Source organism: Bacillus sp. UMB0728 (genome assembly GCF_002858875.1).
In the GTDB taxonomy this organism is placed as follows: domain Bacteria; phylum Bacillota; class Bacilli; order Bacillales; family Cytobacillaceae; genus Bacillus_AB; species Bacillus_AB infantis.
Genome location: NZ_PKLA01000004.1, coordinates 115,344 through 172,122 on the forward strand (window position 1 = coordinate 115,344; position 56,779 = coordinate 172,122).

The following is a 56,779-nucleotide window of genomic DNA, read 5'->3' on the forward strand; positions in this document are numbered from 1 at the left end:
TTTCCAGTTTCAATTTCCACTTCTATTTCTTCTCCCAGCCTCAGGCCGTACAGGTAGGTCGGCGTATCCAGAACGGAAACATCGCCAAACTGCTCGACAGTGCTGCAGTATTCCATGAATACTTTCGGATAGAGTGCATAGGCAATCGCTTCAAAGCTTGTCACCGGCCTTCCGAGCTCGTGGAAAAGCTTCTCCTTAAGCTTATCGAAATCCACGTCCTCCAGAAGCTCTCCCGGCCTTACAGTGATTGGTTCTTTACCCTTTAATATAACTTCCTGAAGCTCTTTCGGGAAGCCGCCATAAGGCTGGCCGAGAGACCCTTCAAACAGTTCAACTACAGAATCAGGGAAGTCGAGCGAGTGTCCGCGTGTGATGACATCTTCTTCTGTCAATTCATTTTGGACCATATACAGAGCCATATCGCCGACAACCTTTGATGAAGGAGTGACTTTTATGATATCGCCGAACATGTGGTTGACCCGGGAATACATTTCCTTGACCAGGTCCCATTTTTCCCCAAGGCCTACCGCTTTTGCCTGCTGCTGCAGGTTGCTGTACTGCCCTCCAGGCATCTCATGCTTATAGATCTCCGTATGTGGAGACTTCATTCCGGACTCAAAATCCTGGTAGTATTTCCGGACATCTTCCCAATAGTGGGACAGCTGCTCCAGTGCTTCAACATTCACTTCAGGCTGGCGTTCCTCTCCTGAAAGGGCATAATACAGGGAGCTTGCGCTTGGCTGTGAAGTCAGGCCGGCCATCGTGCTTAGTGCAACATCCACAATGTCCACACCGGCCTCGATAGCCTTGCTGTAGGTCATGACGCCGTTCCCGCTCGTATCATGCATGTGAAGATGGATTGGAATATCAACTGTTTCTTTCAGCTCTGAAATCAGTTCATACGCTGATTTCGGCTTGAGCAGCCCCGCCATATCTTTAATTGCCAGAATATGCGCTCCCTGGTTTTCAAGCTCCTTTGCCATTGATTTGTAATATTCCAGATTATACTTGGTCCTCGCGCTGTCCGAAATGTCGCCGGTGTAGCAGATGGCTGCTTCTGCTATTTTGCCGGTATCACGCACAGCCTCTATCGCCACTTCCATCCCTTTGACCCAGTTCAGGCTGTCAAATATACGGAAAACATCGATGCCTGCATAAGCAGACTTTTGAACAAACTCCCTGATCACATTATCAGGATAGTTTTTATAGCCTACAGCATTGGAAGCCCTCAAAAGCATCTGAAAAAGGACATTCGGCATTTTTTCCCTTAGCTTGAGAAGCCTTTCCCAAGGATCCTCTTTTAAGAAACGGTATGCAACATCAAAGGTTGCCCCTCCCCACATTTCATAAGAGAACATTTCCGGCAGAAGCTTTGCTGTCGGTTCTGCAATATGCGCGATGTCAGTCGTACGTACGCGCGTGGCCAGCAGGGACTGATGGGCATCACGGAAGGTGGTGTCAGTCAATAGGACCTTATCCTGCTCCTTGATCCATTTCACCAGACCTTCCGGACCCTGGCTGTCCAGGATCTGCTTTGTCCCGTCCTGGTATTCCTGGTTATAGCGGAGCTTCGGAATCCTCGGCTTCTCGAAAACCGGCCGCTTCTTTTTCTCTACCCCCGGGAAGCCGTTGACTGTTACATTGCCGATATAGGCAAGCATCTTTGTGCCGCGGTCTTTTCGTTTAGGGAATAAAAACAGCTCAGGCGATTTGTCGATGAAAGATGTATCATATTCCCCTGTAATGAACTTCTCGTGCTTGACGACATTTTCAAGGAAAGGAATATTTGTCTTGATTCCGCGGATCCTGAATTCCTGCAGGTTCCTCACCATTTTTGAAGCAGCCTGCTCAAAGGTTAGTGCCCATGTGGACAGTTTGACGAGCAGCGAATCATAATATGGGGTTATAACAGCCCCCTGGAAGCCATTGCCTGCATCGAGCCTCACCCCGAAACCGCCACCGGATCGGTAGGTCATGAGCTTCCCCGTATCAGGCATAAAATTGTTCAGAGGATCCTCAGTGGTAACCCGGGACTGGATCGCATAGCCATTGATCTTTATATCCTCCTGTGCAGGGATCCCCACTTCCCGGCTATGGAGATCAAATCCTTCTGCGACAAGGATCTGCGTCTGGACAATATCCACCCCTGTCACCATTTCAGTGATCGTATGCTCAACCTGTACGCGGGGATTTACCTCAATGAAGAAAAACTCATCCCCGGAGGTAAGGAATTCCACTGTTCCGGCATTCACATAGTCGACATTTTTCATCAGCCTTACAGCAGCATCGCAGATTCTCCCGCGGAATTCTTCAGAGAGAGAGACGCACGGTGCAACCTCGACCACTTTTTGATGGCGCCGCTGCACTGAGCAGTCCCTTTCAAACAGGTGGACGATGTTCCCGCTTTTGTCACCGATGATCTGAACTTCGATATGCTTAGGGTTTTCGATGAATTTTTCAACATAAACCTCATCATTCCCGAAAGCAGCCTTCGCTTCTGATTTCGCCCTTTCGTATGCCTCTTTCACATCATCAAGGCTTCTGACAATCCTCATCCCTCTGCCTCCGCCGCCAAGTGAGGCTTTGATGATGATCGGGAAACCATGGTCCTTCCCGAATAAAATCACTTCTTCCAGGCTTTTAACCGGCCCGTCGCTCCCCGGAATGACAGGGATTTCCGCACGCATCGCCTGATCTTTTGCCTTTACTTTGTCCCCGAACATATCCAGGTGCCGGGAAGTTGGTCCAATAAAAATGATGCCTTCCTCTTCACATCTTTTAGCGAATTCAATATTTTCTGACAAAAAACCATAGCCGGGATGAATGGCGTCAACATTTCTTGCCTTCGCAATCCCGATGATCCCCTCTATATCCAGATAGGCATCAATCGGCTTTTTGCCTTCTCCGACGAGGTACGCCTCATCTGCTTTATACCGGTGGTAGGAGCCTGAATCTTCCTTAGAATAAACAGCCACGGTCCGGATATTCAGCTCAGTGCATGCCCGAAAAACCCGGATTGCGATTTCTCCTCTATTGGCAACCAGTACCTTATTAATTTGTCTGCTCACAAATTCCACCCCATCCATAGTCTTTTAGATGCCTTTCCGGAACTTGCAGAAAGGCTTGGCTAATTTGTATTGCTATATGTAAAGACTTCGGCCGCTTTGCAGCAGAGATTCTGCAGCAAAGCGGCCAAAGCCTGCAGCCCTGATTTAAATGCCTGCAGCTTTAAAGCGTTCCTGTATTAAGAGTGAATGTGTAAAAAAACGCAAGGAAAAAACACGTCCCCTGCGCTTATTTTTTATAAAAATAGGCTCCCCCGGAAACTTTCTGGTTTTGTTCTGCCTGTTTTTCGCTGGCTCTATTTTTATATTTAGATTCATAGTTTACAAACATTGATACGTTTACAAGAATCCCCATCGCAATTGAAAGCTGCAGAAGTGAAGATCCGCCGTAGCTCACAAATGGAAGCGGGACCCCTGTCAGAGGTATCACGCCTGAAATCCCTCCGAGGTTGATGAATGACTGGATGCCGATCATCCCAGCAATGCCGATGGCAAGCAGGCTTCCAAAAGGATCCTTGCATTTCATCCCTATGTACAGGCCCCTCAGAACGATATACCCAAGTGAGAGCAGAACGAAACAAACACCGAATGCCCCCAGCTCCTCTGCTATGACAGCCATGATGAAATCTGTGTGCGGTTCTGGCAGATAGCCAAGCTTCTGCACGCTCTGCCCGAGGCCGAGCCCTTTTACACCGCCTGCTCCGAGAGCCAGGAAAGAGTTGACAAGATGATACCCGTCATTCTGGGCATCTGCAAAGGGATCCTGAAGAACCTGGATCCTGGCCATTTGCACATCAGAGAAGAGCTTGTCATTCATAATCAGGATAAACGGGAGGGCAATGATAAAGGCAATCAGACACAGCTTTAAGATGTTTTTATAGCTCATGCCGGAACTCAGGATGATTGTGGCTGATATCAGGAAAATGATTGCCGCTGTCCCGAAATCCGGCTGTACAGCCACAAGCATGCAGACAAGGATCAAGTATACCAGGGGTGGGACAACCCCTTTATTAAACTGGTCGATATAGCTCTGTTTCTTTGCATAAACGGCTGATAGATAAATAATAACAAAAATCTTTACAAATTCTGAAGGCTGGAGGCTCAATGGCCCGAGTTTAAACCAGCTTTGCGCATTCCCTGCCACATGGCCGAATATAAACAAAGCGCCAAGGCCGATCAGTGAACCGAAAACCATCGGAACAAGGATCTTATTGCTGATCAGCGCCTTATAGGGAAAGAGTGCTGTGAAAATAAATACTAAGGCGGCCCCGAGCAGATAGATCTTCTGTCTTTGATAGAAATGGTCGCTTTCGAAGCCATACCTTTGCACGGCTGTTACCATACTTGCACTGTAAATCATAATGAGACCGAATAATGCCAGCATAACGACGACAGCAATCAATGTGTAATCGTATGATTTTAATATTTTTTTGAACATCCAACCTCTTCCTCATCTTCTGCGTTGTATTACCTATTCTACTATAGAAAGGAGATTCCTGCATTGAAGTAAAGAAATGTTAATTTTAATGTAACATATTAATTCATCAAACATCAGAATTATGTCATACTATTTAAAATTATGCTGCACTTCTTTTTCTTTACCATAGCATGTACAAAAAAACTCAAACCCTTGTGTTAAAAGAAAGTTTGAGTTTTTTACATTTATTTTCTTAATGAAGCTTCATGCAGGATGGAGAGTTCTTTTTCAAGCTCTCCCAGGATGGCTTTGCCTGTCTTTTCCTCGATGAGCCCGAGCCGGACGGCAAAATCTATTTCACGGGATAAACCGAACATCTGCGTATCAAGCACTTCCTCATACAAAGGGCACTGGGGCATTGTCAGATTATCCATCTGCACTTTAATAAGCTTTAATATTTTATCAGCGTCCGCCTTAAGCAAGGCATTGGCTTTTTCTTGATGATCGACTATCAGTTCTGACGCCAACATGGATCCCCCCGTTTCCGAGCGATTATCTATCTATAAATTTTATACTTAAGAAGGCAAAAATGCAAGACATATAAGGGGAAAGCTGCACATGCGGGGATAAATACCAGCACCCCGCCAGGAGGGGCTTCCAGTGTGAGGGTCCCATAGTATCTTTCACAGACAAAAATAGGTATAATTTAAGAAGGTACATACAGGAGGTAGCTAGTTATGGACAATATCATAATGATAAAAGGGAAAGTGAAATTTGAGATCACACTTGATCCCGGTGTATGGATTTTTGATGACCGAAGGGTAGACCTGAACGAATTCTTTCACGCTGATATCATCAAAAAGGATGAGCTCGAAGAGTATACAAAATCAGTTTCAAAGCACTGGGACAGAGAAATCATGGAGGGTGCTGTCCATCCTCCGACATTAAAGACCGAAAAAAAATTCGAGAAAGAAAAAGTGCTTAACGGGACTTTCGGCATTCCCTTAAAGCCTTTCCTTAAAAATGCCGAACCTGCTGAAGATGCCTCTTCCTTTGTCATCTCTGCCGGTGACGGCGAGGTGGAAATGCCGCTGGAAACCGCTGAAGATCTGATCCTCGGCTACTCTCTGAACGGCAAGCCGCTGAAAGAGGACGGCCCTGTGCACGTCTATTACGGAGACGGAAGCAATAAGGATAATCCGATCAGGCATATAAAGCAGTTCATCGTTCGCTGATTATTATGCAAGAGGGGGGAGCCGGGATGCTCCGCCCTCTTTAATTATGGGCATAAGATTAATATTCTACAGGGCGTAATCAGCTTTTGTATTACAGGAGTAAGTTCCATAAAGGCCGCTGTTCCCTCTCTTACTGATACAGCGGCTCAAGTTCCCCTTTTTCGTGCGCCATACGGATGACATGAAATTGAAACTGCTATATCCGGCTCCAGCCCGCCATATATACCTCTTATAAAAGATCAGCTGCCAGCTGTGCCAGACCTGACCTTTCCCCTTTAATAAGCTTAGTATGGCCTGAAATCTTTTGGTCCTTAAATCTTTCCACTACATAGGTAAGTCCATTGTTGAAGGCATCAAGATACGGATGATCGATCTGTTCCGGATCTCCCATCAGGACAATCTTGCTTCCTTCTCCCACCCGGGTAAGGATGGTCTTTACTTCGTGCTTGGTAAGGTTTTGGGCTTCATCAATGATGATATACTGATCCGGCACGCTTCTTCCCCTTATATATGTGAGCGCCTCGACCTCGATCGACCCCATCCCTGCAAGGATGGCATCAAGCTCGCCCGGTTTCTTGGCATTAAAAAGATATTCCAGATTATCGTAAATCGGCTGCATCCATGGCCTTAATTTTTCTTCTTTCTCCCCCGGGAGATAGCCGATATCCTTGCCTACAGGAACGATCGGCCTGGCCACCAGCAGCTTTTTGTATTCTCCGAAATCCTCAGTCTGCATCAGGCCGGCTGCCAGTGCGAGCAGTGTCTTCCCTGTCCCCGCTTTCCCAACCAGCGTCACAAGCGGCACATCTTTACGGAGAAGGAGCTCTGCGGCCATTGTCTGCTGTACATTGCGAGGGCGGATCCCCCAGATATGGTCCCCGTCAAACACAAGCTTTCTGGCTTTCTTTCCCGCCTGGTCTACTATGCCTATCGCAGAAGAAGAAGAGCCCAGTGCATCTTTCATAATGATGAATTGGTTGGGATAAAAAGGGTGATTGGCTATATCAGCAAGCGGCACCTCCCCTTTTTCATAAAATCTCCCCAAAAGATCGACGCTTACATACACCTCAAGAAATCCCGTATAAATATGGTCATTTTCAACCACCCTGTCACTCAGAAAATCTTCTGTCTGAAGCCCGATTGCATCCGCCTTCACCCTCACTAATGCATCTTTGCTGACAAGTATGACCGGGCGGCCGTTTTCCTTAGTCTCTTCTTCCAGTGAAAGATTCTTTGCGACTGCAAGGATCCGGTTATCATTTGTTTTTTCAATGAATATCTCCTGCAATTCATGAAAAGACCGGTGATTCAGCTCAATTCTGAGTCCCCCGCCATTTTCAAGCTGAATCCTTTCATGCAGCTTGCCGGTTTCCCTCAGATTATCAATCAGCCTCGAAACCTGCCTTGCATTTCTCCCAACCTCGTCCATATATCGTTTCTTAGAGTCAACCTCTTCCAGGACAACTGCCGGAATGACTACTTCATTGTCTTCAAAAGAAAAGATAGAATGCGGGTCCTGCAGCAGGACATTGGTATCCAATACATATATTTTCGTCAATATGATGCCTCCTGCTCCTTGTAGGTCAAAATGAATGTTTCTTCTAAGGCTTATATTTCGCTGTCCGGAGCCTGCATTTTGCCTGGCTTGAAGAAGCAATCATAAGCTTTAAGAAACAAGCCTTGGTAAACTATATGTTTTCCTGCATAAAGATAGACGAATTTTTGCAGAATAATCCTTACGAAGAACTTTCCCGGGCATGTAGCTTTTCAGCATCTGGAAAACATCCGGAATAAGAATAATTGGAGGTGCTTAAATTGAAGAGATGGCTTGGTTATATAGCCGCTGTTTCAATGCTGGCAGGCTGTGCTGCGAACAGCCAATCAGCAGATGACGGCAGCCGGAATCTGGTGAATGTTAAGAACAGCACCATAACGAATAACAGCAGGGAATCAGAACAGGAGATCTCAAGGCATCTTGTAGATCTGGCAGAAAGGGTGCCAAATGTCAAAGATGCGGCGGCTGTGGTTTTCGCAGGATATGCCATTGTAGGGATTGATGTGGATAAAGATATAGACAGATCTGAAGTGGGCTCCATTAAATATTCTGTTACAGAAAGCCTGCGCAACGACCCTCATGGGGCAAGGGCGCTTGTAGTAGCAGACCCCGACTTGAATGCGAGGATCCGGGAAGTCGGCCAGGATATACAAAACGGGCGTCCCATCCAGGGCATACTGAATGAACTCGCAGATATCACGGGAAGGATTATGCCTGAAGTTCCCGGGGACATCACTGAGCCCCAGCCGAAGGATGCGACCGAGGAGCCAAAAAACAAGCTCAATTCATCAGAACGTTCTGAGCTGGAGGATAAGCAGCAAAAGCAATCGAATTACCATAAAGATTAAAGTTATATGAATCAGCACAAAAAAAGCTTAGTCCCGCGACTAAGCTTTTTTCATGGCCTCCATCACCTGCTGATCGAGCCTTTCTGCTGCTTTTTTATCATATGTTTTGTCATATTGGGGATCAGCTGTCATTTTAGATCCATAAAACATAACATCCCTTACCTCACTGATCTTCAGTTCTGCAAGTGCCAGCTTGAGGGGGACAGATTCCATTTTTTCCAGCTTCACTGCCGCTTCTCCCTGGATGGAGTATGTAGATTCGTTGGCAATGATATTGATGACTACATGCCTGTTATGTTTAATATTTTCAATAATCCTCGATCTGCTGTCAATAGCAAAGCAGATTGTTTCTTCATCCTTTGCCAGGACCCATGATATAGCATTCACGTTCGGCCCGCCTGTTTCATGGTCCACTGTTGCGAGAGTAACAAACCGCTCCTGCTGAAGCTCATCGAATAAGGGCTTGATCAGCCTCGGCTCAACTTGATTTGCCATTACTTTCCCCTCCTCTTAGTCCTATAATAGTATGACTTTCCCCAACTTTCAAGAACCCGTTCCCAGATGCTCTGCCCCCGGTGCAATCTAATTCGAAACTCTTGCCAAACTGTACTATAATATAAATAAGCAATATAGATAAGCAGCTTTTCTGACGGGCTGTCCCTTCGGCTGAAAAATAGGCAGAGGGCCGGCCGCGAGGACCAGTGCTGCTTCAGACTTCTGATCATTCAACTACATTAATAAATCGGGGTGTCATTATGAGAGTAAAATGTGTGCTTTGCGATAAGATAGAATCGATTGAAAATGAATCATTTCAGGCAAAACGCCTGCGTAACCGGCCAATCCATACGTATATGTGCAAGCCGTGCGAAGAAAGAATAACGGAAAAAACCAACCAAAGGGCCGCCACAGGCAACTTTAAGCTTTACCGGAGCCGCACGGAAGAAGAGGAATGGTAAAAACCGCCCTTGCCTCCGGGGCTGGAGCAGGCTTTTTTTTGGGATTATTCCTGAAGGCCGCTGAAACATTGACCGGCAAGAAAGTGTATGTGCTGCTTCTGAATATCGATTTTATTCCCGTGCTGGGGGATATTCGCTGGAGCGAGGCATCTGAATTCTTTTTCCATCTCCTATTTTCGCTGCTGTTAAGCTTTTGCCTGCTGCTTATTCTGCAGGCCGGAAAATGGCTGACACTGCGGGGATGCTTTTTATGGTCGTTTGCCATCACTTTTCCTGCCCTCCTGCTCTATTTTCCACTCTCCCTTCTGGCAGAGCGGCAGGTACCGCTCCCGGGTGATATGATGGCATTCGGTTTGTGGACAGCAGGCCATATTCTCTACAGCATAGTCCTCGCCAGCTTCTTTTGGCTGGGAATCAGAAAAACCCGCTTGCCCTGATGGGGGAAGCGGGTTTTTCTTATAATGGGAAGTTCGGATATTTCTCCGGCTCTTCATTGATTTGGTCCAGCATGACATCGATCAGCTCAGCCGGAAAACGGAAGCTTCTTCTTTCATTTTCATCTGTAAAAAAGACAGTATAAAAATCCGCTTCTTTAACAGCCTCAATCTCTGAAAGCTTTAAGTCCTCAGTCAGAATAGCTTTGAACATTTCTTCCGTTTCTGCAGCTGCAGTATCCTCCGGCCGTGCATCGCAAACAACCTTGATTGTAAGCCAATTATAGATTGAATCCTGCAGAGATTTCATCATAACGACCTGCCTCCCCGGCTGCTACATGCCTGCTTCCTGTTTTTTTTGCTGGTGCAGCCTGATTTTATAGATGATCAGGATAAGGGCGGCAACCACCAGGCCCTCCCCAATTGGGAGAAAGACTCCCAAAAAGGTCAGGACCGTGCAGCCCAGGATTAAAAACAAATAAATGACAGCCGACTTTGCCAGCGGGAGCTTTTTGGCAAATCCGAGCTTGAATACGACTACACATAAAAGAATGATGGTTATATAGAGCATCCACATTCCTAATTCAGGATTCTCGTCCACTTTATATAACGCGGCGAAAAAAGACAGGCGTTCAGCAATCATATTGCTCTCCTCCTTTTTAAGTCTTTAGTTCGTTTCTGCGTATTTCTTCTTTTTAGCGATCCGTTCACGTTCGTTCTTATCCAGGATTTTCTTGCGCAGGCGGATGGATTCCGGAGTCACTTCGCAATACTCATCATCATTCAGGTACTCAAGCGCTTCTTCAAGCGTCATGATGCGCGGCTTTTTCATAGTAGCCGTCTGGTCTTTATTGGCAGAACGTATATTGGTAGCCTGTTTTACTTTTGTGATATTGACGGTGATGTCATTCTCACGAGTATGTTCTCCAACAATCATGCCTTCATAGATTTCTGTTCCGGCTTCCAGGAAGATGATTCCTCTGTCTTCAACCTGCATGATTCCATAAGTAGAAGCTTTTCCGCTTTCCATGGACACAAGAACACCCTGGCGCCTTCCGCCAACCTGGCCCTGTGCCATTGGCTGATAGCTGTCAAAGGAATGGTTGATGATTCCATATCCGCGGGTAAGCGTCAGGAATTCAGTTGTATATCCGATCAGGCCGCGAGCAGGAACGTTAAAGATCAGGCGGACCTGGCCGCTGCCGTTATTAATCATATCAAGCATTTCGCCTTTTCGGGCACCGATTGATTCCATGATTGAACCAGTATGCTCCTCAGGAACATCGATCTGCACGCGCTCAACAGGCTCACATCTTACGCCGTCGATTACTTTTACAATGACCTCCGGCTTTGACACTTGAAGCTCATAGCCTTCACGTCTCATATTTTCAATCAGGATGGAAAGGTGAAGCTCACCGCGTCCTGACACAACCCAAGCATCAGGTGACTCTGTGTTCTCAACGCGAAGACTTACATCTGTCTGAAGCTGGGCACGAAGCCTTTCTTCAATTTTACGCGATGTAACGAACTTGCCTTCTCTTCCTGCAAATGGACTGTTATTGACCAGGAATGTCATCTGCAGTGTAGGCTCGTCGATACGGAGGACAGGAAGAGCTTCCTGATGCTCAACAGGTGTAACGGTTTCCCCTACATTGATATCTTCCATTCCGGAAACGGCAATCAGGTCGCCTGCCTTCGCTTCCTGAATTTCCTGGCGCTTCAGCCCGAAGAAGCCAAAAATTTTGCTTACACGGAATTGTTTTACACTTCCATCAAGCTTCATGAGTGCAACCTGCTGGCCGACCTGCATGGTTCCGCGGAAAACACGGCCAATCCCGATTCTTCCGACATAGTCGTTATAGTCAAGAAGGGCAACCTGGAATTGAAGATGCTCTTCACTATTGTCAACTGGTGCAGGAATATGATCGACAATCGCATCATAAAGGGACTGCATGTTCTCATCCTGCTTTTCAGGATCTGTACTTGCTGTTCCATTGATGGCAGATGCATAAATAACAGGGAACTCAAGCTGTTCTTCATTGGCATCAAGCTCGATGAACAGGTCAAGGACTTCGTCAATGACTTCGGCAGGACGCGCAAAGTCACGGTCAATTTTGTTAACAACAACAATTGGCGTCAGATTCTGTTCAAGCGCTTTTTTCAATACAAAGCGCGTCTGCGGCATACAGCCTTCGTATGCGTCGACAACAAGCAGAACACCATCAACCATTTTCATGATACGCTCAACCTCGCCGCCAAAGTCAGCGTGGCCCGGAGTATCAAGGATATTGATTCTTGTATCTTTGTACTGGATGGCTGTATTTTTAGCCAGGATGGTAATTCCGCGCTCTCTTTCAAGGTCATTGGAATCCATCGCACGTTCTTCCACATGCTCATTAGTCCGGAAAGTTCCTGACTGTTTCAGCAGCTGGTCAACAAGTGTCGTTTTTCCGTGGTCAACGTGGGCAATAATCGCGATATTGCGAAGATCTTCTCTGATTTTCAAAAAATTCACTCCTAGCTATATTCTAAGCTAATTTATTTTAAAGCTTTATAAACAATCACAACTAAAACATTATACCATAATGACAGTGGTAAACTAAAAGTTTTTTGTGTAAAATAAATTTTAAAGAAAAGAACACATATCTACACTATACCTAAAGACTGGGCTTGATATACATTTTCCATGCTTCAATTCTGGACTTGCTTATGATTTTAAGTGAATCTTCAGGTGCCTGGTCCCGGTTAAACTTTAGGGAGGGGGATTTTTTTGAAAAACATTAAGTGGCCTTTATTATTCTTTGCCGTGGCAGCAGCAGCCTGCATCATGGGTGTCGGCATATCGATTGCCGAGAAAAGTATATTCGGGGTAATTGCCTGTATTGCAGCCCTTGTGCTTGTAATGGGCTTCGGATTTAAAACCAAGAAGAAAATGCGCGAAAACGGATTATTATAACTATAGAACCAGCGAAGAAGCCGGCCCATTGGGGGTCCGGCTTCTTTTTATAGTCTGTTGCTGTTCATGGCTGAAGAGGCTTCAGCAAAAGGAGGTGCTCTTTGCCTCCTTCATCTTTTTCGGATTTATACTGCTCAAAGCCGCTTTTCGAAAGAAACTCCAGCCAGCCGGATTCACTTGCTGGAACAGCGGCAAATACCGCCTTATTCTCTGCAGCCAATTCTTCCCCTAGTGTCAAGAGAATCCCGCAGCCAAGGCCTGTCCCTCTTCTGTCCGGATGAACAAGGATAGTCCCGAGCCAAGGCTTCCGGTTAGAAGGTGCCCTTCTTACATGGAAGGTAACACCCGCCCTTTCACCATCCTTCTCCCACACTCTCCATTCTCCATCAAGTTCTGAATACACCTCTATGTATTCCTCAATGCCCCTCCCCTGTGTCTCATGCACAAGCCATTCTCCTGAATGGTCAGCCAAATATTGAAAAAAAGCATAGTCTACTGCTGAAAGGCTCCTTGAGGTGATCTTACCAGCTGCCATTTTGCAAATAGTCCCTGAGGATCTTTTCATGCAGGCCAGGCTTGCAGATGAAAACTGAGCTTTGCTCTAACAGGTTCAGATCTTCCCCTTTCAGGGTAGTCGCTTTGCCTCCCAATTCGGTTATAAGGATATTCCCTCCAGCAAAGTCCCACGGGGCCAGTCTCAGTGATATATATGCATCGATGCGGCCTGTTGCAACATAAGCCATTTCAATAGCAGCAGATCCGTATGAACGGGTGCCTCTAACATCCCTGACAAGCGGGGCCAGCAGACTTGGGTCGATCCTTTTGTTTTCAGTGACCCAGGTAGCATTCAGCCCTATGATAGCATCCTGGACACTTGCTTCTTTCAGGCTCGGTATTTGCATATCGTCCAGATAGGCGCCTTTACCCTGGAAAGCATGATAAAGCTCATCATGGGCCACATCGTAAATAAGGCCGATCTTTCCAACCCCATCTTCATATATCCCGATCGATATGGCGAAATTCCTTTGCTGATGAACAAAATTCATTGTTCCATCAATTGGGTCGATAATCCAGACAACTCCATCCAGATCCTCTATTTTGTCCCCAAATCCTTCTTCGCCAAAAATGCGGTGTTCAGGATATGTTTCATTGATTTTGCTGATAAAAAACTGCTCGGTCGCCTGGTCGATGTCAGTCACAAGATCATTCCGGTTGGATTTCGTTTCAATAGTCAGCGTTTTTTGGAAAGAATCCTTAATCCGTCTTCCGGCTTCTTTTACCCATTCTTTTGCTTTTTCATCAATATGATCCCAGTTCGTCATTTCTCTTTCCTCCGTAAAGGCCGGGCTCCAGCTGCCAGCGCCCTGCGCCCGGCCATATATTAATGATAAGATTATCGGAAATGCAGGAACTTCTCAAGCATAGCGTCCCCCCGCCTCACTCTATTAAGCAATATCCTTCTTTTTTCCCTTCAGAAAAAATAATAAACGGACTCCAGCCATGTTACCGGGAGCCCGTTTTTATTTTCTATAGAAGTTTTCAACTGACCATTCTGACATTTTTTCTCCTTTTTAATGAACCTTTATATATATTTAAATAAATGCTAGAGCCTTTCTCTCACAGCGCTTTCAGCCTAACCAGCTCTTCACGTATCTTTTCGAGCTTTTGTTTTGTTCTTTTTTTGACATTCTCATTATTGTCGCCCATTGCTTCGAAAAGTGTCGCCAATTCATAATCCATTTCAAGCCTCAGTACGGCGGTTCTTTCCTTTTCACCGGCTTTTTTCTTTACAGAATTCATTAATTGTTTCATGATCTTGCACCCCTTCCGGTTTTGGTTGAATTTTCAGATATCTTTTTTTATTATAATATGAAGTCCTCAAAGCAGTTGCAACAAAATTGTGCTGATACCCATTGCCTGTAAATAAGAGGTCAGAAGCTGTTCATTTCCCCTTTTTCCTGCGCTGTGCTACAATGTTGCCAAAATCAGCAGGAGGTTATACATATGCCATTCAGCGGCTTTTCCAATGCAGACTTTGATGTTTTTAAAATAGATGGACTAGAAGAAAGAATGGATAGCTTGAAAGAAAATATCCGTCCAAAGCTTGAGGAGCTGGGCAGCTATTTTGCGCCGGGCTTATCAGCTCTTACTGGAGATGAAATGCATCCCCATGTTGCCAAGCATGCCAGAAGGACAATCAATCCGCCAAATGATACCTGGGTTGCCTTTGCGGCTAATCCAAGAGGATATAAAATGCTCCCCCATTTTCAGATCGGATTATGGGAAAGCCATGTGTTCATTTGGTTTGCCACCATTTACGAAGCACCCAATAAAAAGGAATTCGGGGCTGCATTAAAGAAAAACTTAAGCGAAATCTACAGCAGCATCCCCGGCAGCTATGTATGGTCAGGAGATCACACAAAGCCTGGCGCCGTTTCTCACAGTTCCCTTGATAAGTCAGAACTTGAGGCCATGTTCGACCGCCTCGAAAACGTTAAAAAGGCGGAAATCCTCTGCGGTGTCAACATACCGCGTGAAGAAGCCATCAAGCTCAGCGCTGAGGAATTCCTGCAGAAAGCTGATTCTGTATTTAAAAATCTATTACCCCTATACAAAATGGCATAAACGGGTCCAGACGCCCAAACTGCCAAAAGAACCTGCATCAGATCGATGCAGGTTCTTTTGTTTACTTCATTTTTACTTTGTCCCCGGCTTTTGCCTCTTTGGCTGCTTTTACGGAACGGTATGGCGAATACCCGCTCGTTTCTTCAAATTCGCTGCAGACTGTCTTTTCCTGGGCCTTGCCTGGTACAATTTCTTTAAAACGGCGGTACGAATCCATAAGGATTTCCCTGTCGACCCCTTTTTCATAAGCGGCTTCAACGCTCTCAAAGAACTTTATCACGTCTACAATTTCTTCTGTCGACCAATCCGGGTCGATTGGATATTGATATTCCAAAGATGTTCACTCCTCTTCAAGCATCTTAGCTGATTTTAACCAGTCCAAGAAAATTTTGCAATTCTTGTCCTAGTCTGCCCATGAGCGCCGGATATCTTCTGCTTCTTTAATAATCCTGCTGACCAGATCGCCAGCTGAAGGAATATCCTTAATCATGCCCATTACCTGCCCTGCCCAGGCAAATCCTTCAGTTTCAGAGCCGTCATGGATATAGCGCTTGTTTGCCTGCCCGCCTATATAATCCTTCAGTTCTTCATAACTGCCATTATTCTTTTCAATTTCCAATATTCTGTCTGCCCATGAGTTGGCAATGACCCTCGCAGGAGCCCCGAGCGAACGTTTAATGACAATGGTGTCATTTTCCGATCCCCCGACCAGTCTTTCTTTATACAGCTTTGAAGCATGCACACACTCTTCTGTAGCCACAAATCTTGTGCCCATTTCAATTCCTTCCGCACCAAGGCTCAAGGCAGCCATCAAGCCCCTGCCGTCGCCGATCCCGCCAGAGGCGATCACTGGAATCGACACAGCATCTGAAACCTGGGGAACAAGCACCATTGTCCCGGTATCTGTCCTTCCAAGATGCCCTCCCCCCTCCTGGCCGACAACCATCACAGCATCCGCGCCGAGTTCTTCTGCTTTAACAGCCTGCCTTCTTGCCGCCACAAGCACAAGCTTCCTGACATCAGTTCCCTTCAGCCTCTCAAAAATCGGAGCCGGATTCCCGCCCGTCATGGAAATGACCGGGACACCCTCCTGAAGCGCTGCTTCCAGGAACCCCTCGAATGGCCTGCCATGCTGCCCGATGGCAAAATTAACGCCAAAAGGCTTTTCCGTTATCGTTTTGACCTTTCTGATTTCCGTTTTGAGCTCCTCCGGCGAAGGCAGCGACATGGCTGTTATTTGTCCCAGTCCGCCTGCATTGGAAACCGCTCCTGCAAGCTCAGAGTACGCAAGATGCGCGAGGCCTCCTTGAATGATCGGGTACTGTATATCCAATAATTCCGTTACTCTAGTCTGCCATTTCATCTTTGTCTCCCCTTTTCCTTCTCAATTCTCCTTCAAATACTTCGGGACAGCAGCTGAAAATTCCTTTTTTAACAGGCGGGAAACCGGAAATCCACTGTATGGGCGCAGGGGCGAATAGTCAAGAGTATTTCATCGAATGCTACAGAAAAGGGATATATTCAGCCGCTCTGCAAATTTGCCTGCCAATGCCGGCTAGAATCGCTTTGCATCCATATGCTTTAATGCTATAATTCATTTGTTTTATAAGTATATTAACGACAATGATTAAAGAGGTGTGGGAATAGTTGCTACAATCTGAAACACCGTTATTCAGCGGTTTACTGGCACATGCAAAAAAGAACCCTATTCAATTTCATATACCCGGACATAAAAAAGGGGCGGGAATTGACCCGGAGTTCCGTGAATTTATCGGAGATAATGCCCTGTCAATCGATTTGATTAACATCGGCCCCCTTGATGATCTCCATCAGCCGAAAGGAATCATCAAACAGGCGCAGGACCTGGCTGCAGAAGCATTTGGTGCAGATCATACATTCTTTTCAGTTCAGGGAACCAGCGGAGCAATCATGACGATGGTCATGGCAGTCTGCGGGCCTGGGGACAAAATTATCGTACCAAGAAATGTTCATAAATCTGTGATGTCAGCCATTGTCTTCTCAGGTGCGACCCCTATTTTCATTCACCCGGAGGTTGATGAAAAGCTCGGAATTTCACATGGAATCACTACAGATTCAGTGGAGAAGGCACTTAGCCAGCATCCCGACGCTAAAGGTGTGCTGGTTATCAATCCTACCTATTTTGGAATATCAGCAAACCTGAAGGAGATTGTTGAGATCGCTCATTCCTATGAGGTGCCTGTCCTTGTGGATGAAGCACATGGTGTTCATATTCATTTCCATGAAGACCTGCCGATGTCTGCGATGCAGGCTGGCGCCGATATGGCCGCTACCAGTGTCCATAAACTGGGCGGATCAATGACGCAAAGTTCAATCCTGAATGTTAAAGGAAATCTTGTTTCCCCTAAGCGCGTTCAGTCGATCCTAAGCATGCTGACAACGACCTCTACCTCCTATCTGCTGCTTGCGTCTCTTGATGTTGCAAGAAGAAGACTTGCTACAGAGGGGAAAGAGCTGATTGAGCGGACAATAGACCTGGCACAGTATATGAGGAAAGAAATCAATGAGGTTGACCGCCTCTACTGTGTCGGTGACGAGATTCTTGAAACCAAGGCGGCTTATGATTATGATCCGACCAAATTGATTATCTCTGTGAAAGAGTTAAATGTAACAGGATATGATGTAGAAAAATGGCTCCGCGAGAAGTTTAATATCGAGGTCGAACTATCAGATTTATATAATATCCTCTGCATCATTACTCCAGGAGATACCAAACAAGAGGCAGATGCCCTGCTTGCGGCACTCAGGGAATTATCTGCGGGCGGCCTTCAAGAAACTGAACACAAGGATGCAAAAGTGATGCTGCCTAATATACCGGTGCTTTCGTTAACGCCACGGGATGCTTTTTATGCAGAAACTGAGCTTGTCCCTTTTGACGAATCTGAAGGGCGCATCATTGCAGAATTCATCATGGTCTACCCTCCAGGAATCCCAATCTTCATTCCAGGGGAAATCATCACGAAGGATAATCTTGTCTATATTAAAACAAATATGGAGGCAGGACTGCCTGTCCAGGGACCTGAGGACTACGATTTCAAATTCCTGCGTGTGATTAAAGAGCATAAAGCGATCAGGTAAGAATATGGAACAAAAGCGCAAGCGCCTTGATCCACCCCTTAAGGAACGCAGACTAAAAACGCCACGTCCTGCTGCAACGTCTGCATGACCCCCATCCTGGGGGGCCTCAAGACGAACCTCCCGGAAAGGCGTTCTTTGCCTTTTTGGGAGGTTTGGCTTGTGACCTCGGCGCAGCTGCTGGACGTGGATCAAGAATTGATAATAATCCACAAGGATTACTAATTATAAATTCCTAAACAGTAAAAAAGAAAGCATGCAATTTTTGCATGCTTTCTTCTATAAAATCATTTTTAATGCTGATTCTAATTGCTTTTCTCTTTTTGTCCGCCTTTTCTGCAATTGCATTTCGCATACAGAACCGTTACCTTTTCATCTTCAAAGTGATCGATTGTTGAATTGCAATCCTGACATACTATTGTGCCCATCTGTTCAATCCCCTTTTCGCTGAATTTGGTTTTGAAAGCGTTTTATTTATTCTAAATCTATAATATTATAACATTATTAAAATATCAAGCCTAAATTGTATGACACATTTTGCGGGTTATCATTTATTTTTCATTCTTTTTTTCCAGGGAGGAAGGATCATTCTCTTTTAAAAACTTCTATAAGGTTACAGCAGCCCGCAAGAATGGTAAAATTAAATCTAAATATTCTGTTTCTAAAGGAGGTTTCTTCATGTCGAGCAGCGCTTACATAAAACTGGTCAAAACATCAAGCCAGGAAACGATTACAATTCAGGAGGTAAAAGATTTACTGGAATATTATAAAGCTATAACCGCAAAAACCGGCGATCAGGTTGATTGGGGTTACAGCAAAGCAGCCTTTCCTTATGAAATAAAGGAATATACACAAGGAGACGGAAAACGGCTTTGGCTGCAATCTTTGGATGACCGTTATAATACGATACTGATAGGAGTAGGAACAGAAATGATACAAGATGCTGACAGCACAGAGCGGATCCAATCCTATATACAGCTTACCCTGCCGGAAAATGCAGCAATGGGCGACAAAAGCAAAGCGAATGAATTCTGTAAATTTTTAGCTAAGAAACTCCAGGCTGAACTGCAGCTGTTCAACGGAAGAATTATGTACTTTAACGGGCGAAAATAATAAGGTATGATAATATAGATTCGTTGAAATAAGTTTCAGGTATTAAGGAGTTGTCAGCTTGAAGAAAAGAGTCCTAATCATCATAATAGTCAGTCTGGCTTTTACACTGGTGTCCCCTTTCATCTTTGACGCAAGGCTGGAAGACAAGCCGGATTCATTAACACAGAATCTTCTATTCGGGGGCCCTTTCCCTTTTGCCGAGCAGACCAGCTATCTGCCAGAGCAGGAGGATGCATATCCGGTGGTTATACAATTTGAATCTCCCCTGGAAAAAGAAACGAATTACAAGCTTACGCCCCTCGTGTTGACAGAGCTGAGCTATTTTCTTTTCTTTTTCGCAGTCACAACTATAATAGCTAGATTATTTAAAGGGAATGTTAGAAGGTAAGAAGAAAGAGCGGCACTCGATGCCGCTCTTTTTCTGGTTTATAAAGCTGTTTGGATCCTGTCAGGATCCACAATTTCATACCCTTTTGCCTGAAGGCCCTTTACAATCCCCTCCAGTGCTGCATTCGTCCAATCTCTGTCATGCATAAGCAGATTGGCTCCGTCGGTCAGATATGGGGAATTGACCATAATGTCCGTCAAGGCCTCTTTGTTTTGATAGTCCTTTTCCCAATCGTATCCATATGTCCAGTTCATGAGCTCCATTCCTTCCGCTGCAGCAGCCTCCCTGCTTGCATCGGTATTGATCCCAAAAGGAGCCCTGAAAAATCGAGGCTTTTCCCCGATGATTTCTTCTACACGTTTATTTAATTTCAATACCTCTTCCTTTTGCTGTGCCGGGGTAATTTCCTTTAGATTACTGTGGCTGTATGTATGGTTCCCGATTGGAAAACCCAGATTATGTATCTCTTTCAATTTTTCTTCTTCCTCCGGGGTATCCAGAAAATGCCCGTTAACGAAAAATATGGCGCTGACACCCAGCTGATGCAATGTTTTAGCCATCTCTACGGCATGTTTATCAGGCGCATCATCAATGGTAAGGAGGACCACTTTTTTGTTCGCATCTGCCAGCGGCTCAATAGTCCAATTATTTTCATTAATGCGGTATAAAGGCTCTTTATCCTCCGTTTCAGCCGGCTGTTCCTCCTTGGATCCGGTCTCCTCTATATCAGAACCGCTTGCCTCTCCGCTTTCAACGGCTTCTTCCGCATCGCTGCTTCCCTGCTCTTTAGCCGTTTCCACGGCATTTTTCGTCTCTTCTCCCTTATCTTTGCCTGCTTCTCCGCCTGCACCGCACGCAGAAAGCAGCATGGCAGACAGCACCAAGGCGGCAGTTTTTTTATACATCATTACCCCTCCAATAAGCGTTATGCTTTTTATTATACTTATAAAATGTTAGTATAGAAAATGGTTTGTAACTGGTAGAGACAATCGAAATAACTCCCCCTTTTTATCCGTAATGTATTTCTATCTGCTGTTTTCCCTAAACCACTGTTTCCACACCATACTATTTTCTAAACATAAAACTGCAGCCTATTTATCAGCAATGGCTGAGCCTGCACATATGTACGATTTGATTTGGAGGGATTGGATGAAGAAACTGACACCAGTTTTTTGGGTATCAGTTATCGTAACTGTATTATTTATTATCTGGGGGCTTATTCCAAAAAGGATATTGCCCAATGCAAATTTAGACGTTGTTACACAAAATGTTCAAGGATTCATCCTTGAGAAATTTGGCTGGTTTTATATGCTGTCAGCCTCGATCTTTTTAATTTTTGCTATTGTACTTATTTTCACAAAGTATGGAAACATTCGTTTAGGGAAAGATAATGAGCAGCCCGAATTCGGTTATTTAACCTGGTTTGCGATGCTGTTCAGTGCAGGAATGGGGATAGGCCTTGTATTCTGGGGAGCTGCAGAGCCTATGTATCATTATTTCGATCCGCCATTCGGCGACGGAGAAACGCCGGATTCTGCCAGAACAGCCATGAGATATTCCTTTTTCCACTGGGGACTCCACCCTTGGGCCATCTATGCAGTGATAGCCCTTGCTTTGGCTTACTTTCAGTTCAGGAAAGGGGCTCCAGGGGTCATCAGCTCCATTCTCCGTCCCATCTTAGGGGACAAAGTTGACGGAATGCTTGGTGTACTAATCAATTTCATCGCAGTATTTGCAACTGTCTTCGGTGTAGCCACTTCACTGGGACTGGGTGCCATTCAAATAAGCGGCGGCCTGTCACATGTGTTCAGCGGCGTCAGCAACGGCATCGGGACACAGATGATCATTATAGCCGCTGTCACGGTTTTATTTATGCTTTCGGCCCAGACAGGGCTTAATAAAGGCATTAAATACTTGAGCAATCTTAATATCATCCTGGCCATTCTTCTGCTGCTATTCATGCTGTTTGTAGGGCCTACCAATTTTATTATGGATCTATTCACCACTACTATCGGTTCTTACTTGCAGAACCTGCCATCCATGAGCTTCAGGCTCAGCCCGTTTGATCAGGAACTGACATGGTTCCAGGATTGGACCATTTTCTATTGGGCCTGGTGGATTGCATGGGCTCCATTTGTGGGAACCTTCATTGCACGGATTTCAAAAGGCAGGACCATCAGGGAGTTTGTCATCGGTGTCCTTGCTGTACCAACATTATTCGGTGCGCTTTGGTTTTCAGTATTTGGAGGAACCGGTATTTTCCTCGAATTCTTTGAAAATACGCCAATCATGGATACGATGACCGAGAATGGCATGGAGATCGCTTTATTTGCTGTCTTTGAGCACTTCCCGTTATCAATGGTGCTGTCCTTGCTTGCCATCTTCCTTATCAGCACCTTCTTCATCACTTCAGCGGACTCGGCAACCTTCGTGCTTGGCATGCAAACGACGAACGGAAGCCTGAACCCGCCAAATAAAGTTAAATTTGTATGGGGCATTATCCAATCTGCTTCTGCAGCCATACTTCTGTGGACAGGCGGCCTTGAAGCATTGCAGCGTGCGTCTATTATTGCCGCCCTGCCATTTACAGTTATTATGCTCCTGATTGTAGTTTCACTGATGAAAGCCTTAAAAGAAGAAAATGTGAGCGATACAAAAGAAAAACAGCAAAAATCTGCATAATAGAAAAGCTTCGGGATGATTTATCCCGAAGCTTTTTTGGTTGGTGTATTTTTATTTTTATATAGCATTGTTATCCTGCTGCGTTTGTGATTTTTTCAAAAGTGAGGCTACAGGTGATCTGCTGGGACCGCTATTTTCCTATTTCCTAAGAATAGTGATTCTAGCTCACCCGACTGGAACCGCTATTTTTTCTATTTCCTAAGAATAGTGGTTCTAGCTCAACTGGCTGGGACCGCTATTTTTTCTTTTCCCAATAATAGTGGTTCTAGCTCAACTGGCTGGGACCGCTATCCCTTCTTTTCCCGAGAATAGTGGTTCTAGCTCAACTGGCTGGGACCGCTATTTTTTCTTTTTTCCTAAGAATAGTGGTCCTAGCTGCCCATGCTGCCATCACCTTATATCTTCAAATGGCCTAGAAAGGAAAGTCTGCAGGCTGCCTTATAAATTCCGTTCAACTACCACCAGGTACTCTCAATAATGAATAAATGCCAGAGCCGCCTGAAAGGAACCATACAGCCCCAAAGACAGCATAGTGACCATAAAAGTTCTCTTCGGTGATTTTATGATGAAATTACCCAAAATAACAGCAAGATAGAAAAATACAAAAAACATGAGAACATTATAAACTGGATGGTCATGCTTAGAAAGCCACTCCAAAAAAGTATAGCCGCTCCATATAATCAGCTGGATCATGATCACCGAATAAGTCTTCATATAAACACCGCCAATTGCAATATATATTCCCTTCATATGTTTGCTTGTAATCCAGGCTTATATGTATTATATGTACCACTCCGGCCGGGTATTTTTCAATTTTGTAACAATTGGGTGACAAGCGGAGATATTACTATTTATTATGTTAAAATATGGGCTATTATGACGAAATTATTTACAGCTTTTAACACATTAAGAGAAGAAAAGGTGAGCATAAATGAAGAGTTTCCGTTTTTTGCTGTTAGCTTCTTTTATGATATTGACCGTTTCCTGCAGCAAGACGAAAGCTGCTGATGATTTAATGCTTGATAGCTCGCAAAAGCAGGTGATTTTCTTTACAGATGAATCTGACTATCAAAATGAAGCACCATATTATGATGCAATCATAGAATTGAAAAAGGAATTTCCGGATGAAATGAAGAAAATGAAAGTCATAACGGCTGCCAAGGCGAAAAAGTATTATAGTACATTCGAACTTAAAGGATGCCCGGCCATTTTAGTTTTGCACCAGAACAGGATTACAGCAAAAGTGAATGGCGATGCATCAAAAGACAAAATCATTGAACCGCTGTCTAAAGCACTTAGGACCGGCACATAAAAAAGACCTTCCCTCTTTTGTGAGGAAAGGTCTTTCTCTTTATAAGTCCTGCATGCAGTCACAAATTATTTAATGATGTGAATTGGGCTTCCAAGTGCAACTTCAGCTGCTTCCATAGTGATCTCGCCAAGTGTTGGGTGAGCATGGATAGTCATAGCCAAGTCTTCAGCAGTCATGCCTGCTTCAATGGCAAGGCCAAGTTCAGCAATCATGTCAGATGCATTTGCACCAGCAATTTGCGCACCGATGACAAGGTCATCTTCTTTGCGTGTGATCAGCTTCACGAAACCGTCAGTGCTGTTTAAAGCAAGGGCACGGCCATTTGCTGCAAATGGGAATTTGGCAGCATTGACTGCAATTCCTTCTTCTTTAGCCTGCTGCTCAGTGTAACCCACTGAAGCCAGTTCAGGATCAGAGAATACAACCGCAGGGATTCCAAGATAGTCGATCTCAGAATTGTGGCCAGCGATTGCTTCAGCTGCGATTTTACCTTCATAAGAAGCTTTGTGAGCCAATGGAGGTCCTTCAACAATGTCACCGATAGCATAGATGTTGCTTACGCTTGTACGGCACTGCTTGTCGATCTTGATGATGCCGCGGTCTGACATTTCAACGCCGGCCTGCTCAAGGCCAAGCTCGTCAGTATTTGGACGGCGTCCAACCATAACGAAGACATAATCAGCTTCAACAGATTTTTCTTCGCCTTTTACTTCATACTTGACTGTTACACCGCTGTCAGTTTCTTCAACACCTTTTGCAAGTGCATTAGTGATGATGTTAGCGCCTTTTTTCTTCAGGTTCTTTTTAACCAATGAAGACATTTGCTTTTCAAATCCGTTCAGGATCTCATCAGTTCCTTCAAGGATGGTCACTTCAGTACCGAAGTTAGCGTAAGCTCCGCCAAGCTCGGTTCCGATGTAGCCGCCGCCGATGACAACGATCTTCTCAGGAACTTCTTCAAGAGCCAGTGCGCCTGTTGAATCAAGCACGCGCTTTGAATATTTGAATGCAGGCAGTTCGATTGGGCGTGAACCTGTCGCAACGATTGCATTCTTGAAAGTGTAAGTCTGGGAAGACTTCTCATCCATTACTTTCAGAGTATTTGCATCAACGAAGAAAGCTTCTCCGCGTGCGATCTCTACCTTGTTTCCTTTAAGAAGGCCTTCAACACCGCCAGTAAGCTTCTTGACAACTCCGGCTTTCCATTCCTGTACCTTTGTGAAATCTACTTTCACATTTTCCGCTGAAATGCCCATTTCTTCTGAATGCTTAGCATGTTCATAGCGGTGTCCAGCTGAAATCAAAGCCTTTGAAGGGATACAGCCGACATTCAGGCAGACGCCTCCAAGAGTTCCTCTTTCAACGATTGTTACTTTTTGTCCAAGCTGTGCTGCGCGGATAGCGGCAACATAGCCTCCAGGACCTGCACCGATTACTATAGTATCTGTTTCAATAGGGAAATCTCCAACTACCATTTAATTACGCCTCCATTAACAATAGTTCTGGATCGTTGAGTAAACGCTTGATGTGGTTTAATGCATTTTGTGCTGTTGCGCCATCGATGATTCTGTGGTCAAAGCTTAAAGAAAGTGCAAGAACTGGTGCTGCAACGATTTCTCCATCTTTCACTACAGGCTTTTCAGCGATGCGGCCAATTCCCAGGATCGCTACTTCAGGATGATTGATGACAGGTGTAAACCATTGTCCGCCCGCAGAGCCGATATTGGTAATTGTGCAAGAAGCGCCTTTCATTTCATCCGCAGCAAGCTTGCCGTCACGGGCCTTGGTTGCCAGGCTGTTGATTTCATCAGAGATAGCAAATGTAGATTTGCGGTCAGCATCCTTCACGACAGGAACAAGCAGGCCTTTCTCTGTATCAGCAGCAATTCCAATGTTGTAGTAATGCTTGTGGATGATTTCGCCAGCAGCATCGTCAATTGACGTGTTGAGCGCCGGGAATTCACGCAATGCACTAGTCAATGCCTTTACCACATAAGGCAGGAATGTAAGCTTGATGCCTTTGTTTGCTGCAACTTCCTTGAATTTCTTACGGTGTGCTACCAGTTTTGTTACATCGATTTCATCCATTAATGTAACATGCGGTGCAGTCTGCTTGGAGTTAACCATAGCTTTTGCAATCGCTTTGCGGATTCCGCTCATTTTCTCGCGGGTTTCCGGATATTGGCCTTGAGGAGCTGCTGCTGCCGCTGGTGCTGCTGCTTCTTCCTTAGCTGCCTCTGCCTGTGGTGCTTCCTGAGCAGGAGCTTGAGAGCCTCCGTTCAAGAATGATTCAATATCTTCCTTCAGCACACGTCCGTTTTTACCGCTGCCTGCTACCTGGCGGATATCAACGCCTTTGTCGCGTGCAAACTTGCGCACTGATGGCATAGCGATAATTCTGCGGTCAGGATCAACATCGGGCTGGGAAATAACTGTGCCTTTACCGGCGTCTTCCTGTCCAGGAGCTTCTTCCTTCTTCACATCCTGGCCAGCTTCCATTGTTGATTGAACCTGTGCTTCCGTTTTTTCTGCCGGCGCTTCATCACCGTGTTCACCTTTAAATTGTAAATCCTCATACCCCGGTGCGTCAAAAGATACGAGCACTTGTCCAACAGTAGCAACTGTTCCTTCGCTGATGTGGACCTCTTCAACAGTCCCTTCAACTGGGGATGGAATTTCTACTACTGATTTATCGTTTTGCACTTCGCACAATACGTCATCTTCTTGAACTTTATCGCCTGGTTTAATAAACCATTTTACGATTTCACCTTCGTGGATACCTTCACCGATATCAGGTAATCTGAATTGGAATGACAATGGGTTCACCTTCCTGTTAGTAAATTGAGTGATGATGCAGGAAAGGGAGAAAAAACTTCCCTCTCCCATTAAAAAATTGATCTATTAGAAAGTAAGTACTTTTTTAGCTGTTTCCAGTACATCTTTGTAGTTTGGCAGCCAGATTGTTTCTGCTTGAGAGAAAGCATAGACAGTATCAGGTGCTGCTACGCGGAGAACTGGAGCTTCCAGGCTGAGAATCGCTCTTTCATTGATTTCAGCAACAACCTGAGCAGCTACGCCTGCCTGCTTCTGTGCTTCCTGGACCACAATGGCACGGCCTGTTTTCTCTACAGAGGCAATGATTGTTTCAAGGTCCAGCGGTGCGATTGTACGAAGGTCTACTACTTCTACTGAATAGCCTTCTTTTTCAAGTTCTTCTGCTGCTTTTAATGATTCATGAACCATTGCTCCGTATGTGATGATGGAAAGGTCTGAACCTTCACGCTTCACATCAGCCTTGCCAAGAGGAATTGTGTATTCTTCTTCAGGCACCTCTTCACGGAATGCACGGTATAGCTTAAGATGCTCAAGGAAAATAACCGGATCGTTGTCACGGATAGATGAAATCAGAAGTCCTTTTGCATCGTAAGGAGTTGAAGGCACAACCACCTTTAGACCTGGTGATTGAGTCATCAGCCCTTCAAGGCTGTCAGAGTGAAGTTCCGGAGTATGCACTCCGCCCCCGAAAGGAGAACGCACAGTGACAGGAGAATGGTATCTGCCGCCTGAACGGTAGCGCATACGCGCCATTTGGCCGGCGATTGAGTCCATTACTTCGAACACAAATCCGAAGAATTGGATTTCCGGCACTGGACGGAAGCCCTGAAGGCCAAGACCAATTGCTAAACCGCCAATTCCAGATTCAGCAAGTGGAGTATCGAATACGCGGTCTTCGCCGAACTCTTTCTGAAGACCTTCCGTAGCACGGAATACACCGCCGTTAACGCCTACGTCTTCACCGAACACAAGTACGTTCGGATCATTGCGCATTTCTGTGCGCAACGCATCGGTGATTGCCTGGATCATTGTCATTTGCGCCATCGCTTACTTCGACTCCTTTGCTTGGTAAATTTCATATTGTTCTTTAAGGTTACGAGGCATTTCTTCATACATGTTCTCCATGAAGTCTGTTACTTTCTGCTTCGGATAACCGTCAGCTTTCTTGATTGCTTCTTTGATATCTTCTTTAGCCTGGTCGATTACTTCATTTTCCTTTTCTTCGTTCCAGATGCCCTTGTTTTCAAGGAATTTGCGGAAACGGACTAAAGGATCCTTCTTTTCCCATTCGTTGTCAAGGTCCGTTGTACGGTAGCGAGTCGGATCATCGCCAGCCATAGTATGCGGGCCATAGCGGTATGTCATCGTTTCAATCAGAGTCGGGCCTTCGCCGTTTACTGCACGTTTGCGGGCATCGCTGACTGCTGCATATACAGCAAGGGGATCCATTCCGTCTACCTGAACTCCAGGGATACCTGCTGCGACTGCTTTTTGAGCTACAGTCTTAGCCGCTGATTGCTTTTCTACCGGAGTGGAAATCGCAAAGCGGTTGTTTTGAACAACAAAGATCGCTGGAGCCTTAAATGCCCCTGCAAAGTTAAGACCTTCGTAGAAATCACCTTGTGAAGCTCCGCCGTCGCCAGTGTATGTAATAGCTACTGAACCGGCACCGCGCTTCTTCATCCCAAGAGCCACACCTGCAGCCTGGATGATCTGAGCGCCGATGATGATTTGAGGTGAAATTGTATTCACACCTTCAGGCATCTGGTTGCCGTGGAAATGTCCGCGTGAGAACAAGAATGCCTGATACAGCGGCAGGCCGTGCCAGATCATTTGAGGAACATCGCGGTATCCCGGAAGGATGAAGTCTTCCTTCTCAAGAGCAAACTGTGAAGCAAGCTGTGAAGCTTCCTGTCCTGCTGTCGGCGCATAGAATCCAAGGCGCCCCTGTCTGTTTAGAGAGATGGAACGCTGATCAAGAATACGAGTGTATACCATGCGGCGCATCAATTCCTGAAGCTGCTCATCGCTTAATTCAGGCATTGCCGCTTCATTTACGACTTCGCCTTCTTCATTCAATATTTGAAACATTTCAAACTGCTCTTCTACCGCCTCAAGTGCTTTAGTAGCATCCAATTGTGCTTTCTTCGTTTTAGAAGCCATCTTTGTCACCCTTTCCTTTCATTAAAAAGACATTATTTTAAGAGATAAATACACAAAGCTTAGAATACCCAAAATGAATTCATCTTAGAAATCTGCTTTTGTTTTTTCCCTATTAAATTTAGCCGTACATGCAAAAAAACTGTCCGGCTCATCCTTTGACAGCTGCAAAACATAGTTTTACTTAGTTTTCCACAGATGCCTCCGGAAAAAACGTCTATTCTGATATTTCTTTACAATCATTTTCTGTATCATTGAATTATATATGTCTCACTGATACAAGCAATGAAATCACCTTACTCATTTTATTATAAGAAATCCGTTACAGTCAATTATTTAAACCTATTTTTCAAAAATTATTTCGAGTATTTTAAAAAACTGTATTAATAAGTCCTTATTAACTGTACTATAAAAAAGCAGCTTTTTAACAGGATGTGTTATAACAAGAGAAGAATTATTTAGGAAGAATTATTTCAAAAAAATACTTTGTGTCCAGCACAAAAAGTCTTTCGGCATCATCTGACCGAAAGACTTCTCGAATATTCCCCTTTTAACAGGCGTTGCCTCTATGCTTATGTTTACTCAGCAGCAACCTCTACACCAGCCTGCTTATAGAAGGATAATTTTATTTCATTATATTTTTTTGTCAGCTCATTAAATTCTTTATTATGGACCGTCAGCTGCTCATAGGATTGATTGATTTTTTCAATCTGGGCTTCCAGCTGCTCCATTGTCAGGTCTTCCTTCTTGAACAGCGAATACAGCTCTTTGTCCAGTTCAAGGCCCTTCTTATATTCACTGTATAGTTCATCATGGACGCTGTAACGGTCCATCATCACTTTGTACAGTTCCTCAGCACTTTCTTTTGCTTCCTTATCTTCAATGTCAGGGATGATATCCTCAAGAGGTGCAAATTCTTCTTTGGAGGATTCAATGCTCTCCTGCTCTTTATTCATAAGCTCTTCCCTCTTCCCCACGGCTTCAAGGGCTTCATCTGACAGCTTTTTAATTTGGTCAAATTCCTTCATGCCCAGCGCAATGATCTGATCATAAAGTTCTTTTTCCTGCTTTTCCAGTTTAACAAGCGGGTCCTGCTGCTTTTCAAACCCGTCTTCTGCTTCTGCAGTTTTCTCCAGAAGGCTGTAGGCTTTTTCACCTGGTGTCTCCTTGTTCATGCATCCCCCGAGCACAAACAAACTTAAAAATAATACAGCCAGTACTTTTTTCTTTCTGATAACGGACATCATTAAACCCCCTAAGTGGAAAATAGCTGCTGCATATAAGCTGCATATAGGTGTGGTCCAAGATTCTTCATTAATTTTATGAAAAAGCTTGTCCAACCATTTAATTAGAATTCAGCAGGATAATGCCATAAAGATACATATTCTTCATTCTTTTCATTTATGACTGGGCAGCGGCCTACACCATTTTTTCCTTCTTTCATAGGCTATAGTAAATCGTCCATAAAACTTATAAATATGTAGGGGACGATACTTTATTTCAGGGAGGTTATCCTTATGTATGGTTATGGTGGATACGGTTACGGCTGCGGCTACCCTGTAGGCGGAGCTGGCTACGGAAGAGGATTTGCTTTAATTGTCGTTCTCTTCATTCTTCTTATTATTGTAGGCTGTTCCTGCTGGAAATTCTAATACAAGCCGAAAAGGTGCTTCGACAGAGCACCTTTTCTTTATTAACTTTTTTCTTTATGTCTGTTAGACTATTGACGTACATACAGCTCCCTGAACTTTAATCAATTACCCGCCAGCACAGCAGTTAAAACATATTATAATAAATTTCTGCCGAAAAAGGCATGCACAGGAGTGGATTTTTAATGATAACAGTGGCGGATATTATCCGGGATGGCCACCCATCCCTCAGAAAAACGGCTGAAGAGGTGCCTATGCCCCCTTCTGCCGAAGATAAACAGACTCTTGCCGAAATGATGGAATATGTAAGAAACAGCCAAAATCCTGCCCTGGCTGAAAAGTATGGGCTGAGGCCTGGAATTGGGCTTGCCGCCCCGCAGATTGACTGCCTGAAGAGAATGATTGCAGTCCATGTGACTGATACAGATGGGAAACTGTACAGCTTTGCACTTTTCAACCCGAAAATCGTCAGCCATTCGGTCGAGAAAGCCTTTTTAACGTCCGGAGAAGGATGTCTCTCAGTCGATGAGCCTTTTCCCGGGTTTGTTCCGCGCTATGCAAGAATTACCCTCAAAGCCTTTGATATAGACGGCAGAGAAGTGAAACTAAGGCTGAGAGGCCTACCGGCAATCGTTTTTCAGCATGAAATCGATCATCTGAACGGAGTCATGTTCTATGACCATATCAATAAGGAAAACCCGTTTGAAATAATGAAGGATGCCCTCCCGATTGAAAGGTAATCCTAAAAGGAGAAGCAGGCCCCTTTGCCTGCTTCTTTTTTCTTATATCAAACCAAGCTTTTTCAAACCGTTCCAGATTCCGTCTTCCCCGACATCTGAGGTGATATGGTCCGCATGGCGCTTCACTTCTTCTTCAGCATTGCCCATGGCAACCCCCGTGCCGACGGCCTGGAGCATTTCAATGTCATTCAAGCCATCTCCGAATGCATACACATCCTCAATTGCAAAGCCGAGACGGCTGATCATTTTCTTTATGCCCTCCGCTTTTGAGCCCCCGGCAGGAAGGACATCGACGGAATGGGGATGCCATCTGATGAAATGGAATTTCCCGTATCCTTCGCGATACTCCTGTTCGAGACTGTCATCCATAAAAATAAGGGACTGGTAGATTTCCCGCCCATTATAAAAGCTTTCATCTTTCTCAGGATGCGGGAACTTAAGTGTGCCAAGGCTTTCCTCAATATGGGGATGGTGCGGCACACTTGATTTCATGGTTGATTCGTTCATAAAAACGAGCGGATGCCCATTCCTTTTTCCATGTTCTAAAAGCCTTTCCAGCTCTTTTGTGTCCAAAGGATTGGCATAGATCGGTTCATTCTCGAACACCACGTACTGGCCATTAAAGCTGACATAAGAATCAATGCCCAGCTCTTCCCGGAGACTTTCATACATGAAAGGAGCACGGCCGGTCGCGATTGCCGTAAATACCCCCTTTTCCTGAAGGAGCCTGATTGCTTCCTTCGTTTTTACCGGAAGGTTTTTGCCGTGGTCCAGCAGTGTTCCATCAATATCAAAAAAAACAATTTTCTTCATTTTTTACTTCCTTTCCATTTGCACGGACTGCATTCTTAAGCAGCCAGATCTTGTTTCTTTTCCCTCTTGACTTTATAGGAGGAAATATATATTCCCAGAAAGATGACAGCCAGGCCAACAGCCATCCCTGGCTTAATATGCTCGCCAAGGAGAAAGTACCCCCATGCGATTGCCGATACGGGGACGATATAGGTGACGAGGGAGGCAAACTCCGGGCTTCCCTTCTGTACAAGGAAATAGTATAGCAGATAGGCTGCGCCCGAGCCCAGGGCGCCGAGTATAACTAGAGAACCGAGTCTTTCCGGCGCAAAAAGAAGCGGGATGCTGGAAGGAGATGCAATCCCGGTATACAGGCCGCTTGCCAGGGCGGCTGATGTAAGCGTAAAAAGGGAAATCTGAAGGACGGAAACACCTTCGAGATACTTTTTGGACAGATGGGTCCCTAATCCATAGCAGAATGCTGCCATAGACATGAATACGATTCCTGCGGTATTCCCCTCTGCCAAATCCCCGGTCCGGAAACCGCTGAGAATAAAAATACCGAAGAATCCGATCATAATACCGGCCCACTGGCTTTTTCGGAGCTTTGAACCGAAGAAAAGCCACCCAATGATGATCGTCCAGATCGGTGTAGTGGCATTAATGACAGAGGCCATACTCGATGAAATGGCCGTCTCGCTTTTAGAAATAAAATACCAGGGAAGTGCATTATTGATGAGCCCGACCAGGATCAGCAACCTGAAAGGCAGGCGTTTCCACTGAATCTTTTCTCTTTTAATAAAGCTGATCCCCCACAATGCTGCTGCACCAAATAGGCATCTGCCGAAGACAACCGCCTCAGGGCCCAGATCATGGAGCAGAATTTTAATAAAAAGGAATGATGTGCCCCAAATCAGACTTAGAGCGATCAGCGCACTATAAAGCTTACCCATTTTTCCACTCTTCTTTCCAAGATAACTTTCACTCTGTTAAAAGCTAACCCTTGAAATGCTAAATGTCAATCCAGCATATTTAACATTATTCCATCATTATCCATGAGATTTTTGGCCTTTTCATCATATAATAGAAGAAAAGGCGGCTTTCTTAATGCCCCCCCAAAAAAACGGTTGTGTTCAGCAGCAGTAATTGTAATCCTTTACATTGGACAAGGTTGGGTTAAAATAGGAAGTAAGGAGATGATCCACTATGTTAAAGAAGCTGCGCAAAAAGCTCCTGAAACAGTGGAAAGACATGCTTCGCAAAAAATCGATCGCATAACCCCAGAGCCCTTCAAACTTGCGAAGGGCTCCTTCTTTAAGGTAAATTGTATAAAGGTTACATAGAAATGCGGAAGTGGCTTGCCCAGAGCCGACAAGCATAAGACGCGCAAGAATAAAAGGCGTTCTTTGCCTTTAATTCTTGGGTGGCTTATGACTCGAGGCTCTAGCCACTGGAGCTGGACAATGGGAAATGCGGAAAAGCCTTGGTCGCAAAGGAATGCAGACTAAGAACGCCACGTCCTGTGGTAACGTCTGCATGACCCACATCCTGTGGGCCCAGCATAAGACGCCGCAGAATAAAAGGCTTTCTTTGCCTTTAATTCTGGCGTGGCTTATGACTCGAGGCTCTAGCCGCCGGAGCCGGACAATGAAAATGCGGAAAAGCCTCTCCACGGACCTCTGAAGATAACACGCCAGGGCGGTGGACAGTGTAAATCAACAAACTGAAAATTCCTTTTTGGGGCGTTCGTTATCCCCCGGAAATATAAGGAAAAACTGTGCTTTATGTTCTTTTAAAAGAAAAAACATGAAAAACATGTTATTTTTTTATATAATAGAAAAAGTTATATCGGATTAAGGAGCGATTTATGATGATTTTTAAAGTTTATTACCAGGAATCCATTAAAGAAGTCCCAGTGAGGGAAAAAACGAAAACCGTTTATGTTGATGGAGATTCCCCGAAAGATGTACGTACGAAGCTGGCGGACAAACACTATAACATTGAACTCGTAGTCCCTGTTGAAGGCGATTACCTGGAATATGAAAAAAGAAACGAAGACTTTAAAGTATTGGAGATCTGATAATTTATGAAATTTGTCAAGAACGATCAAACAGCTGTATTTGCCCTTGGAGGACTTGGGGAAATCGGCAAAAACACTTATGCAGTCCAGTTCCAGGATGAAATCATCCTGATCGATGCTGGCATTAAATTCCCTGAGGATGAGCTTCTGGGAATTGATTATGTAATCCCTGATTATACGTATTTAGTTAAAAACGAAGACAAAATCAAAGGCCTCTTCATTACGCACGGACATGAAGACCATATCGGCGGCATTCCTTATCTATTAAGACAGGTGAATATTCCTGTGTACGGCGGTAAGCTCGCCCTTGGCCTTCTTCGCAATAAGCTGGAAGAGCATGGCCTTTTGAGAAAGACAAGAATGATTGAAATCAAGGAAGATGATATTATCAAATTCCGAAAAACTTCTGTCACTTTCTTCCGGACTACACACAGCATCCCTGATTCATATGGGGTCGTAGTGAAAACTCCGCCGGGGCAGGTAGTCCATACCGGGGATTTCAAGTTTGACTTCACTCCTGTCGGGGAGCCTGCGAACCTTACAAAAATGGCAGAGATCGGCAAGGATGGTGTCCTATGCCTCCTTTCTGACAGCACCAACAGTGAAATTCCTAATTTCACTATGTCTGAACGCCGTGTAGGAGAAAGCATTCATGACATTTTCCGCAAAGTGGATGGACGGATTATTTTTGCAACATTCGCTTCTAATATCCATCGCCTTCAGCAGGTTATCGAGGCTGCTGTGACCAATGGCAGAAAAGTGGCTGTTTTTGGCCGGAGCATGGAAGCTGCGATCAACATCGGGCGGGAGCTTGGCTATATAAGCGCTCCTAAGGATGTATTCATAGACGCACAGCAGATCAACAGGCTCCCAGCCAACCAGGTTACCATCCTTTGCACAGGAAGCCAGGGAGAGCCTATGGCAGCCCTATCACGGATTGCCAATGGAACACACCGCCAGATCCAGATCAACCCAGGTGATACAGTAGTGTTCTCATCTTCTCCTATTCCGGGAAATACGATCAGTGTCAGCAGAACAATCAACATGCTGTCCCGTGCAGGTGCAGAAGTCATTCACGGTCCGCTGAACGACATCCATACTTCCGGGCATGGCGGCCAGCAGGAGCAAAAACTGATGCTTCGACTGATCAAGCCGAAATTCTTCATGCCGATCCACGGCGAGTACAGAATGCAGAAAATGCACTCTAAACTTGCGATAGATTGCGGCATTCCTGAAGAAAACTGCTTTATAATGGACAATGGAGAAGTTCTGGCCCTGAGCGAGGATACCGCTCAGGTGGCAGGAAAGATTCCTTCAGGTTCTGTATATATCGACGGAAGCGGTGTGGGTGACATCGGAAATATCGTCCTCAGAGACCGCAGGATCCTTTCTGAGGAAGGTCTGGTCGTTGTCGTAGTCAGCATCAACATGAAAGACTTTAAGATTTCCGCAGGTCCTGATATCATTTCCCGCGGCTTCGTCTACATGCGTGAATCAGGCGACTTGATCAGCGATGCCCAATCCTTGATCTCTAAGCATCTGAACAAGGTCATGGAAAGAAAAACGACACAGTGGTCTGAAATTAAAAATGAAATTACTGACACACTATCACCTTTCCTTTATGAAAAAACAAAGCGCCGTCCAATGATCCTTCCGATCATTATGGAAGTGTAATAAACCATATTAAAAAGCACTCACAAATATTTGTGAGTGCTTTTTCCATTTTACAAGCAGTCAATGGACATCTGCCGTTTTCGCAGGTCCTGCCGGGGCTTGGGTTAAGCCATCAGCTTCTTCTCAAAGCGGTTGATATCAACATCTGCTCCAATAACGATGAGGATATCATCTTCCCGTATCACTTCATTTGCCTGCGGGGATACGATGATTTCATTTTTTCTTTTAATCGCAACAATATTGATGCCATAATTGGCACGGACATCCAAATCGATAATCGAATTTCCGCCAAGCTTATCGCTGGCCACAATCTCCACGATGCTGTGTTCATCTGAAAGTTCAAGATAATCCAGTACATTGTTGGAGACAATATTATGGGCAATTCTTCTGCCCATATCCCTTTCAGGATGGACAACATGGTCTGCTCCAATTTTGCGCAGGACTTTCTCATGATAATCATTTTGCGCTTTTACAGTAATCTTGTTCACACCGATTTCCTTTAGAATCAACGTTGTAAGGATGCTGGCCTGGATATTGTCACCAATGGCGACAATGACATGATCGAAATTCCTGATGCCCAGACTTTTAAGAACATTTTCATCGGTGGTATCCCCGACAACGGCATGAGATGCAATCAGTGCAAATTCGTTCACCCTGTCCTCATCATTGTCGATTGCCATTACCTCCATGCCCTCTTCTGCGAGCGCCCTGCAAATACTTCCTCCAAACCGTCCTAAACCTATTACGGCAAATTCTTTTTTCACGGATATTCCTCCAGCAGTTTCAAAGTTCGTCTCTATTTTATCATAGCTTAACTCTTAGTAGCATTCACTTTTCACCCTTAACATAATCGGCATTAAACAGGAACAGCCTCATCAAGAGGATCAATGACGGGATGAGGAGCAGCAGCCCTGCTATAAATGCCGCAACCAGCGCCATCCCCATTTCAGGATTTGTATAACCTGAATAGATCGTTATGAACGGGTCAAGGATGTAAGGGAGATGGGAAGCGCCATATCCGAAAAAGGCAAAAAAGAATTGAAGCATAACCAGGATAAAACTGGTCCCAAATCTCTTTTTCTTATAAACCATCAGCATAGCGGCCAGAAAACAGAGAAGCGATAAGCCAAACATCCACCAAATCTCTAAAGCATTATTGAAATGGCGCTCATTATGCTCCCTTAATGAAGCAAAGACAAGGAAGCTGGCAAGAATGGTTGGCGGACTCCAGAACAGGGCAAACGTCCTCAGCAGATCCCTTGCTGGAGTGTCTCCAGCCCTGTCTGCATAATAAGTAAGAAATACAGCACTGATAAAGAGCACCGATACAATGGCAAGAATCACCACAGACCAGGAATAAGGGGAGCTTACAAGCTCTCCAGCAAGGAAAATGACCTTATTTCCCTGTTCTTCAATAAATCCCCCTTCAGAAATCGTCAATGCCGTCGACAGTGCTGCGGGTATCAGCAGGCCCGTTGCGCCATAAAGAAACAGATAAAACGAATTGTCCTTTGAGCCATAATTCCCGAATGCATAGAATGATCCTCTAATGGCAAGGAGGATCAGGGCAATGCTTCCGGGTATCAGCAAAGCAGTTCCATAATAATAGGCTGCATCCGGAAAAAAGCCGACCAGCCCGACAAAGAAGAAAACAAAAAAGACATTGGTCACTTCCCATACAGGAGATAGATATCTGCTGATAATGTGGCTGATCACATGCTCCTTCCCTGTGACCCGTCCATAATAAGCAAAAAAACCGGCTCCAAAATCGATTGATGCCACAATAACATATCCATAGAGAAATACCCAGAGAACCGTTATGCCAAGGATTTCAATGCTCATGTCTCCCACCCCTTCCCAGTTTATTGGCCTATGCCCGGAGAGTCCGGGAAACGGTCATTAAATTCGGCTTGTGCCGGCTTATTTCTGAACATTTTAAGCAGCACAGTGACTGTGATGATCCCCAATACAATGTACAAAGCTAAAAACATCAAGAAGGTCACGCCCACATTATCTGCCTGTGTAGCCCCCTCCGCCACCTTCATATAGCCTCTTAATATCCAGGGCTGTCTGCCGACCTCGGCATAGATCCAGCCGAATTCGATTGCGAGCATGGATAGAGGCCCTGAGCAGACAATGAGGAACAGCAGCCACTTTTTCAAAGGGTTAGCCTTTTTCCAATATGACAGAAAGACAAACAGCGCAGAAATGCCGAGAGCAAAGAAGCCGATTGAAACCATCGAATCAAACAGATAGTGGATCCATAGCGGAGGCCGCTCATCTTCCGGAAATTCATTCAGGCCAATCACTTCTGTATCAAAGGAGCTGCCTGCAAGGAAGCTCAGTGCATTTGGTATACGGATTTCATTCCTTATTTCATTGTTTTCATCAATCGTCCCAAAGACGATCAGATCAGCGCCTTTTTCTGTTTCGAAATGCCATTCAGCTGCAGCCAATTTTTCCGGCTGCTCTTTTGCAAGGAATTTTGCTGAAATATCACCTGCAATGGCAGTTGCCAGAGAAAAAAGCAGACCGCAAATCATTGTAAGCTTCAGTGCTTTCCGGTGATATTCAGACCCCCTGCCCCTCAGAATGGCAAAGGCAGCGAGGCTCGCCAGTATGAAAGCAGCTGTCATATATGACGATGTAAGGACATGCAGCACCTTTGACGGGGTTGCCGGATTGAACATAGCAGCGAGCGGGTCAATCTCCGTGATGGTCCTGCCTTCAAGCTTGAATCCCTGCGGAGTATTCATAAATGCATTAACCGTAGTAATGAAAAATGCAGAAGCAGAAGAGCCGATGATGACGGGTATTGAAAGCAGCCAATGATGAAGCGGCTTTTTGAACCGGTCCCATGTATAAAGGTAGATGCCCAGGAAGATGGCTTCAAAAAAGAAAGCAAAAGTTTCCATGAAGAGCGGCAGGCTGATTACATGGCCTGCAATCTGCATAAAGCTCGGCCATAAAAGAGAAAGCTGTAAGCCGATGCAGGTCCCGGTTACTACCCCGACCGCCACTGTGATGGTGAAGCCCCTTGCCCATCTGCGTGCCAGGAGGATATAATGATCATCCTTTTTCCTGATCCCAATGAATTCAGCTGCTGATATCAGCACAGGCACACCAACGCCGATGGTGGCAAAAATAATATGAAAAGCAAGAGTTAAAGAAGTGAGCATCCTGCTCAATGTGACACTATCCAATTCCATCTTCCAGCCTCCAGACATCTATATTTTCATTTTTTGCTTCTTTGGCTCCATAAGAGCATTTTCATTCCGTATGTATGTCCATTATCCTGAGCTGCTTCAGACTGTCTTTTACCCTAATTCATATGGATGCAATCTTATTCAAATGTAAAGAAAGCCTGAAAATATCCCAGCCGCTTGTGCAAATTCAAAAGAAAAAGCCGGAATGTACCACATTCCGGCGTCTTTCGGTCATGAATCCTTTTTCTGTCTATATTTCCTGTAAGTTATATAGCAAATGACCCCAATAACTCCAAGGAGCATAAGCACAGGAAGGTTCCCGGCTACGAACACAAACAGCCCGGAAAATGCAGAAAGCAGGAAGCTAAGACTTTCTGTAAACTGCTCTTTCGTTCTCTCCCACGTTTTCAAATCGGTTTTATCGATTGAAGGGGTCTGATCCTCATAGAGGCTGACCGTTACAGTCGAAAAATCAGTCTGGTTCTTCAAATAGTTGATTCTTCCGGCCAGCTGTTCGATTTCCTCTTGAATTCCGGCAAGGTCCTGTGAAATCTTTAGCAGATCTTCAGTTTTTTCAGCCTTTTCCATAAAAGAGATCAGCCGCTCTTCAACAACTCTCTTGGACCGCAGGCGGGACTCCAAATCCACATATTCTTCTGTCACGTCCTGGCCGCTTACATGTCTGTTATCCACTTTAGAGGCTGTACCTTCAGCATCGTTCAAGAATTGATTAAAGTTCTTCTGGGGGATTCTGATCACCAGTGTACCGCTAAGCTGCCTCTCATCATCCCGATAACTGCTGGATTCCACAATGAACCCGCCGTATTGGGCCGCTTTTGACTCGAGTGCTGTTTGTGCTTTCATGAAGTCCTTTACCCTAAGATCCAATTCTGCGTTGTAAATAACCATCCTATCAGCCGCTGTACTCTGATCCGCCTCCTTTGCTTCGTTCCCGCCGCTGCTTATCTCTGACCCAGCATCCTGTTCAGCTGACTCAGCGGCAGACTCAGCTTTTTCATATGAACTCTCAGATTTGCCAGCTGAATCGGAAGCTTGTTCACTTTTGCTTTCTCCGCTGCTGCAGCCGAAGAGAATCATCGAGCTCAAACATATGAATAGCACCACTTTCCACTTCATAACATATCCCCCTTAAAATCGGCTCTTTTATTAGCAGACGCAAAGATTGCAGAAAAGTTACATTTTCATGAAGATTATTACAAATAACACAAAAAGCCACCAAATGGTGACTTTTTTTCAAATGAATATAAAGCGAATTATGCAGGCGTTGCCACAGGACGCGGCGTTCTTAGTCTGCGTTCCTAAGTGATCAAGGCTTTTCCGCATTTCTACCTGTCCAGCTCCGGCGGCTAGAGCCTCGAGTCATAAGCCACGCCAGAATTAAAGGCAAAGAACGCCTTTTATTCTGCCGCATCTTATGCTTGTCGGCTCTGGGCAAGCCGCCTCCGCTTTTCTTTCTGTCCAGCTCCAAAGCCTAGCCCCTCGAGTCATAAGCCAATCAGGCCAGAAGGTTAAAGAACAACCTTCCGTCCTGCTCGTCTTATGCTTGAGGCCCGCAGGACGCGGGTCATGCAGACGTGGCCACAGGACGTGGCGTTCTTAGTCTGCGTTCCTAAGTGATCAAAGCTTTTCCGCATTTCTAATCTGTCCAGCTCCGGCGGCTAGAGCCTCGAGTCATAAGCCACGCCAGAATTAAAGGCAAAGAACGCCTTTTATTCTGCCGCATCTTATGCTTGTCGGCTCTGGGCAAGCCGCCTCCGCTTTTCTTTCTGTCCAGCTCCAAAGCCTAGCCCCTCGAGTCATAAGCCAATCAGGCCAGAAGGTTAAAGAACAACCTTCCGACCTGCTCGTCTTATGCTTGTCGGGGCTGATCGAGGCTTTTCCGCATTTCTATATAGCATCCAGCATTGTAAATTGTGCTTTTACCAGCTGGAAGTATTGGCCTTTTTTGTCCATCAGTTCTTCGTGGCTTCCTTCTTCAAGGATGCTGCCATGGTCCAGTACGAAGATTTTGTCAGCATCGCGTATGGTTGACAATCTGTGGGCAATGATGATGGCTGTCCTTCCCTTTAAAAGGGTTTTAAGGGCTTCCTGTATCCTCATTTCGGTTTCGGTATCAATGCTGGCAGTTGCTTCATCAAGAATCAGGATGCGCGGATCGGCGAGCAGTGCCCTTGCAAAGGATAGAAGCTGCCTTTCTCCGACTGAGAGAATATTTCCCCTTTCCTCAACTTCTGTCTCATAGCCTTTAGGGAGATTGCGGATGAAATCAGCTGCTCCGACTGCCTCGGCCGCACGGATTACTTCTTCCTCAGAGGCATCCGGCCTGCCGAAGCGGATATTTTCTGCAATTGTACCGGAAAAAATAAAAGTATCCTGCAGCACTACGCTGATTTTAGCCCGCAGGCTCTTTAATGAAACATCCCTTAAATTATGACCGTCAATCAAAACCGCTCCTTCGGTAGGATCATAAAAACGGCTGATCAGATTCGCAATGGTTGTTTTTCCTGACCCGGTATGGCCGACCAGGGCAGCAGTCTGGCCTGCTTTTATTTCCAGATTGATCCTGTTTAATGCCGTTCTCTTGGAATCATAGGAGAACTCTGCATCCTTAAATTGAATCTGGCCCTTCATATCATCCAGGACAATCGCATTTTCAGATTCTGACACGATCGGTTTTTCATCAAGGAATTCGAAGATCCGCTCAGATGAGGCCATACCCATCAGAAGCTGGTTATAGACCATACCCAGCCTTGAAATCGGCTCCCAGAACATTCCCAGATAAAAAGCAAAAGATACGAACACACCGATGGTGATGCTGCCGTTCTGTATCAAGTGGGCTCCATACCAGATCAGTGCTGCAGTACCGAAAGCATTGGTCAATTCTACAAGCGGCCTGAACATGGCATTTTTTTGTGAAGCCTGCCTCCAGCTTTCGAAATTCTCGTTGTTCACACCATCAAAAAACATCATATTTTCTTTTTCCTGTGTAAACGCCTGGGTAACCCTGATCCCCTGCAGACTCTCATTCAAATGGGAGTTGAGCTTTGACTGCTTCAGCCTTACCGTCTGCCAGGACCTCCTGATATTCCTGCGCAGGCTCGTCGAGATAAAAAACATGATCGGCAGAATGACCATAATGGCCAATGTCAGCTGCGGGCTTAACGTGAACAGGATGACAAAAATGCCGCAAAGCAATATAAGGTCCATCAGCAGGTTAATGACACCGTTTGTAAACAGTTCCTGCAGGGAGTTGATATCATTCATGATCCTCACAAGGATGGATCCTGCAGACCGCTGATCAAAGAAACGGTGTGACAGGGTCTGGACATGGGCGAATAAATGCTTCCTTAAATCATAGATGACATTCTGGCCAAGGGCATTCATCCATTTGATCCTGAAAATATTAGCTATATAAGAACTCGTATATAAGGCAGCAATGATAATGACGAGGGTAGTGAGCAGCCCTGTGTCTTTGTCCTTCAGCGCCTTATCAAGTGTATAAACCCCGATCATAATCGGGATGATCAATCTAACTGCAGTCGTGATCAATACCATAAGGATCGACAAAGGGAGCAGCTTCTTGCGGTACGGCTTCATATAGCTGAACAGCCGGAACATCTGCTTCCAGTTAAACGGTTTTTCAATGACATCATCTGTTGAGTAATGGAATCTTTTCAATACTGTTTCTTTTGCTGTCTCCTTCAAGCTCACCCCTCCTTAGCTTATTTGAGATTGGAGGACCTTTTGATGGTCCTTGTATTGAATATCGTAAATCCGCTGATATGGACCGTTATTCTTCAGCAGATCTTCATGCCGGCCCCTTTCAGCAATGCGGCCGTCTTTAAAAACAAGGATTTCATCAGCATGCTTCAAGGAAGAAATCCTGTGAGCGATAATGAAGGTCGTCCGCCCCTTCATGACTTCCTTTAGTGCCTGCTGGATATTAAATTCTGTCGTCATATCCACTGCAGAGGTAGCATCGTCCAGGATAAGGATGCCGGGGTCTGTGCAGATCGCCCTGGCTATTGCAATCCTCTGTTTCTGGCCGCCGGACAGGCCCATTCCTCTTTCCCCGAGCATGGTATCATACCCTTCAGGCAGTTCCATGATGAATTCATGCGCCTGTGCCCGTTTAGCAGCATCCATGATTTCTTCTATGGAAGCTTCAGGTCTTCCATAAGAAATATTTGCTTTAATGGATGAAGAAAACAGGAAAGATTCCTGAAGGACAAAGCCTATTCCGCTTCTCAGCGCTTCAAGTGAATAGTCCCTGACATTTCTTCCATCAATCAGCACTTCCCCTGAAGATGCTTCGTAAAAGCGCGTCATCAGCTGGGTTACGCTTGTTTTGCCTGAACCGGTTGCACCGATGAGCCCGATTGTCTTGCCAGGATGCGCCTTGAATGAAACGTCATGGAGCGCCTCTTTATCTTCCTTTGTGTACTGTAAGGATACAGACTTGAAGTCTACCTCCCCATGGATCCTGTCGGGTTCGGCAGCATGGTCAGTCTCTTTGATTTCATTTTCTGCTTCCAGTATCTCCAGCAGCCTCTCGCCCGAAGCCTTGGCCTGGGAAAATAGATTGATGACAAATCCGAGGTTCATAATCGGCCACATTATATACCATACAAGACTGTAGAATGCTACAAGCTCCCCTGGCTGCAGGGATCCGTCTATTACGAGATACCCGCCATAAGAAAGCAGGAGAACGACACTGAGATTTCCCAGGAACTCCATAAGCGGGAAATATTTTGCCCAGATATCGGAGGTGAATAAATAATTGTCTTTATAGTCCTCATTGGACCGGTTGAACTTCCCTATTTCAAAGTCTTCCCTTGAAAGGGATTTCACCGTATTGATGCCGCTGATATTTTCCTGCACCTTTGTATTCAGCTTTCCGAACGACTTCCTGATGCCCCTGAAGGCAGGATGGACAGCTTTATCAAATTTAAAGGTTACCACAGCAAGAAACGGCAGGGTTGCAAGTGTCACTAAGGTAAGCGGCACTGAGTAATAAAACATAACAGAGAAACTGATGCCGATAAGCAGGATGAAACGGATCAGCTCTGAAAATCCGAAGGACAGGAAAAACCTGAACCCCTCGACATCTGCTGTCAGCCTTGACATGATATCCCCTGTTTTTGCATTATCGTAATACTTGAATGGAAGGAACTGCAGTTTTTCATACAGTGAGTTTCTCAGTTTATATACGGATGTGATGCCAAATAGATCTCCAGTATATTGATGAATATAAGTTGCAATTCCTTTAACGAACATGATGCCGATGAAGCCGAAAGCTAAATAGGGAATCCATTCATATTTCCCTCCCAGCACCACCTCATCAATGGTCAGCTGAAGAATCATCGGATAAACCACCGTAATGCCTGTCACAGCCAGCAGGAATACCATCGACCAAATAAAATATTTCTTATAGGGCCAGTAATATTCCTTAAGTTTCTTAAATATTTCCAATTCCATTTCCCCCTCTCTCGTTGTTAAGAATTGAAAAATAAAAGACCGTAATACTAAATATAACGGTTATCGAAATAATTATCTATAGTTTTCAATCTGAATTTTCCAGTTTTTTTGATTATTTAAAATCTGATTTTCTTTTCTGCCGGGAAGGGGATTTGTTGTTCAGCCCGCTGTATGTTTGTTAGAATGAAAAAATGCTTACATATGAAAGGATTGATTTTTTGAATTTAAGAGAAGCTGGAGAGTATTTTGGAAATATTGATTGGGGAGCCCTCGCTTTCTCTGCAGGGGCAGCCATTCTAAAACTTGCAGCCATCTTCATCATTTTTTTGATTGTAAGAGCTGCAGGCGGCAGGCTTATTTCAAAGAGCTTCGACACTTTTGAACAGCGGGAGAATATTTCTTCGGCACGGGCCCAGACGCTTAAAAGCCTGACAAGCAATGTTTTTTCTTATGTACTGATTTTTATTGTTACCGTAACCGTCCTGCAGATTTTTGGGATCCAGGCTACTGCTATCCTGGCTGGTGCCGGTGTTGTGGGTCTTGCTATCGGCTTTGGCGCCCAGGGCCTTGTGAGCGATGTGGTTACAGGCTTCTTCCTGCTTCTTGAGAAACAGATAGATGTAGGAGATTATGTCACAGCTGCCAGCTTTTCCGGCATTGTCGAGCAGGTTGGCCTCAGAACAACGCAGATCAGGGGATTTGATGGAACGCTCCATTTTGTACCCAACAGGGAGATTACGAGCCTGAGCAATCATTCCCGCGGAAACATGAGAGCACTTGTCGATATTGGCATTTCCTATGACGATGACATCGATAAAGCAATCATGGTTCTCCAGGAGGCATGCGACAAGGTGAAAGCGGGTAACGAGAGCATCATGGACGGACCGAATGTGATAGGCATACAGTCCCTTGGCTCCTCGGACGTGGTTCTGCGCATTATAGCAAAAACGCAGAATATGGAGCAGTGGGGCGTTGAACGGGAATTGCGCAAAGCGCTGAAAGAAGCGCTCGACGCCAACGGCATTGAAATCCCGTATCCGCATCAGGTCTATATTGAAAAAAGCAGCAGTAATTGAAGAAGGCCGGGCAGATGTTTATCGGGCTGCAAAATTTTATATTAAAAAAGGATGCTCCTCATCGGATCATCCTTTTATCTTTCTTGCAGCTTTATTGGTTCCCTTTGTATTCCAGATAAGTCGTCATATAAGAGATTGCTTTTTCTATTGCCTCTTCCTTTGGCTGCAGCCGGGAATGATGCAAACCGAATTCCGAATCTGCCCCCAGCCAGAACATGAACCCCGGAATTTCGCTCAGCATATAGCCAAAATCTTCGCCTGTCATCGCTTCCTTGCATTCAATCACCTCTGCTTCAGTTCCGGTGCGCAAAAAGTCCATGAACTCCCTCGTGAGCACTTCGTCATTATAGACCTGATGGTACATGGCACCATAATCTATCGTCGCTTCGCATTCAAAGCCGGCTTCGGTGCCTTTGACCAGAGCCTCTATCCTTTTCTTCACCCTTGCCATGGATTCCACAGAAAGGGTCCTGATTGTCCCCTCAAGCCTTGCTTTCTCGGCGATAATATTCTGGACCGTCCCGCCGGTGATTTTTCCAATCGTAATGACCGCGCTGTCCAGAGGATCAACATTTCTTGCTATGACCGTTTGAAGCTGTGAGACAAGTGAGCATGCAGCGACTATCATGTCATTTGTTTGATGAGGATAGGCGGCATGCCCTCCTTTTCCCTTTAAATCAATAAAAAGCTCTGAAGTATTCGCAAAGAGGAGCCCTTCTTTAACGGCAACCGCCCCCGCCGGGTATTCTGGAGCGATATGGAGTGCCGCAATCATATCAGGGCGCCATTCTTTCATAATATCCGATTTCAGCATCGGCTCCGCACCGCCAGGTCCCTCCTCTGCAGGCTGGAAGATAAACAAAAGATCATCTTTTACACGGTTTTCCGAAAAATAGGCAATAAGGCCAAGGGCAATGCTCATGTGGAAATCATGTCCGCAGGCATGCATATTGCCTTCATGCCGGGATGAAAATCCGAAGCCCGTTTCCTCGGTAATCGGAAGGCCGTCGATATCAGCTCTATAGCCGATCAGCTTGCCAGGCATTGTCCCGTTCAGTTTCACAAAAATGCCTGTTTTCCATGTTCTGATCTCCATATTGGCCTGGTCAAGTGTCCCCAGATAATCAAGCAGATACTGCTGTGTTTTGAACTCTTTATATCCCAGCTCGGGAATCTGGTGCAGATCCCTTCTAATCTGAATGAACCGATTCATATGTTCTCTCTCCTTTAAATGTGAAAATCCTGCGTAAAAAAGGTACAAAAAAGGACCGGTCTCCCTTTTGGAAGGCACGGTCCTCCAGCCTGCCTTTACAGCTGGCGAAGCTCCTGCTTGATTTCAGTCTTTGATTTTGTCTTTTCGTCAATTTCCTTGATGACGCGTGCCGGAGTGCCAGCCACTACTGTGTATGGAGGAACATCATCAATAACAATGGCGCCTGCTGCAACAACAGCACCCTTGCCTACTGTAACGCCCTCCAGGACAACGGCATTTGCTCCGATGACTACGTCATCTTCAACGATAACCGGCTTGGCTGAAGGCGGCTCAATGACACCTGCAAGAACAGATCCCGCCCCGATATGGCAATTCTTCCCGACAGTCGCACGGCCTCCAAGGACCACATTCATATCAATCATCGTGCCTTCGCCTACAACCGCTCCGATATTGATGGAAGCACCCATCATGATTACTGCATTGTCCCCGATTTCAACCTGATCCCTGATAATGGCACCCGGCTCGATCCTCGCCTTGATGTTTTTCATGTCAAGCAATGGGATCGCTGAATTGCGGCGGTCATTTTCCACAACATAGTCTTCAATCTGTGAAGCATTTGCTTCAAGCGCCTGGCTGATTTCAGCCCACTCTCCAAACACTACTGCAGTATTGCCGGTTAAGAAGGTTTTAGCAGACGGACCGAAATCCAATCCTTCCAAATCGCCCTTTACGTATAATTTAACCGGTGTTGATTTTGTGCTATTTTGTATGAATGAGATAATCTCATTTGCGTCCATCATTTTCATGTGACAGGCCTCCTATGTATGTAACTAGCATTACTTTAACAAACAAAAGCACCGAAAACAAGAAAAAAACCTAATTTCCCCCCTCTTCTACATGCTCTCTTATCAATTCCGCAAATGCTCTTACCTGCTTCAGCCTGAAGGCAGACTCATAGCCCAGCAGCCAAGTATCCCGTTCTATTGGTTCATTGTTCTCATCCAATAACGGAATCTTAAATATATCCTTTTCTGCTCCGTTAAGCGTGATTGCCGGAAGGATGGCATAGCCGATGCCATTAAAGGCCATTTGTTTGCATGTTTCAATCTGATCTACAACAACAGTCCTTTTAGGCGGGGTCTTGAATTGCCTCATCCACCAGTCCTGGATTTCCTGATAATAATTAGAGTCGCTTTTGAACTGGATGAATGGCCGGTCTGTTTCAAGCACCTGCTCAGGCCGGGTGATTTCCTTGTCAACAAGGTAGAGGCTGTCCTTGAACAGATGGATTTTGACTCCCTTCCAGTCAGGAGTTCCGCGAATGATGCCGATATGTACCTGATCTTCATACAGAGATTTGGAAATTTCGCTGCTCCAGCCTGTCATAAGGGATATTTTAGCCTGAGGATACCGGCTGATATACTTTTTCAAAACCTGGGGAAGCCAGTTCTGCCCGACAATGGAAGCAACGGCCAGCTTTAAAGTCCCATGCACCTCTGAGTTAAGGGCCCCGATGGATTCTTTGACCTTTTCTTCTCTTCCAATGACCTCATTGGCAAACTGAATCACCAGCTCGCCGGCAGGGGTCAGGGTAAGACCCTTCTGAGAACGCACAAACAATTTGGTTTCCCATTCTTTTTCAATCGACTGCAGCCTTTGCGACAGGGCAGGCTGTGAGACAAAGAGCCGTTCCGCCGCCTTTCTCATATTCATTTCCTGAGCCAGGACCGATAATAGATGAAATTCAGAAAGTGCTGACATATAATCTTCCCCTTATTCACTTTATAACTTTTTCTTATATTATATCTTAAAAATTTCCGATTTTCATTATGAACATGAAATGAATACAATGATAGCGAAGGAGGGATGAAATGGAATATACTCTTTTAATATTTATAGGTTTTTTGTCTGCTTTTATCGGAACACTTGCCGGGAGCGGCGGACTTATCGGAATGCCCTCCATGCTCCTGCTCGGCATTCCTGTCCACACTGCAGTTGCGGCGGCTAAATTTTCAAATATCTTCAGTTCTTTCTCCAGCTTTTTCTATCTGCTGCGGAAAAGGGAAATTGGTTTGAGAGACTGTTTACAGACTCTGCCTTTCGGGCTTGCGGGAGGAGCCACAGGCGCTCTACTGGCCAACAGCATCCCGGAAAAAGCCATGACGATGCTTGCAGCTTCCCTGCTGGTTTTTGCGCTTGTCATCACAATGCTGAAGAAGCCGGCGGAAACTGCCGGCGAGTCAGGCATCACACCGCGATTATTTCCGTCCATCTATTTTATAGGGGCATATGACGGGCTCTTTGGACCTGGCCAGGGAACCCTGCTTATGTATACCTTTTTGAATAAGGGATTTAATTATATCAGGGCGGTGGCTTTCAGCCGATTCCAGACATTCATCAGCTGCTTTGCATCGTTCACAATCTATCTTGCAGCAGGAAACTTCCAGCTCAGGCCTTCCCTCTGTCTGCTGACAGGATCTCTCCTCGGTGCCCATCTCGCTGTAAGGGCAGCTGGTAAAATCAATCCCCGCTGCCTGAAAAGGCTTCTTCATGGTATCACCATTCTCCTGATCATCCAGCTGTCAGCAAGACTGCTGCAATGATGCAGCCAAACTCTTTGTAAAGAAAAAAACAGCCCCCTCAGGAGCTGCTGAAATTATTTCCTGTTCAGTCTGCGCACATGCTTGTTCAGCCGGTCAAGGAGTGCTCTCCTTGTTAATATTCCCTCAAAGAAGCCGTCATCATTTTCGACGCAGACAAAGGGATGATCAACCAAAAGCTCTATTGCCAGCTTCATATCCGAATCTGCTTTTAGGCGGGGAATATTTTGATTCATGCATGCCTCCACCCGTTTTTCCTCCAATTTTTCAAACTCGATCCTTTCGATCCCGAGGATGGAATCCATGATGGAAGGAGTGCCTATGAGGCCGTGGAGTTTATAGCCTGGATCCAGTACAGGAATCGCTGTATAGCCGCTTTTGGTCAGCACAAGCACGGCATGCTCCAAGGTATTGCCAATTTGTACATGGGCTACCCTTTCAGAAGGGATCATAAGGTCCCTGATGCTTATTTCCAGATACTCACTACTGTGAAGACTTATCATAGCCGAAACTCCTCAAATGAAAGTGTTTACTTTTTCATTTTATCATATTTTTTCGGCGCTGGCCTTCTTACCCTTTGCTGGTAGGAATATCTTTTATGGTAAAACGGCATTTTGGGCATCTATAAATAACATTCTGGTTGGATTGTGCCGTTAATACCTGTTCCATGCTTTCATCCTCATGGCATTTCGGACATTCAACTGTCGGAAACATGGATTCACCCCTTTTATCTATTAGGATAGACTGATTTTTGAAGTTTATCCTGATGCATAGGCAGGCATACTCATGGAAAACGCAAAAAAGGAACCTCGAGGGTTCCTTTAAAGGGAATTGCGTTATTGGATGAGATCAAAGATTTCAATTGTAATCATATCCATATTGTCAAACTGGTATCTTTTTGGCTTTTCTTTGTCATTATATACTTCCAGCTCGTATGTCTCTGTTTTTGGATGATAAGTAACCTGGCATTTTCTTTCGCCATTCACCTCAAAGAAACGCTGGGCGGGTTCCCCGCTGCCTGACTGTTCCTGTAAATTCTTTAGACGTGTTAATATACCTTGAAGCTGTGACATGCTCCCTCTCCTTTCGAACAAAACCAAATCAAATATATGCCGCCATTATATATGAAGGACATTGGAAACCAAATTCCAATCGGCAGCATCGGCGGAGCTGCTCCATCCTTAAGCCGGCGAACCTGCATACGGGAAAGCTCCGTTCCTTTTCCTTCATACAAACCTTCATCTTGCTCTTAGGTTTCACTTTCAGCATGTTTCTATCCCAAAGATTTAAAATCAGAATATTCGAACCGTAATTCTTTACATGCCAATATTAACAGCATAAAATAATGACATGCTTTGTACAAGCAAAAGCTTCGGAAAAGGACGTGATTTTTTTGCAAAAGCCGGCAAAGTTAGCCGAAAAGCTTTTTTTAATCGATGGTTACGACCTGAATATGGAAGAGCGGACAGGAACTTACATATTGGCTGAAGACAGCCTTGCCATCATTGAAACCTCAGCAAGCCCTTCAGTCACAAGAATCCTTGATGGGCTCGAAGCGTTAAACCTCTCTGTCAAAGAAGTGAAATATATCATCCTCACCCACATTCACCTTGATCATGCCGGGGGAGCTGGACTTTTGCTCAAATCATGCCCGCAGGCAAAAGTGATGGTCCATCCAAAGGGCGAAAAACATCTGGCAGATCCATCCCGCCTGATTGCCGGAGCAAAAGCCGTATACGGCGATCAATTTGAAGCTCTCTTTGATCCGATACTCCCAATCCCGCCAGACAGGCTGGAAGCAATGGAGGATGGAAGGGAGCTGAGGCTGAGCGATACATGTACACTAGCCTTTTTTGATACACCAGGTCATGCAAACCATCACTTCAGTGTCTATTATCCCCCTGAAAACGGAATGTTTACAGGCGACACGGCTGGCATTTTCTATCCTCAGCTTTATAGGGAGGGCACTGAATTTTACTTGCCTTCCACTTCGCCAAATCAATTCAGTCCTGAAAAAATGCTGGCTTCCATCTCTTTGTATGAATCAAGAAAACTTGACTGCCTTTTCTTCGGGCACTATGGCATATCGCGAAATCCTGCAGAAGCATATTTTCAGGTCAGGAGCTGGCTTGAAATATTCATTGAAGAAGCAGAAACAGCCTTTCACGCCGCTTCACATAATGAAGCACCTGGCCAAATAGCCTCTCGCCTCAAAAAGAGGGTCTTTGCCCATTTAAGCCAAAAGGGCATTGCGGACGACCATCCTATATACAGCCTGCTGTCACTTGATTTAGAAGTGTCAGCGATGGGGCTTGCGGATTATTTGGCAAAAAGGGACAATAAAACGGAAAAACTGCGGTAAAGAGCATAATAGCCTTTCATTAAAATATGGTATATTTGATGTGCAACGAAAATTAAGGAGCAAATTCAAATGAAGCAAATTACCCTATATTCTCAGCCAGACTGCCCGCCATGCGAGATTTCCAAGCGCTTCCTCCAGGAATACGGCTTTTCATATGAAGTGAAGGATATCAGCACCGATAAAAAAGCCAGGGACGAATTAACCAAAAGATATAATTCCTACTCCACTCCAACCTTTGTGATCGATCAAACCGTCATAACTGGTTTTGACCTGGAAAAGTTAAAAGCAGAGCTGAATATCGAATAGGAAGAAGAGCAGGCTGCAGCCTGCTCTCTTCTTTATGCCTCCATCAGCAGCAGCCTTTTATCACTGCAGCTCAGGGTCAGGCCGGGAACCGGCAAAACGCTGCCGGCCATCGGTTTAAGATTATCCGCATCCCTTGAGAATCCGGTCCTGTCATTGGATCCTTTGTATACTAAATCAGAAGTCGCACTTGATAATATATTCAGGGGCGCCTCATCATAAAGCCATTCTGCCACTTTCCAGCCTGAATCAGTTTTTTCGATCCGGATGCCTTCATAATGTCCTGCATAAGCAGTTGGACCTTCGTTCATTGCTGGAAAATATTCAAAAACAAGAATTTTTCCAGGATCAATGACCACTTTCGTCTCCTCCGTAAACTCAAAGAACGGTATATAATACAAACCAAAGTCAGTTCCGTAAATAATATTCCCGTTCCCTTCCTCTGACAGGTTCTCCTGCAGAAAGAGGCTTGCATAGCTGTCTGTAAAATAAGGGTCAAGAACAGCTTCTATCTCTTCCAGCGATCTTGGCTCCTCACTCAGAGATGTCTGCGCTTCAAAAGCACTTTCCAGGAACTGCAGCACCTCTTCCCTGTTTTCCAGAGCATGGTCTTCAGCAGCTTCTGCACCTGCCTTCGGAAGCATAAACGCCAGAATGGCTGCAGCAGACAGGATAATCATCCTTTTTATATACACAAATCCTTCCTCCTCATTGTTTATTTGTCATAATCCGTGAAATTAAAAAACAAATGATTTTTTAGAACAGTTCTTACATTTATTAAAGAAATTACCCGATTTAAGGAAGGACTAACAGTTTTCAAGGAATTTCACCTGTACATTTATTGGAAGAACAAAAGCGCAAGCTCTTAATCATCCCGACAAGCATTAGACGAACCTCCCAGAAAAGCGTTCTTTGCCTTTTTGGGAAGTTTGGCTTGTGACCTCGGCGGAGCTGCTGGACGTTGATAAAATATTCCAAATGATTCACAGACATACGTTTAATAATTTCTTGAATAATAGGATTTATTAAACATTATTGTTGATTTGGGGCTGTATTTCAGCTGGCTGAAATACAGCCCCAAATCAACAGGGAACACTAACACAGCCAAATAATAAAAAAGAGACTGCCTGAACGGCAGTCCCTCCTTTTCATATCAGCTACCAGCTGACTGTAGTTGTGTAGTAGGCAATAAAGATGACTAAAAGAATGAAGCAGATGGCATATGTCAGAATGACAGGATTCCGGATGTAAGGATGATCCTGCACCTGCCGGGAAATGCTTGAATCCATATCTCCCTTTACCGCTCTCTGATTTCGCGCGATGGACATCGTATATAATAAGCCGGTCAGCAGAATGCCTGCAGCGATGATCAGAAGGATGGTCATAAAAGCGCTCATTTGAACTCCCCCCGGGAAAGTAGTATTCCTAATGTGCCACTTACCTTCAGGGACTATACAGGAAAAATCTTATAACAGACCTTCCTGGTCATACAAGAAAGAATAAGCAATATCTATGAAAAGGTAATCCTTTGAATGCAAAGGGAAAGAAAAAGTCCTGATGGTTTCCCCTGTTTCAATATCACTGTACAGATCAGACAGGATTCCTTTTTGGTCATTTCTCATCCTCACTATGTTTTCAAGGAAGTATGGGCGCCAGCTCCAGTTCTTCCTGTAATATTTATGCTGGATGATCCAGTCTCCATCCTTTTTGAAGATATTGGGGGACTGCTGGAAGCCTTCCACATCGCATACGTACATCCTGAAAGCAACTCCATCCATTTCCCCCGACAATGCCAGCAGAAGCTCTTCATAATCCTGAATTTTCTTGTACTTGGACAAAAGCTCCTGGATTTTAGTCTGAAATCCTTCAGCAGCTGCATGGATCTTTTCCAGCTTCTTTGTTTCATGGAGGATAAAACGATGGAATTCAGTTTTCAGCTTTTCCTTCAGGTAATCTTTCTCGATAGTAGCAGCCTGGGGTGTGGACAAATAAAATCCCTGGTAGTATCTTCCGCCATTTTTCCAGGCGAACTGCAGCTGGTACACCATTTCAATATTTTCAAACAGGAGAGTCGCCCCGATTCTTCTTGCCAGGAGGGAAAGAGAATACAAAATATCACGGTAGGATGCAGCTGACGCATTCGACCTGAGACCCTTTAGGTCCGCTTTAATGATATCAGGGGAAAGCTGGCCGATCCTGTCAAGCCTGCTGCTGTCATTCCCCATATTGTCAACGGCTATCTTGATTCCGTACGTCCTGTAGTAATTAAGGAGGTGATCGAGGTGTTCAAGATCTCCCTTGTAATTTCTTTCGGTAATCTCGAGTACAATTCTTTCGGGGCTGATGCCTTTATCCTGGTATTGCAAAAGGAGCTGCAGGAAATGCTCCCCGGAATCGTGCATGAGAAGACTGGCGTCCCGGTTGATGAAAATGAGCTCTTCCCCTTTCCTGCCGGCAAAATGATCGAGTGCTTTCATCAGGACCGTGTTATCCACTTCAAGCCTGTATTCTTCGGGGATGCTGTCATCCAGAAAAAACGGGCCAAGGCTTTCGGCCGAGCCGCCGGCAGTAAATCTCCCCAATACCTCATAACCGATAACCTTATGTTCGTCAGCACTGAATATGGCCTGGAAATGCGGTATAACGCGGTCAAGTTCTGTTAATATATCCAATGCATCCATCGCTTTTCCCCGCCTTTCATTTTAATTATTGGAGCCTGCCAAACAGGATGTAAGCACTCCCCGCAGCAGGCATATGGCCAAGTTCAACACCGCCGGAATAACTTTGGCCAGCCATGATAAAAATAAAACTGGAGCCGTTTCTTGATCTGGCATGGCCTGTTTTCGGAACGCCGGATAGAAGGAAGGGCCAGCCTTGAAAAATATGTATATGATCATCTTAATGCTTCCGCTGCTGGGCTGCAGCAGCCACCTCGACAAACAGGAGTCTGCAATGAAGGGCCAGTCTTCGGGTGAGATACAAGAAAACCTGTCAGCAGGCAAGGAGACTGCCGGGCAGCCTGAAAATGCTGCCGGCAGGGAGAAGGTTATATTGGATGTTCCGCTGATAAAGCAGAATCCTGAGCTGAAATATGGCTGTGAAGTGACGAGCCTTGCCATGATGCTCCAATACGCAGGAGTCAAGGCTGATAAAATGGACCTTTATCACAAAATAAAAAAAGATCCTGATCCAATTATAAAATCAAACAGGGATATTGTTCAATGGGGAAATCCTGCCCACGGGTTTGTCGGGGACATGACCGGAAAGCAAGCGGGCTATGCAGCCTTTGATAAACCGATCTTTGAACTGGCCCTGCAGTACCTTCCTGGCAGAGCAGTGAATCTGACGGGGAAATCCTTTGAAGACATTCTGTCACACGTAAGCCAGGGCTATCCTGCAGTAGTATGGACAACAGGTGATTACAGGCTTCCTGACCGATGGGAATCCTGGACGCATGAAGGAGAGTTAATTAAAACGCCGCTCGATTTGCATGCGGTAACCCTTGTAGGCTATGACTCACGGTTTGTTTATATAAATGACCCGCTGTCAGGCAAAAAACAGGTGCGCATCACAAAAGAAAAATTCAAATCCTCATGGCTTGCATTGAAATCCAGGGCAATTAGCTATAAATAAGAAAGAGCAGCGGCCTGATAGGCCGCTGTTCTCATAGCAGTTAAAAAGGATGCTGGTTGAGCCACTGGCCCCCATCCATTGAAATACATTCACCATTAATATAGGCAGCTTGTTCAGAAAAGAGGAAGAACGCAAGCCCGGCAATTTCCTCCGGCTTTCCAAGCCGGCCTAAAGGGACACTGTTCAAGGTTCTTTTCGCTGCTTCCTCTGACTCCCAAAGCTTTTCTGCACCGCCTGTCCTTTCAATAGGACCTGGCGCTATTGCATTAACACGGATGCCATACTTCCTGCCCCACTCAACAGCAAGCGTCCTTGTCATTGAAAGAACCCCCGCCTTAGCAGCCGCCGAGTGAATCACCCCCGGCCCGGCATCCCAGGCATAAGTGGCAACCATGTTGATGATGCTGCCTTTAATGCCCTTTTCAATCCAATACTTTCCGATTTCGCTGCTGCAGTAAAATGTTCCATTTAAAACGATATTAATGACTGAATTCCAGCCATTGGCGCTCAGGCTCTCTGCCGGGCAAATGAAGTTCCCAGCAGCATTATTGACAAGAAAATCAATGCTGCCAAAAGTATCATGTGCTTTTTCCGCCATCGCTTTAACATGCTCAGGCTCCCTGACATCCATTTGAAAAGGAAGCACTTCTCCCTTCGTTTCGATTTCCTTTTTAGCTTCCTCCAGCTTTTCCTTGTTGCGGCCGGTAATCATGACATTTGCTCCAGCTTCCGAGAATCTTTTTGCCATATATTTGCCCATCCCGCTCGATCCGCCGGTCACTATGACTGTTTTGCCTTCCATGAAAATCCCCCTCAAAAAATGAATAGTCGTTCATTATTCTATTTTAACATAAATGGAGAATTTTCTAATATTTTTAATATAAAATTATTAGAAAGAGATTTGGACAGAGTTTTTTCTAATTATTTCCTTTAATGTCACCTTGTTCTTCTATTTGCTGCGAATTGCCGCCTTCTTTTCCCCGCACTTGTCTGATAGTATAAATACGTATATTCATATATAGATAGGCTGGTAGATATATGACTAAAAAAATATCACGAAGATCATTTCTGAAAACAGCTGCCGGGTCTCTTTTGACAGCATTGGCGGCAGGCTCCGGAAGCTATTATTACGCGCGGGAGATTGAACCGAAGTTACTGGACACGGCCGTCCATAAGATAATAGATCCATCCATCCCGCAGGCCTTCAATAATTTCAGGGCTGTGCAATTCAGCGATACCCATATAGGCTTCCAGTAC

Annotated in this window: 59 protein-coding genes (2 of these 59 only partly in view); 21 read left to right on the plus strand and 38 right to left on the minus strand. The window is 45.2% G+C overall.

What is annotated here, in order from left to right:
* The 3 genes from pyc to CYJ37_RS16435 form a co-directional block, all read right to left on the minus strand.
* Positions 1-3,068, minus strand: the 5' portion of a protein-coding gene (gene pyc, locus CYJ37_RS16425; RefSeq protein ID WP_165352506.1) for a pyruvate carboxylase. It extends 373 nt beyond the left edge of the window; 3,068 of the gene's 3,441 nt are visible here — the first part of the coding sequence; the start codon lies at positions 3,066-3,068; its stop codon lies off the left edge, out of view.
* Between the two features lie 226 nt (positions 3,069-3,294).
* Positions 3,295-4,503: an FtsW/RodA/SpoVE family cell cycle protein gene (locus CYJ37_RS16430; RefSeq protein WP_009791122.1), complete on the minus strand. Its 1,209-nt coding sequence runs from the start codon at positions 4,501-4,503 to the stop codon at positions 3,295-3,297.
* A gap of 224 nt (positions 4,504-4,727) precedes the next feature.
* A complete protein-coding gene (locus CYJ37_RS16435; RefSeq protein WP_094768883.1) occupies positions 4,728-5,009 on the minus strand; it encodes a YlaN family protein in 282 nt (93 codons plus the stop codon).
* A gap of 210 nt (positions 5,010-5,219) precedes the next feature.
* Here CYJ37_RS16435 and CYJ37_RS16440 point away from each other — a divergent pair, with 210 nt between their 5' ends.
* On the plus strand, positions 5,220-5,717 hold the full coding sequence (locus tag CYJ37_RS16440) for a hypothetical protein (RefSeq protein ID WP_101550697.1): 498 nt from the start codon (positions 5,220-5,222) through the stop codon (positions 5,715-5,717).
* A 229-nt stretch (positions 5,718-5,946) separates the two neighbouring features.
* Here CYJ37_RS16440 and CYJ37_RS16445 read toward each other — a convergent pair whose 3' ends face one another.
* Entirely contained in the window at positions 5,947-7,275 is a 1,329-nt protein-coding gene (locus tag CYJ37_RS16445; protein ID WP_009791119.1) for a PhoH family protein, read from the minus strand.
* 257 nt (positions 7,276-7,532) lie between these two features.
* On the opposite strand from CYJ37_RS16445, the gene CYJ37_RS16450 reads away from it, so the two are divergent.
* A complete protein-coding gene (locus CYJ37_RS16450; protein WP_022543679.1) occupies positions 7,533-8,120 on the plus strand; it encodes a YhcN/YlaJ family sporulation lipoprotein in 588 nt (195 codons plus the stop codon).
* 39 nt (positions 8,121-8,159) lie between these two features.
* On the opposite strand, the gene CYJ37_RS16455 is transcribed toward CYJ37_RS16450, so the two are convergent.
* Positions 8,160-8,615 carry a pyridoxamine 5'-phosphate oxidase family protein gene (locus tag CYJ37_RS16455; RefSeq protein WP_009791117.1) on the minus strand — a complete coding sequence of 152 codons (456 nt, stop codon included), beginning with the start codon at positions 8,613-8,615 and terminating at the stop codon, positions 8,160-8,162.
* A gap of 260 nt (positions 8,616-8,875) precedes the next feature.
* Between CYJ37_RS16455 and CYJ37_RS16460 the strand changes: the two genes are divergently transcribed.
* Complete coding sequence (locus CYJ37_RS16460; RefSeq protein WP_009791115.1) at positions 8,876-9,076, plus strand: YlaI family protein; 201 nt, start codon at positions 8,876-8,878, stop codon at positions 9,074-9,076.
* Positions 9,070-9,513: a hypothetical protein gene (locus CYJ37_RS16465; protein WP_101550699.1), complete on the plus strand. Its 444-nt coding sequence runs from the start codon at positions 9,070-9,072 to the stop codon at positions 9,511-9,513. The genes CYJ37_RS16460 and CYJ37_RS16465 overlap by 7 nt, the downstream gene beginning before the upstream one ends.
* Before the next feature lie 19 nt (positions 9,514-9,532).
* Here CYJ37_RS16465 and CYJ37_RS16470 read toward each other — a convergent pair whose 3' ends face one another.
* Genes CYJ37_RS16470 through typA form a run of 3 tightly spaced genes read right to left on the minus strand, consistent with a single transcriptional unit; the run spans position 9,533 to position 12,016 of the window.
* Entirely contained in the window at positions 9,533-9,820 is a 288-nt protein-coding gene (locus CYJ37_RS16470; protein WP_094768896.1) for a hypothetical protein, read from the minus strand.
* 24 nt (positions 9,821-9,844) lie between these two features.
* Positions 9,845-10,153 carry a YlaH-like family protein gene (locus CYJ37_RS16475; protein ID WP_009791112.1) on the minus strand — a complete coding sequence of 103 codons (309 nt, stop codon included), beginning with the start codon at positions 10,151-10,153 and terminating at the stop codon, positions 9,845-9,847.
* Positions 10,154-10,177: 24 nt separating this feature from the next.
* Positions 10,178-12,016 carry a translational GTPase TypA gene (typA, locus tag CYJ37_RS16480; RefSeq protein ID WP_009791111.1) on the minus strand — a complete coding sequence of 613 codons (1,839 nt, stop codon included), beginning with the start codon at positions 12,014-12,016 and terminating at the stop codon, positions 10,178-10,180.
* Between the two features lie 264 nt (positions 12,017-12,280).
* Between typA and CYJ37_RS16485 the strand changes: the two genes are divergently transcribed.
* Positions 12,281-12,466, plus strand: coding sequence for a YlaF family protein (locus CYJ37_RS16485; protein WP_009791110.1), 186 nt, complete (start codon positions 12,281-12,283; stop codon positions 12,464-12,466).
* A 64-nt stretch (positions 12,467-12,530) separates the two neighbouring features.
* Here the strand turns inward: CYJ37_RS16485 and CYJ37_RS16490 are convergent, their stop codons facing one another.
* From CYJ37_RS16490 to CYJ37_RS16500, 3 genes are all read right to left on the minus strand, one after another.
* Positions 12,531-13,001, minus strand: coding sequence for a GNAT family N-acetyltransferase (locus CYJ37_RS16490; RefSeq protein ID WP_009791109.1), 471 nt, complete (start codon positions 12,999-13,001; stop codon positions 12,531-12,533).
* Positions 12,988-13,788 carry an inositol monophosphatase family protein gene (locus CYJ37_RS16495; RefSeq protein ID WP_101550701.1) on the minus strand — a complete coding sequence of 267 codons (801 nt, stop codon included), beginning with the start codon at positions 13,786-13,788 and terminating at the stop codon, positions 12,988-12,990. The genes CYJ37_RS16490 and CYJ37_RS16495 overlap by 14 nt, the downstream gene beginning before the upstream one ends.
* Positions 13,789-14,083: 295 nt before the next feature.
* A complete protein-coding gene (locus CYJ37_RS16500; protein WP_009791107.1) occupies positions 14,084-14,278 on the minus strand; it encodes a hypothetical protein in 195 nt (64 codons plus the stop codon).
* A 192-nt stretch (positions 14,279-14,470) separates the two neighbouring features.
* Between CYJ37_RS16500 and CYJ37_RS16505 the strand changes: the two genes are divergently transcribed.
* A complete protein-coding gene (locus CYJ37_RS16505) occupies positions 14,471-15,091 on the plus strand; it encodes a YktB family protein (RefSeq protein ID WP_009791106.1) in 621 nt (206 codons plus the stop codon).
* A gap of 61 nt (positions 15,092-15,152) precedes the next feature.
* Here CYJ37_RS16505 and CYJ37_RS16510 read toward each other — a convergent pair whose 3' ends face one another.
* On the minus strand, positions 15,153-15,425 hold the full coding sequence (locus tag CYJ37_RS16510; protein WP_009791105.1) for a UPF0223 family protein: 273 nt from the start codon (positions 15,423-15,425) through the stop codon (positions 15,153-15,155).
* Between the two features lie 69 nt (positions 15,426-15,494).
* On the minus strand, positions 15,495-16,454 hold the full coding sequence (locus CYJ37_RS16515) for an NAD(P)H-dependent flavin oxidoreductase (protein ID WP_101550703.1): 960 nt from the start codon (positions 16,452-16,454) through the stop codon (positions 15,495-15,497).
* Between the two features lie 284 nt (positions 16,455-16,738).
* On the opposite strand from CYJ37_RS16515, the gene CYJ37_RS16520 reads away from it, so the two are divergent.
* On the plus strand, positions 16,739-18,208 hold the full coding sequence (locus tag CYJ37_RS16520; RefSeq protein ID WP_101550704.1) for an aminotransferase class I/II-fold pyridoxal phosphate-dependent enzyme: 1,470 nt from the start codon (positions 16,739-16,741) through the stop codon (positions 18,206-18,208).
* 302 nt (positions 18,209-18,510) lie between these two features.
* On the opposite strand, the gene CYJ37_RS16525 is transcribed toward CYJ37_RS16520, so the two are convergent.
* Complete coding sequence (locus CYJ37_RS16525) at positions 18,511-18,633, minus strand: GapA-binding peptide SR1P (protein WP_083783061.1); 123 nt, start codon at positions 18,631-18,633, stop codon at positions 18,511-18,513.
* Between the two features lie 250 nt (positions 18,634-18,883).
* Here CYJ37_RS16525 and CYJ37_RS16530 point away from each other — a divergent pair, with 250 nt between their 5' ends.
* Positions 18,884-19,318, plus strand: coding sequence for a DUF1885 family protein (locus tag CYJ37_RS16530; RefSeq protein WP_101550705.1), 435 nt, complete (start codon positions 18,884-18,886; stop codon positions 19,316-19,318).
* A gap of 58 nt (positions 19,319-19,376) precedes the next feature.
* Positions 19,377-19,706, plus strand: a complete 330-nt coding sequence (locus CYJ37_RS16535; RefSeq protein ID WP_009791099.1) for a hypothetical protein — start codon at positions 19,377-19,379, stop codon at positions 19,704-19,706.
* A 38-nt stretch (positions 19,707-19,744) separates the two neighbouring features.
* Here the strand turns inward: CYJ37_RS16535 and CYJ37_RS16540 are convergent, their stop codons facing one another.
* Entirely contained in the window at positions 19,745-20,614 is an 870-nt protein-coding gene (locus tag CYJ37_RS16540) for a polysaccharide deacetylase family protein (RefSeq protein ID WP_101550706.1), read from the minus strand.
* A 241-nt stretch (positions 20,615-20,855) separates the two neighbouring features.
* On the opposite strand from CYJ37_RS16540, the gene CYJ37_RS16545 reads away from it, so the two are divergent.
* The gene (locus tag CYJ37_RS16545; RefSeq protein ID WP_094768877.1) at positions 20,856-22,388 is read left to right on the plus strand and encodes a glycine betaine uptake BCCT transporter; all 1,533 of its coding nucleotides are present in this window, start codon (positions 20,856-20,858) and stop codon (positions 22,386-22,388) included.
* 471 nt (positions 22,389-22,859) lie between these two features.
* Here the strand turns inward: CYJ37_RS16545 and CYJ37_RS16550 are convergent, their stop codons facing one another.
* Positions 22,860-23,102, minus strand: a complete 243-nt coding sequence (locus CYJ37_RS16550) for a hypothetical protein (protein WP_094768895.1) — start codon at positions 23,100-23,102, stop codon at positions 22,860-22,862.
* 217 nt (positions 23,103-23,319) lie between these two features.
* Here CYJ37_RS16550 and CYJ37_RS16555 point away from each other — a divergent pair, with 217 nt between their 5' ends.
* A complete protein-coding gene (locus CYJ37_RS16555; RefSeq protein ID WP_022543673.1) occupies positions 23,320-23,700 on the plus strand; it encodes a hypothetical protein in 381 nt (126 codons plus the stop codon).
* Positions 23,701-23,765: 65 nt separating this feature from the next.
* On the opposite strand, the gene lpdA is transcribed toward CYJ37_RS16555, so the two are convergent.
* The 5 genes from lpdA to CYJ37_RS16580 form a co-directional block, all read right to left on the minus strand.
* On the minus strand, positions 23,766-25,175 hold the full coding sequence (gene lpdA, locus CYJ37_RS16560; RefSeq protein WP_009791093.1) for a dihydrolipoyl dehydrogenase: 1,410 nt from the start codon (positions 25,173-25,175) through the stop codon (positions 23,766-23,768).
* Positions 25,176-25,179: 4 nt separating this feature from the next.
* Entirely contained in the window at positions 25,180-26,517 is a 1,338-nt protein-coding gene (locus tag CYJ37_RS16565) for a dihydrolipoamide acetyltransferase family protein (RefSeq protein WP_009791092.1), read from the minus strand.
* An 84-nt stretch (positions 26,518-26,601) separates the two neighbouring features.
* Positions 26,602-27,579: an alpha-ketoacid dehydrogenase subunit beta gene (locus CYJ37_RS16570; protein ID WP_009791091.1), complete on the minus strand. Its 978-nt coding sequence runs from the start codon at positions 27,577-27,579 to the stop codon at positions 26,602-26,604.
* Positions 27,580-27,582: 3 nt separating this feature from the next.
* Positions 27,583-28,698, minus strand: coding sequence for a pyruvate dehydrogenase (acetyl-transferring) E1 component subunit alpha (gene pdhA / locus CYJ37_RS16575; protein WP_009791090.1), 1,116 nt, complete (start codon positions 28,696-28,698; stop codon positions 27,583-27,585).
* A 575-nt stretch (positions 28,699-29,273) separates the two neighbouring features.
* Positions 29,274-29,939 carry a YkyA family protein gene (locus CYJ37_RS16580; protein WP_248137314.1) on the minus strand — a complete coding sequence of 222 codons (666 nt, stop codon included), beginning with the start codon at positions 29,937-29,939 and terminating at the stop codon, positions 29,274-29,276.
* A 273-nt stretch (positions 29,940-30,212) separates the two neighbouring features.
* Between CYJ37_RS16580 and CYJ37_RS16585 the strand changes: the two genes are divergently transcribed.
* Positions 30,213-30,347: a YjcZ family sporulation protein gene (locus CYJ37_RS16585; RefSeq protein WP_009791087.1), complete on the plus strand. Its 135-nt coding sequence runs from the start codon at positions 30,213-30,215 to the stop codon at positions 30,345-30,347.
* A 182-nt stretch (positions 30,348-30,529) separates the two neighbouring features.
* Positions 30,530-31,084: a peptide deformylase gene (def, locus tag CYJ37_RS16590; RefSeq protein ID WP_009791086.1), complete on the plus strand. Its 555-nt coding sequence runs from the start codon at positions 30,530-30,532 to the stop codon at positions 31,082-31,084.
* A gap of 42 nt (positions 31,085-31,126) precedes the next feature.
* Here the strand turns inward: def and CYJ37_RS16595 are convergent, their stop codons facing one another.
* Positions 31,127-31,897 carry a Cof-type HAD-IIB family hydrolase gene (locus CYJ37_RS16595; protein ID WP_009791085.1) on the minus strand — a complete coding sequence of 257 codons (771 nt, stop codon included), beginning with the start codon at positions 31,895-31,897 and terminating at the stop codon, positions 31,127-31,129.
* Positions 31,898-31,932: 35 nt separating this feature from the next.
* Entirely contained in the window at positions 31,933-32,829 is an 897-nt protein-coding gene (locus CYJ37_RS16600) for a DMT family transporter (protein ID WP_101550710.1), read from the minus strand.
* Positions 32,830-33,746: 917 nt separating this feature from the next.
* Between CYJ37_RS16600 and CYJ37_RS16605 the strand changes: the two genes are divergently transcribed.
* Together CYJ37_RS16605 and rnjA are read left to right on the plus strand one after the other, a co-directional pair.
* Positions 33,747-33,956 carry a DNA-dependent RNA polymerase subunit epsilon gene (locus CYJ37_RS16605; RefSeq protein ID WP_022543669.1) on the plus strand — a complete coding sequence of 70 codons (210 nt, stop codon included), beginning with the start codon at positions 33,747-33,749 and terminating at the stop codon, positions 33,954-33,956.
* 6 nt (positions 33,957-33,962) lie between these two features.
* Complete coding sequence (rnjA, locus tag CYJ37_RS16610) at positions 33,963-35,630, plus strand: ribonuclease J1 (protein WP_009794332.1); 1,668 nt, start codon at positions 33,963-33,965, stop codon at positions 35,628-35,630.
* Positions 35,631-35,734: 104 nt separating this feature from the next.
* On the opposite strand, the gene CYJ37_RS16615 is transcribed toward rnjA, so the two are convergent.
* The 6 genes from CYJ37_RS16615 to CYJ37_RS16640 form a co-directional block, all read right to left on the minus strand.
* Positions 35,735-36,394, minus strand: coding sequence for a potassium channel family protein (locus CYJ37_RS16615; RefSeq protein ID WP_022543668.1), 660 nt, complete (start codon positions 36,392-36,394; stop codon positions 35,735-35,737).
* 64 nt (positions 36,395-36,458) lie between these two features.
* Positions 36,459-37,472, minus strand: a complete 1,014-nt coding sequence (locus CYJ37_RS16620; protein WP_101550712.1) for a cytochrome d ubiquinol oxidase subunit II — start codon at positions 37,470-37,472, stop codon at positions 36,459-36,461.
* A gap of 20 nt (positions 37,473-37,492) precedes the next feature.
* Entirely contained in the window at positions 37,493-38,839 is a 1,347-nt protein-coding gene (locus tag CYJ37_RS16625) for a cytochrome ubiquinol oxidase subunit I (protein ID WP_101550714.1), read from the minus strand.
* Positions 38,840-39,067: 228 nt separating this feature from the next.
* Complete coding sequence (locus CYJ37_RS16630; RefSeq protein ID WP_257964241.1) at positions 39,068-39,973, minus strand: DUF4349 domain-containing protein; 906 nt, start codon at positions 39,971-39,973, stop codon at positions 39,068-39,070.
* Between the two features lie 771 nt (positions 39,974-40,744).
* Positions 40,745-42,562 (minus strand): ABC transporter ATP-binding protein, encoded by a 1,818-nt coding sequence (locus tag CYJ37_RS16635; RefSeq protein ID WP_180827371.1) that lies wholly within the window; start codon positions 42,560-42,562, stop codon positions 40,745-40,747.
* A 12-nt stretch (positions 42,563-42,574) separates the two neighbouring features.
* Positions 42,575-44,329 (minus strand): ABC transporter ATP-binding protein, encoded by a 1,755-nt coding sequence (locus tag CYJ37_RS16640; RefSeq protein ID WP_022543664.1) that lies wholly within the window; start codon positions 44,327-44,329, stop codon positions 42,575-42,577.
* 197 nt (positions 44,330-44,526) lie between these two features.
* Between CYJ37_RS16640 and CYJ37_RS16645 the strand changes: the two genes are divergently transcribed.
* A complete protein-coding gene (locus tag CYJ37_RS16645; RefSeq protein WP_101550718.1) occupies positions 44,527-45,411 on the plus strand; it encodes a mechanosensitive ion channel family protein in 885 nt (294 codons plus the stop codon).
* 91 nt (positions 45,412-45,502) lie between these two features.
* Here the strand turns inward: CYJ37_RS16645 and CYJ37_RS16650 are convergent, their stop codons facing one another.
* From CYJ37_RS16650 to CYJ37_RS16660, 3 genes are all read right to left on the minus strand, one after another.
* Complete coding sequence (locus tag CYJ37_RS16650) at positions 45,503-46,624, minus strand: N-acetyldiaminopimelate deacetylase (RefSeq protein WP_101550720.1); 1,122 nt, start codon at positions 46,622-46,624, stop codon at positions 45,503-45,505.
* 95 nt (positions 46,625-46,719) lie between these two features.
* Entirely contained in the window at positions 46,720-47,430 is a 711-nt protein-coding gene (gene dapD / locus CYJ37_RS16655) for a 2,3,4,5-tetrahydropyridine-2,6-dicarboxylate N-acetyltransferase (protein ID WP_009794321.1), read from the minus strand.
* A gap of 70 nt (positions 47,431-47,500) precedes the next feature.
* Complete coding sequence (locus CYJ37_RS16660; protein WP_009794320.1) at positions 47,501-48,385, minus strand: LysR family transcriptional regulator; 885 nt, start codon at positions 48,383-48,385, stop codon at positions 47,501-47,503.
* 110 nt (positions 48,386-48,495) lie between these two features.
* Here CYJ37_RS16660 and CYJ37_RS16665 point away from each other — a divergent pair, with 110 nt between their 5' ends.
* Positions 48,496-49,227: a sulfite exporter TauE/SafE family protein gene (locus CYJ37_RS16665; protein ID WP_009794319.1), complete on the plus strand. Its 732-nt coding sequence runs from the start codon at positions 48,496-48,498 to the stop codon at positions 49,225-49,227.
* A 53-nt stretch (positions 49,228-49,280) separates the two neighbouring features.
* On the opposite strand, the gene cbpB is transcribed toward CYJ37_RS16665, so the two are convergent.
* A complete protein-coding gene (gene cbpB, locus CYJ37_RS16670; RefSeq protein WP_009794318.1) occupies positions 49,281-49,727 on the minus strand; it encodes a cyclic-di-AMP-binding protein CbpB in 447 nt (148 codons plus the stop codon).
* Between the two features lie 333 nt (positions 49,728-50,060).
* Positions 50,061-50,297: a YkuJ family protein gene (locus CYJ37_RS16675; protein ID WP_009794317.1), complete on the minus strand. Its 237-nt coding sequence runs from the start codon at positions 50,295-50,297 to the stop codon at positions 50,061-50,063.
* Between the two features lie 320 nt (positions 50,298-50,617).
* On the opposite strand from CYJ37_RS16675, the gene CYJ37_RS16680 reads away from it, so the two are divergent.
* A complete protein-coding gene (locus tag CYJ37_RS16680) occupies positions 50,618-51,586 on the plus strand; it encodes an MBL fold metallo-hydrolase (RefSeq protein ID WP_035402799.1) in 969 nt (322 codons plus the stop codon).
* 69 nt (positions 51,587-51,655) lie between these two features.
* A complete protein-coding gene (locus CYJ37_RS16685) occupies positions 51,656-51,892 on the plus strand; it encodes a glutaredoxin family protein (protein WP_101550722.1) in 237 nt (78 codons plus the stop codon).
* 32 nt (positions 51,893-51,924) lie between these two features.
* Here the strand turns inward: CYJ37_RS16685 and CYJ37_RS16690 are convergent, their stop codons facing one another.
* From CYJ37_RS16690 to CYJ37_RS16700, 3 genes are all read right to left on the minus strand, one after another.
* Positions 51,925-52,584, minus strand: coding sequence for a DUF3993 domain-containing protein (locus CYJ37_RS16690; protein WP_101550724.1), 660 nt, complete (start codon positions 52,582-52,584; stop codon positions 51,925-51,927).
* Positions 52,585-53,046: 462 nt separating this feature from the next.
* Positions 53,047-53,286, minus strand: coding sequence for a hypothetical protein (locus CYJ37_RS16695; RefSeq protein ID WP_009794313.1), 240 nt, complete (start codon positions 53,284-53,286; stop codon positions 53,047-53,049).
* Positions 53,287-53,355: 69 nt separating this feature from the next.
* Entirely contained in the window at positions 53,356-54,570 is a 1,215-nt protein-coding gene (locus CYJ37_RS16700; RefSeq protein ID WP_009794312.1) for an EAL domain-containing protein, read from the minus strand.
* A gap of 193 nt (positions 54,571-54,763) precedes the next feature.
* Between CYJ37_RS16700 and CYJ37_RS16705 the strand changes: the two genes are divergently transcribed.
* Entirely contained in the window at positions 54,764-55,522 is a 759-nt protein-coding gene (locus CYJ37_RS16705) for a C39 family peptidase (RefSeq protein ID WP_101550726.1), read from the plus strand.
* Positions 55,523-55,562: 40 nt separating this feature from the next.
* Here CYJ37_RS16705 and fadH read toward each other — a convergent pair whose 3' ends face one another.
* Complete coding sequence (fadH, locus tag CYJ37_RS16710) at positions 55,563-56,324, minus strand: 2,4-dienoyl-CoA reductase (RefSeq protein ID WP_101550728.1); 762 nt, start codon at positions 56,322-56,324, stop codon at positions 55,563-55,565.
* Positions 56,325-56,560: 236 nt separating this feature from the next.
* Here fadH and CYJ37_RS16715 point away from each other — a divergent pair, with 236 nt between their 5' ends.
* Positions 56,561-56,779: the beginning of a metallophosphoesterase gene (locus tag CYJ37_RS16715; RefSeq protein ID WP_094768868.1), read on the plus strand. Its footprint extends 648 nt past the window's final position; the window shows 219 of its 867 coding nt (coding positions 1-219); its start codon is at positions 56,561-56,563; its stop codon lies off the right edge, out of view.

What these genes read in the sequence shown, in the direction of transcription:
- CYJ37_RS16515 (WP_101550703.1), bottom strand. Translation starts at nt 16,454, where the DNA reads ATGAAATGGCAGACTAGAGTAACGGAATTATTGGATATACAGTACCCG.
- CYJ37_RS16525 (WP_083783061.1), bottom strand. Translation starts at nt 18,633, where the DNA reads ATGGGCACAATAGTATGTCAGGATTGCAATTCAACAATCGATCACTTT.
- pdhA (WP_009791090.1), bottom strand. Translation starts at nt 28,698, where the DNA reads ATGGCTTCTAAAACGAAGAAAGCACAATTGGATGCTACTAAAGCACTT.
- CYJ37_RS16495 (WP_101550701.1), bottom strand. Translation starts at nt 13,788, where the DNA reads ATGACGAACTGGGATCATATTGATGAAAAAGCAAAAGAATGGGTAAAA.
- CYJ37_RS16465 (WP_101550699.1), top strand. Translation starts at nt 9,070, where the DNA reads ATGGTAAAAACCGCCCTTGCCTCCGGGGCTGGAGCAGGCTTTTTTTTG.
- rnjA (WP_009794332.1), top strand. Translation starts at nt 33,963, where the DNA reads ATGAAATTTGTCAAGAACGATCAAACAGCTGTATTTGCCCTTGGAGGA.
- CYJ37_RS16650 (WP_101550720.1), bottom strand. Translation starts at nt 46,624, where the DNA reads ATGAATCGGTTCATTCAGATTAGAAGGGATCTGCACCAGATTCCCGAG.
- CYJ37_RS16625 (WP_101550714.1), bottom strand. Translation starts at nt 38,839, where the DNA reads ATGGAATTGGATAGTGTCACATTGAGCAGGATGCTCACTTCTTTAACT.
- CYJ37_RS16675 (WP_009794317.1), bottom strand. Translation starts at nt 50,297, where the DNA reads ATGTCACAGCTTCAAGGTATATTAACACGTCTAAAGAATTTACAGGAA.
- CYJ37_RS16430 (WP_009791122.1), bottom strand. Translation starts at nt 4,503, where the DNA reads ATGTTCAAAAAAATATTAAAATCATACGATTACACATTGATTGCTGTC.
- CYJ37_RS16540 (WP_101550706.1), bottom strand. Translation starts at nt 20,614, where the DNA reads ATGATGTATAAAAAAACTGCCGCCTTGGTGCTGTCTGCCATGCTGCTT.
- CYJ37_RS16490 (WP_009791109.1), bottom strand. Translation starts at nt 13,001, where the DNA reads ATGGCAGCTGGTAAGATCACCTCAAGGAGCCTTTCAGCAGTAGACTAT.
- CYJ37_RS16460 (WP_009791115.1), top strand. Translation starts at nt 8,876, where the DNA reads ATGAGAGTAAAATGTGTGCTTTGCGATAAGATAGAATCGATTGAAAAT.
- CYJ37_RS16475 (WP_009791112.1), bottom strand. Translation starts at nt 10,153, where the DNA reads ATGATTGCTGAACGCCTGTCTTTTTTCGCCGCGTTATATAAAGTGGAC.
- CYJ37_RS16700 (WP_009794312.1), bottom strand. Translation starts at nt 54,570, where the DNA reads ATGGATGCATTGGATATATTAACAGAACTTGACCGCGTTATACCGCAT.
- CYJ37_RS16505 (WP_009791106.1), top strand. Translation starts at nt 14,471, where the DNA reads ATGCCATTCAGCGGCTTTTCCAATGCAGACTTTGATGTTTTTAAAATA.
- CYJ37_RS16695 (WP_009794313.1), bottom strand. Translation starts at nt 53,286, where the DNA reads ATGAGCGCTTTTATGACCATCCTTCTGATCATCGCTGCAGGCATTCTG.
- fadH (WP_101550728.1), bottom strand. Translation starts at nt 56,324, where the DNA reads ATGGAAGGCAAAACAGTCATAGTGACCGGCGGATCGAGCGGGATGGGC.
- CYJ37_RS16600 (WP_101550710.1), bottom strand. Translation starts at nt 32,829, where the DNA reads ATGGGTAAGCTTTATAGTGCGCTGATCGCTCTAAGTCTGATTTGGGGC.
- CYJ37_RS16545 (WP_094768877.1), top strand. Translation starts at nt 20,856, where the DNA reads ATGAAGAAACTGACACCAGTTTTTTGGGTATCAGTTATCGTAACTGTA.
- CYJ37_RS16645 (WP_101550718.1), top strand. Translation starts at nt 44,527, where the DNA reads ATGCTTACATATGAAAGGATTGATTTTTTGAATTTAAGAGAAGCTGGA.
- CYJ37_RS16555 (WP_022543673.1), top strand. Translation starts at nt 23,320, where the DNA reads ATGAAGAGTTTCCGTTTTTTGCTGTTAGCTTCTTTTATGATATTGACC.
- CYJ37_RS16580 (WP_248137314.1), bottom strand. Translation starts at nt 29,939, where the DNA reads ATGTCCGTTATCAGAAAGAAAAAAGTACTGGCTGTATTATTTTTAAGT.
- cbpB (WP_009794318.1), bottom strand. Translation starts at nt 49,727, where the DNA reads ATGATAAGTCTTCACAGTAGTGAGTATCTGGAAATAAGCATCAGGGAC.
- CYJ37_RS16660 (WP_009794320.1), bottom strand. Translation starts at nt 48,385, where the DNA reads ATGTCAGCACTTTCTGAATTTCATCTATTATCGGTCCTGGCTCAGGAA.
- CYJ37_RS16550 (WP_094768895.1), bottom strand. Translation starts at nt 23,102, where the DNA reads ATGAAGACTTATTCGGTGATCATGATCCAGCTGATTATATGGAGCGGC.
- CYJ37_RS16620 (WP_101550712.1), bottom strand. Translation starts at nt 37,472, where the DNA reads ATGAGCATTGAAATCCTTGGCATAACGGTTCTCTGGGTATTTCTCTAT.
- CYJ37_RS16440 (WP_101550697.1), top strand. Translation starts at nt 5,220, where the DNA reads ATGGACAATATCATAATGATAAAAGGGAAAGTGAAATTTGAGATCACA.
- CYJ37_RS16530 (WP_101550705.1), top strand. Translation starts at nt 18,884, where the DNA reads ATGTCGAGCAGCGCTTACATAAAACTGGTCAAAACATCAAGCCAGGAA.
- CYJ37_RS16570 (WP_009791091.1), bottom strand. Translation starts at nt 27,579, where the DNA reads ATGGCGCAAATGACAATGATCCAGGCAATCACCGATGCGTTGCGCACA.
- CYJ37_RS16455 (WP_009791117.1), bottom strand. Translation starts at nt 8,615, where the DNA reads ATGGCAAATCAAGTTGAGCCGAGGCTGATCAAGCCCTTATTCGATGAG.
- CYJ37_RS16470 (WP_094768896.1), bottom strand. Translation starts at nt 9,820, where the DNA reads ATGAAATCTCTGCAGGATTCAATCTATAATTGGCTTACAATCAAGGTT.
- dapD (WP_009794321.1), bottom strand. Translation starts at nt 47,430, where the DNA reads ATGAAAATGATGGACGCAAATGAGATTATCTCATTCATACAAAATAGC.
- def (WP_009791086.1), top strand. Translation starts at nt 30,530, where the DNA reads ATGATAACAGTGGCGGATATTATCCGGGATGGCCACCCATCCCTCAGA.
- lpdA (WP_009791093.1), bottom strand. Translation starts at nt 25,175, where the DNA reads ATGGTAGTTGGAGATTTCCCTATTGAAACAGATACTATAGTAATCGGT.
- CYJ37_RS16630 (WP_257964241.1), bottom strand. Translation starts at nt 39,973, where the DNA reads ATGAAGTGGAAAGTGGTGCTATTCATATGTTTGAGCTCGATGATTCTC.
- CYJ37_RS16685 (WP_101550722.1), top strand. Translation starts at nt 51,656, where the DNA reads ATGAAGCAAATTACCCTATATTCTCAGCCAGACTGCCCGCCATGCGAG.
- CYJ37_RS16605 (WP_022543669.1), top strand. Translation starts at nt 33,747, where the DNA reads ATGATTTTTAAAGTTTATTACCAGGAATCCATTAAAGAAGTCCCAGTG.
- CYJ37_RS16500 (WP_009791107.1), bottom strand. Translation starts at nt 14,278, where the DNA reads ATGAAACAATTAATGAATTCTGTAAAGAAAAAAGCCGGTGAAAAGGAA.
- CYJ37_RS16585 (WP_009791087.1), top strand. Translation starts at nt 30,213, where the DNA reads ATGTATGGTTATGGTGGATACGGTTACGGCTGCGGCTACCCTGTAGGC.
- CYJ37_RS16595 (WP_009791085.1), bottom strand. Translation starts at nt 31,897, where the DNA reads ATGAAGAAAATTGTTTTTTTTGATATTGATGGAACACTGCTGGACCAC.
- CYJ37_RS16665 (WP_009794319.1), top strand. Translation starts at nt 48,496, where the DNA reads ATGGAATATACTCTTTTAATATTTATAGGTTTTTTGTCTGCTTTTATC.